Annotated in this window: 48 protein-coding genes and 1 tRNA gene (1 of these 49 running past the window's edge); 26 read left to right on the plus strand and 23 right to left on the minus strand. The window is 49.9% G+C overall.

The features are described 5' to 3' along the window. Positions 1 to 154: 154 nt before the first annotated feature. Positions 155 to 481 (minus strand): hypothetical protein, encoded by a 327-nt coding sequence (locus MJZ26_04740; protein ID MCQ2105082.1) that lies wholly within the window; start codon positions 479 to 481, stop codon positions 155 to 157. Between the two features lie 133 nt (positions 482 to 614). Between MJZ26_04740 and MJZ26_04745 the strand changes: the two genes are divergently transcribed. From MJZ26_04745 to MJZ26_04770, 6 genes are all read left to right on the plus strand, one after another. Further along, entirely contained in the window at positions 615 to 2,828 is a 2,214-nt protein-coding gene (locus MJZ26_04745; GenBank protein ID MCQ2105083.1) for a hypothetical protein, read from the plus strand. After that, positions 2,803 to 2,967: a hypothetical protein gene (locus tag MJZ26_04750; GenBank protein MCQ2105084.1), complete on the plus strand. Its 165-nt coding sequence runs from the start codon at positions 2,803 to 2,805 to the stop codon at positions 2,965 to 2,967. Before MJZ26_04745 ends, MJZ26_04750 begins: the two co-directional genes overlap by 26 nt. Positions 2,968 to 2,977: 10 nt before the next feature. Then, complete coding sequence (locus MJZ26_04755; protein ID MCQ2105085.1) at positions 2,978 to 3,124, plus strand: hypothetical protein; 147 nt, start codon at positions 2,978 to 2,980, stop codon at positions 3,122 to 3,124. Between the two features lie 92 nt (positions 3,125 to 3,216). Continuing rightward, entirely contained in the window at positions 3,217 to 3,396 is a 180-nt protein-coding gene (locus tag MJZ26_04760; protein ID MCQ2105086.1) for a hypothetical protein, read from the plus strand. Continuing rightward, the gene (locus MJZ26_04765; GenBank protein MCQ2105087.1) at positions 3,396 to 3,941 is read left to right on the plus strand and encodes a zeta toxin family protein; all 546 of its coding nucleotides are present in this window, start codon (positions 3,396 to 3,398) and stop codon (positions 3,939 to 3,941) included. The genes MJZ26_04760 and MJZ26_04765 overlap by 1 nt, the downstream gene beginning before the upstream one ends. 127 nt (positions 3,942 to 4,068) lie before the next feature. Then, the gene (locus tag MJZ26_04770; GenBank protein MCQ2105088.1) at positions 4,069 to 4,527 is read left to right on the plus strand and encodes a hypothetical protein; all 459 of its coding nucleotides are present in this window, start codon (positions 4,069 to 4,071) and stop codon (positions 4,525 to 4,527) included. Positions 4,528 to 4,536: 9 nt separating this feature from the next. On the opposite strand, the gene MJZ26_04775 is transcribed toward MJZ26_04770, so the two are convergent. Then, positions 4,537 to 5,127: a zeta toxin family protein gene (locus MJZ26_04775; protein MCQ2105089.1), complete on the minus strand. Its 591-nt coding sequence runs from the start codon at positions 5,125 to 5,127 to the stop codon at positions 4,537 to 4,539. Then, positions 5,124 to 5,321 (minus strand): hypothetical protein, encoded by a 198-nt coding sequence (locus MJZ26_04780; GenBank protein ID MCQ2105090.1) that lies wholly within the window; start codon positions 5,319 to 5,321, stop codon positions 5,124 to 5,126. The genes MJZ26_04775 and MJZ26_04780 overlap by 4 nt, the downstream gene beginning before the upstream one ends. 1,098 nt (positions 5,322 to 6,419) lie before the next feature. On the opposite strand from MJZ26_04780, the gene MJZ26_04785 reads away from it, so the two are divergent. The 5 genes from MJZ26_04785 to MJZ26_04805 all read left to right on the plus strand — a co-directional run bounded on the left by MJZ26_04785 (position 6,420) and on the right by MJZ26_04805 (position 10,409). Beyond that, a complete protein-coding gene (locus MJZ26_04785; GenBank protein MCQ2105091.1) occupies positions 6,420 to 9,365 on the plus strand; it encodes a hypothetical protein in 2,946 nt (981 codons plus the stop codon). Further along, a complete protein-coding gene (locus MJZ26_04790; GenBank protein ID MCQ2105092.1) occupies positions 9,340 to 9,504 on the plus strand; it encodes a hypothetical protein in 165 nt (54 codons plus the stop codon). The genes MJZ26_04785 and MJZ26_04790 overlap by 26 nt, the downstream gene beginning before the upstream one ends. A gap of 10 nt (positions 9,505 to 9,514) precedes the next feature. Continuing rightward, positions 9,515 to 9,667, plus strand: a complete 153-nt coding sequence (locus MJZ26_04795; GenBank protein ID MCQ2105093.1) for a hypothetical protein — start codon at positions 9,515 to 9,517, stop codon at positions 9,665 to 9,667. 101 nt (positions 9,668 to 9,768) lie between these two features. Beyond that, the gene (locus MJZ26_04800; GenBank protein MCQ2105094.1) at positions 9,769 to 9,996 is read left to right on the plus strand and encodes a hypothetical protein; all 228 of its coding nucleotides are present in this window, start codon (positions 9,769 to 9,771) and stop codon (positions 9,994 to 9,996) included. Between the two features lie 35 nt (positions 9,997 to 10,031). Further along, positions 10,032 to 10,409 carry a putative toxin-antitoxin system toxin component, PIN family gene (locus MJZ26_04805; GenBank protein ID MCQ2105095.1) on the plus strand — a complete coding sequence of 126 codons (378 nt, stop codon included), beginning with the start codon at positions 10,032 to 10,034 and terminating at the stop codon, positions 10,407 to 10,409. Between the two features lie 74 nt (positions 10,410 to 10,483). On the opposite strand, the gene MJZ26_04810 is transcribed toward MJZ26_04805, so the two are convergent. Beyond that, positions 10,484 to 11,842 carry an AAA family ATPase gene (locus MJZ26_04810; protein ID MCQ2105096.1) on the minus strand — a complete coding sequence of 453 codons (1,359 nt, stop codon included), beginning with the start codon at positions 11,840 to 11,842 and terminating at the stop codon, positions 10,484 to 10,486. A 174-nt stretch (positions 11,843 to 12,016) separates the two neighbouring features. Here MJZ26_04810 and MJZ26_04815 point away from each other — a divergent pair, with 174 nt between their 5' ends. Next, positions 12,017 to 13,129, plus strand: coding sequence for a nucleotidyltransferase family protein (locus MJZ26_04815; protein ID MCQ2105097.1), 1,113 nt, complete (start codon positions 12,017 to 12,019; stop codon positions 13,127 to 13,129). Between the two features lie 216 nt (positions 13,130 to 13,345). Here MJZ26_04815 and carB read toward each other — a convergent pair whose 3' ends face one another. Beyond that, a complete protein-coding gene (gene carB / locus MJZ26_04820; protein MCQ2105098.1) occupies positions 13,346 to 16,609 on the minus strand; it encodes a carbamoyl-phosphate synthase large subunit in 3,264 nt (1,087 codons plus the stop codon). Positions 16,610 to 16,738: 129 nt separating this feature from the next. After that, the gene (carA, locus tag MJZ26_04825; protein ID MCQ2105099.1) at positions 16,739 to 17,860 is read right to left on the minus strand and encodes a glutamine-hydrolyzing carbamoyl-phosphate synthase small subunit; all 1,122 of its coding nucleotides are present in this window, start codon (positions 17,858 to 17,860) and stop codon (positions 16,739 to 16,741) included. A 46-nt stretch (positions 17,861 to 17,906) separates the two neighbouring features. On the opposite strand from carA, the gene MJZ26_04830 reads away from it, so the two are divergent. Next, the gene (locus tag MJZ26_04830) at positions 17,907 to 18,170 is read left to right on the plus strand and encodes a hypothetical protein (GenBank protein ID MCQ2105100.1); all 264 of its coding nucleotides are present in this window, start codon (positions 17,907 to 17,909) and stop codon (positions 18,168 to 18,170) included. Positions 18,171 to 18,363: 193 nt separating this feature from the next. On the opposite strand, the gene pyrG is transcribed toward MJZ26_04830, so the two are convergent. Further along, complete coding sequence (gene pyrG, locus MJZ26_04835) at positions 18,364 to 20,034, minus strand: CTP synthase (glutamine hydrolyzing) (protein MCQ2105101.1); 1,671 nt, start codon at positions 20,032 to 20,034, stop codon at positions 18,364 to 18,366. Positions 20,035 to 20,341: 307 nt separating this feature from the next. Continuing rightward, the gene (locus tag MJZ26_04840) at positions 20,342 to 22,462 is read right to left on the minus strand and encodes a glutamine synthetase III (protein MCQ2105102.1); all 2,121 of its coding nucleotides are present in this window, start codon (positions 22,460 to 22,462) and stop codon (positions 20,342 to 20,344) included. A gap of 372 nt (positions 22,463 to 22,834) precedes the next feature. Here MJZ26_04840 and gltB point away from each other — a divergent pair, with 372 nt between their 5' ends. Both gltB and MJZ26_04850 read left to right on the plus strand, forming a co-directional pair. Next, on the plus strand, positions 22,835 to 27,301 hold the full coding sequence (gltB, locus tag MJZ26_04845) for a glutamate synthase large subunit (GenBank protein ID MCQ2105103.1): 4,467 nt from the start codon (positions 22,835 to 22,837) through the stop codon (positions 27,299 to 27,301). A 163-nt stretch (positions 27,302 to 27,464) separates the two neighbouring features. Then, positions 27,465 to 28,817, plus strand: a complete 1,353-nt coding sequence (locus tag MJZ26_04850) for a glutamate synthase subunit beta (GenBank protein MCQ2105104.1) — start codon at positions 27,465 to 27,467, stop codon at positions 28,815 to 28,817. Between the two features lie 219 nt (positions 28,818 to 29,036). Here the strand turns inward: MJZ26_04850 and MJZ26_04855 are convergent, their stop codons facing one another. Both MJZ26_04855 and sufB read right to left on the minus strand, forming a co-directional pair. Beyond that, positions 29,037 to 29,582: a DJ-1/PfpI family protein gene (locus tag MJZ26_04855; protein ID MCQ2105105.1), complete on the minus strand. Its 546-nt coding sequence runs from the start codon at positions 29,580 to 29,582 to the stop codon at positions 29,037 to 29,039. 387 nt (positions 29,583 to 29,969) lie between these two features. Further along, positions 29,970 to 31,385, minus strand: coding sequence for a Fe-S cluster assembly protein SufB (gene sufB, locus MJZ26_04860; GenBank protein MCQ2105106.1), 1,416 nt, complete (start codon positions 31,383 to 31,385; stop codon positions 29,970 to 29,972). An 84-nt stretch (positions 31,386 to 31,469) separates the two neighbouring features. Between sufB and MJZ26_04865 the strand changes: the two genes are divergently transcribed. The 5 genes from MJZ26_04865 to MJZ26_04885 all read left to right on the plus strand — a co-directional run bounded on the left by MJZ26_04865 (position 31,470) and on the right by MJZ26_04885 (position 36,977). After that, positions 31,470 to 32,876 carry a sodium-dependent transporter gene (locus MJZ26_04865; GenBank protein ID MCQ2105107.1) on the plus strand — a complete coding sequence of 469 codons (1,407 nt, stop codon included), beginning with the start codon at positions 31,470 to 31,472 and terminating at the stop codon, positions 32,874 to 32,876. A 90-nt stretch (positions 32,877 to 32,966) separates the two neighbouring features. Then, entirely contained in the window at positions 32,967 to 33,134 is a 168-nt protein-coding gene (locus MJZ26_04870) for a hypothetical protein (GenBank protein MCQ2105108.1), read from the plus strand. 162 nt (positions 33,135 to 33,296) lie between these two features. Beyond that, positions 33,297 to 34,751: a FecR family protein gene (locus tag MJZ26_04875; protein ID MCQ2105109.1), complete on the plus strand. Its 1,455-nt coding sequence runs from the start codon at positions 33,297 to 33,299 to the stop codon at positions 34,749 to 34,751. 13 nt (positions 34,752 to 34,764) lie between these two features. Beyond that, the gene (locus MJZ26_04880) at positions 34,765 to 35,778 is read left to right on the plus strand and encodes a DUF6175 family protein (GenBank protein ID MCQ2105110.1); all 1,014 of its coding nucleotides are present in this window, start codon (positions 34,765 to 34,767) and stop codon (positions 35,776 to 35,778) included. Between the two features lie 8 nt (positions 35,779 to 35,786). After that, entirely contained in the window at positions 35,787 to 36,977 is a 1,191-nt protein-coding gene (locus MJZ26_04885; GenBank protein ID MCQ2105111.1) for a hypothetical protein, read from the plus strand. Here the strand turns inward: MJZ26_04885 and MJZ26_04890 are convergent, their stop codons facing one another. From MJZ26_04890 to MJZ26_04910, 5 genes are read right to left on the minus strand one after another with little or no spacing between them, the layout of a single operon-like run. Further along, a complete protein-coding gene (locus MJZ26_04890; protein ID MCQ2105112.1) occupies positions 36,978 to 39,791 on the minus strand; it encodes a DNA topoisomerase in 2,814 nt (937 codons plus the stop codon). A gap of 18 nt (positions 39,792 to 39,809) precedes the next feature. Then, complete coding sequence (locus tag MJZ26_04895; GenBank protein ID MCQ2105113.1) at positions 39,810 to 40,313, minus strand: hypothetical protein; 504 nt, start codon at positions 40,311 to 40,313, stop codon at positions 39,810 to 39,812. Positions 40,314 to 40,354: 41 nt separating this feature from the next. Beyond that, positions 40,355 to 40,753 (minus strand): ATP-binding protein, encoded by a 399-nt coding sequence (locus tag MJZ26_04900; protein MCQ2105114.1) that lies wholly within the window; start codon positions 40,751 to 40,753, stop codon positions 40,355 to 40,357. Between the two features lies 1 nt (position 40,754). Then, positions 40,755 to 42,479: a serine/threonine-protein phosphatase gene (locus tag MJZ26_04905; protein ID MCQ2105115.1), complete on the minus strand. Its 1,725-nt coding sequence runs from the start codon at positions 42,477 to 42,479 to the stop codon at positions 40,755 to 40,757. A 12-nt stretch (positions 42,480 to 42,491) separates the two neighbouring features. Further along, positions 42,492 to 42,788, minus strand: a complete 297-nt coding sequence (locus MJZ26_04910; GenBank protein MCQ2105116.1) for an STAS domain-containing protein — start codon at positions 42,786 to 42,788, stop codon at positions 42,492 to 42,494. 147 nt (positions 42,789 to 42,935) lie between these two features. On the opposite strand from MJZ26_04910, the gene MJZ26_04915 reads away from it, so the two are divergent. The 5 genes from MJZ26_04915 to MJZ26_04935 all read left to right on the plus strand — a co-directional run bounded on the left by MJZ26_04915 (position 42,936) and on the right by MJZ26_04935 (position 48,721). Continuing rightward, positions 42,936 to 44,708, plus strand: coding sequence for an ATP-binding protein (locus tag MJZ26_04915; protein MCQ2105117.1), 1,773 nt, complete (start codon positions 42,936 to 42,938; stop codon positions 44,706 to 44,708). Between the two features lie 281 nt (positions 44,709 to 44,989). Then, positions 44,990 to 46,561 (plus strand): 2-isopropylmalate synthase, encoded by a 1,572-nt coding sequence (locus MJZ26_04920; protein ID MCQ2105118.1) that lies wholly within the window; start codon positions 44,990 to 44,992, stop codon positions 46,559 to 46,561. Positions 46,562 to 46,727: 166 nt separating this feature from the next. After that, positions 46,728 to 46,985: a hypothetical protein gene (locus MJZ26_04925; GenBank protein ID MCQ2105119.1), complete on the plus strand. Its 258-nt coding sequence runs from the start codon at positions 46,728 to 46,730 to the stop codon at positions 46,983 to 46,985. Positions 46,986 to 46,987: 2 nt separating this feature from the next. Further along, positions 46,988 to 48,406: a pyridoxal phosphate-dependent aminotransferase gene (locus MJZ26_04930; protein ID MCQ2105120.1), complete on the plus strand. Its 1,419-nt coding sequence runs from the start codon at positions 46,988 to 46,990 to the stop codon at positions 48,404 to 48,406. A 21-nt stretch (positions 48,407 to 48,427) separates the two neighbouring features. Then, positions 48,428 to 48,721, plus strand: coding sequence for a hypothetical protein (locus MJZ26_04935; protein MCQ2105121.1), 294 nt, complete (start codon positions 48,428 to 48,430; stop codon positions 48,719 to 48,721). A gap of 1 nt (position 48,722) precedes the next feature. On the opposite strand, the gene mqnE is transcribed toward MJZ26_04935, so the two are convergent. Further along, positions 48,723 to 49,760, minus strand: a complete 1,038-nt coding sequence (gene mqnE / locus MJZ26_04940) for an aminofutalosine synthase MqnE (GenBank protein MCQ2105122.1) — start codon at positions 49,758 to 49,760, stop codon at positions 48,723 to 48,725. Positions 49,761 to 49,886: 126 nt separating this feature from the next. Between mqnE and MJZ26_04945 the strand changes: the two genes are divergently transcribed. Next, positions 49,887 to 51,452 carry a FecR family protein gene (locus tag MJZ26_04945; GenBank protein ID MCQ2105123.1) on the plus strand — a complete coding sequence of 522 codons (1,566 nt, stop codon included), beginning with the start codon at positions 49,887 to 49,889 and terminating at the stop codon, positions 51,450 to 51,452. Between the two features lie 101 nt (positions 51,453 to 51,553). Here MJZ26_04945 and MJZ26_04950 read toward each other — a convergent pair whose 3' ends face one another. The 7 genes from MJZ26_04950 to MJZ26_04980 all read right to left on the minus strand — a co-directional run. Beyond that, positions 51,554 to 52,084, minus strand: a complete 531-nt coding sequence (locus MJZ26_04950; GenBank protein MCQ2105124.1) for an LPP20 family lipoprotein — start codon at positions 52,082 to 52,084, stop codon at positions 51,554 to 51,556. A 193-nt stretch (positions 52,085 to 52,277) separates the two neighbouring features. Then, positions 52,278 to 52,351: transfer RNA gene (locus MJZ26_04955), tRNA-Met, on the minus strand. Between the two features lie 86 nt (positions 52,352 to 52,437). After that, positions 52,438 to 53,631 (minus strand): CDP-diacylglycerol--glycerol-3-phosphate 3-phosphatidyltransferase, encoded by a 1,194-nt coding sequence (gene pgsA / locus MJZ26_04960; protein MCQ2105125.1) that lies wholly within the window; start codon positions 53,629 to 53,631, stop codon positions 52,438 to 52,440. Between the two features lie 29 nt (positions 53,632 to 53,660). Further along, positions 53,661 to 55,310 (minus strand): DNA repair protein RecN, encoded by a 1,650-nt coding sequence (gene recN / locus MJZ26_04965; GenBank protein ID MCQ2105126.1) that lies wholly within the window; start codon positions 55,308 to 55,310, stop codon positions 53,661 to 53,663. Between the two features lie 103 nt (positions 55,311 to 55,413). Beyond that, a complete protein-coding gene (trmB, locus tag MJZ26_04970; protein MCQ2105127.1) occupies positions 55,414 to 56,160 on the minus strand; it encodes a tRNA (guanosine(46)-N7)-methyltransferase TrmB in 747 nt (248 codons plus the stop codon). 40 nt (positions 56,161 to 56,200) lie between these two features. Beyond that, entirely contained in the window at positions 56,201 to 57,112 is a 912-nt protein-coding gene (locus tag MJZ26_04975) for an MBL fold metallo-hydrolase (protein MCQ2105128.1), read from the minus strand. Positions 57,113 to 57,209: 97 nt separating this feature from the next. Beyond that, positions 57,210 to 57,671, minus strand: the 3' portion of a protein-coding gene (locus MJZ26_04980; GenBank protein MCQ2105129.1) for a hypothetical protein. The gene runs 126 nt beyond the window's last position; 462 of the gene's 588 nt are visible here — the last part of the coding sequence; its start codon lies beyond the right edge, outside the window; the stop codon is at positions 57,210 to 57,212.

The following is a 57,671-nucleotide window of genomic DNA, read 5'->3' on the forward strand; positions in this document are numbered from 1 at the left end:
CGAAAGTCAACAAAAAAGGGTGGCGAAGCCACCCACACATGTTGATGAAGAGCCTCAAAAATTCAGAAAATGAAGTGACTGGCGATGAAAAAGATGCTGTCTTTTATGATTCTGGCGAAGGTGATGAGCGTATTATCCGTAGTAAAGCTATGAATCACAATGTCGTAATTTCAGATGATATCAAGACTGAAGTTGCTGCTAGTACTAAGTATGCGTTTGCTGGGGAAACAGTTTCTTTGAATATTAGTGTTGCTGTTGATGCATCATCACTTCTTATAAATGGTGGTAGTGTTGCGTTGACTAATGCAGAAGATGGCTTATACACCTTTGTTATGCCTGATGGTGATGCTAATGTATCAGCTGGAACAATAGATACATATTCTGTCAAAATACCAGAGCAAATGGAAATTGTTAGCACATCCAATCCTGCAGATGGTGACGGTAAATATATTTCGGGAACAATAGTTGAGTTTAGACTCATGTTTCCTTATACAACAACTGATGTTTCTGATGGTACAAATACGTTGGTCGCAGCAAATGGTATATATAGTGTGACTGTTGGGACATCTGATATAAATGTTACAGCAACTATAGAACATAACAGTTTAATTGATTTGTCTGAAGCTCCTAATAATTTCATTGCTGTAGATGGACTTGTATTTAGCGGTTCAACCCAATATACAGTGATGGTTGCTGATAAGGCTAATATTACTCTTTCTGGAGCAACAATCAATGGCGGAATTATCTGTGATGGCTCTGCCACAATTACGCTTGTCGGTACGAACAACGTGAGAGGCGCTATGAATATGGCTGGTATCCAGGTTGGTGGCGAAGGAACAACCCTAACTATTAGGGGAAATGGTTTTTTGAACGCATCGGGAGATAATCAATCTGCAGGGATTGGTTTAAGTCGTGCTTGGAATCCTGAAAGTGATGTTGTTGGTGGCGATATCGTCATCGAGGGCGGAACAATCACAGCCATCGGTGGTTCTGAGTGGGGCGCAGGCATCGGAACGGGTGTTATCAGGGGCGAATTGGACGAAGGTCGCGGAAAAAATGTACGAGTCGGCAACATCACGATCAAGGGCGGAGTGGTAAAGGTGATAGGCGGTGAGGATGCTGATGGCATTGGTACGGGTTATACATATTATGGTTCTAAGAATGAAATTGGTACTGTGACTATATACGACGATGTCGATGTGGTGGATGCATCAAGCATCAAGAACGGCGAAAGCATAATTTATATGCATGACAATACTGATGTGTCTGAAAGTAAAAATGATTATTTCACCATTATTGATAATGGAGAACATAAAATCATATATACAGGAAATCCTGTTTCTGATATTGAGGATCAGACATATACAGGCGAAGCAATTACTCCAAAGCTAACGGTTTCATTAGGTTCTCTTAATTTCACCGAAGGTACCGACTATGAGTATTCATATACCAACAATAAAAATGTTGGCGCCGCAACTGTAACAGTTACTTTCCGTGGTGAATATGACTGGGTAAAACCTGTAACAAAATCCTTTAATATCACGAGGGCTACGCCCACAGTTGAACCGCCGACTTCTGCTAATCCGAAGTACGCTGGTGCATGTGTCGCGCTTGTTACCGCCGGATCTACGAACTTTGGAACGATGCTTTACAGTTTAGATGATGATGATGATTACTCGGAAAATATTCCTTGTGCGGATAAAGGCGGCGATTATACGGTTTACTATAAGGTCGAGGAAAGCGATAACTGGTCTGCTGCCGCAGGGAGTGTTGAAATTCAGGTGCCGGTTCGTGTTGATGTGACCGTGGTTGGCGACGGTTCTGTAAATGGCTACGATCCCGACGAATTCTACCCTGTTGGTACAGTACTTACCCTTACCGCGGAGCCGGATGAGGATTACAGGTTTACCGGTTGGGATGATGATTTTGACGCACCTGCTGAACGCGTATGGACTGTTCTAGCGGATGCCAAGGACAATGAGTTGACCGTGAACTTCCAGCAGAAAACTGTTTGTTATGGTGCGGTTTGTGTGTACAATGATGGAATTAATGAGGTTGAAGCGACTATTGACGGTGATTCCAACATCCCCTGGTCTATTCCCGAAGAGATTCGTGTGCAAAGGGTGAACCTGAACAGAAACTTTGCTCGACAGGGATATTCCACAATCGTTCTTCCCTTTGATTTCGAGGAGATTGAGGTCGATGAAGCCGAATTCTATGAACTGGACGGAGTCTCTTTCGCAAATGACAAGTGGAACGTGTCTGTCACGCCTGTATCGGAAGTTAGACCCAATACACCGTACCTGATTCATGTTATGAAGAATAATGTTTCCTTTAGTGGAGATATAGCTCTGCGACCTATTGACGATGATGAGGATTGTTCTGTAACTAAGAATGGCTGGGAACTTTGCGGCACCTATGAATACAAGGTCTGGAAAGATGGCAATCCTGAACTTGGCAGGGTCTATGGCTTTGCTGCCGAAGAACGTGACGGAGCTCGTATCGGACAGTTTGTTAGGCTTGCCTACAACGCCTCTGCAAAGCCCTTACGCGCCTACCTGCGCTATGTGGGAAGTCCCAGGCCTGCTCCCGCATTGTTCAAGGCGGCTCCAGCCGTCGCAAGTATCGATGAACTCCCTGAATCCATGGATGTGGTCATCAGGGGCGAAGAGGGAACAACCGTCATCGGAACCATCAACACCCGCACCGGTGAGTTCCGCTCCGTAGACAATCGCTGGTTCGACCTGAACGGTCGTTACCTCGGCAACAAAAAGCCCACTATCAAGGGAACCTACTACAATAATGGAAAGAAAGTCATTGTCAAGTAAGCCGAAGTGCGGCTATGTCAAGCCGGAAATGAAAATCGTCAAGCTGAAGGCCCGCACAAGCCTGCTCCAGGGTAGCGGCTCTCAGGATCCGATTGATGATTTGCCGGGATCGTTGGATGTTATAATAATCGGAAAATAGAGGAAATAATATGCAGAAGAAAGAATACAAGACTCCGAAAATGAAGGAAATCAAGCTCAAGGCCCGTGCTAGCTTGTTGTCGGGAAGCAGCGATGGTTACCACGGAACGGTTGGCTACAACGATCTGCCTGATTCCGTAGAAAAAACTGAAGTATAAAACGAAAGTCCTTCCGAACAAAATCGGAGGGACTTTTTTGCGGATTTTCCTAAAATAATGTATATTGGTTCTTACAGAAAAAGGAGCCGGAAATGTCAAATACGGATGCTTTACATCAGTTGTTTGCGCAATGTCAAAAGATAAATTTTGACGAGTCCTATGATATCATTGCCTCGGCCCATAGTCCGGAAGAGGCTGATTTTTTCCGTATGGCTACGGATTTGATCCTTAAGCAGAAACAGAAAAAAGCCGTTGAAGAGAATCGTTTTTAATGAAACGCTATATTCTTTTTGCGGGGTGTAATGGCGTTGGAAAATCAACGCTCTATCAGACTAATGACATGTTTCGAGAGATGCCTCGCGTGAACATGGATGAAATTGTCCGTGAATTTGGTTCGTGGAAAAATGAAGCAGACGCGTTCAAGGCCGGGAAAATCGCTGTTCGAAAAATAAGTGAAAACTTCTCAAACGGACTGTCGTTCAATCAAGAAACTACACTTTGCGGATCTTCTGTTTGGAAAAATATTTTGAGAGCTCGTCAACTTGGCTACAAAATTGAAATGTACTATGTCGGCGTTCAATCAGTCGAAATCGCAAAGGAGAGAATTCGTTCAAGGGTTTCAAAAGGTGGCCACGGCATTCCCGATGCTGATGTTGAACGTCGATTTGTAGAATCTGTTGAAAACTTGAGGAAGGCTATCGAACTTTGTGATGTTGTTGAGGTTTTTGATAATACGGATTCGTTCATCCGAGTTGCTAGGTATGAACGCGGTCAGTGTGTTTTGAAATCAGAGAATGTCCCGACATGGGTTCCGTGAAGATTTTGTAAGTTGCTTCAAAAATACCAGAAATTTTTTCGTTTGCTGCAAATTTCCCTGTGCGAAAAGTCCTTCCGACCAAAATCGGAGGGACTTTTTCTTTTGTGTTCGCTCGGCATCATCACTCATGCAAACAGTTGTTTATAGAACAACCTTGCCCTCGGTCCTGTTCATCTGCCCGGACGACATCTTCGGCAAGGACAAGCCCGTTTACAGGTTCCAGAACCGCGAAGAAAGCGACCCAAATATTTTAATGGGCGACCTTTGTTATAAAAACTTTTATATCTTTAAGAAGTACCGCGAAATCAAGGACAACTCCATTCGCGAATACATGCAGTACTTCGCCACGCAGGAGCACGGATCCGCAAAGATGAAGCGCATCCACGATCTCGTGGAACAGTACCGCAAGGACCCTATTGCAAAGAAGGCTTACATGACCCTGGAACAGGAACTTAACATTCGTTACGAGAAAGGGCAGAGAGACAAGAACAAGGAACTCGCCAAGGGGTTTCGCGATGATGGAGTTCCGCTGGAAATCATTTCTAAGCGGACAGGCCTCACTCCCGAAGAAATCAAGGCGCTGTAAAAAGCGGTGTTACAGAAGGTCCTGGACCCAATTGGGTAGCCTCTCGGCGTACTGCTTGAACAACTCCCCGTCAACCATTCTGCAAATCAGTTTTGGCAACTGGTTTTCGACGGAATTGTCATAGATGTACGCTCTGTCAACCATGGAGATTGCGATAGCGGCATTCGCCAGGGACTTGTAATAGCGGGTCACAATTTTAGAGATGGGAACCTCGTGTCCGCCTGTAAGAAAACGATTTGTTACACGGAGAACATTAATTGAGGGTTTCTCTGTGCAGACAAAGAAAAATCGTATAAAAAAGCCCGCCTCTTTTGCCTTGCGGACAAATTCAAGTTTTTCGTCTGATGAAAAAACGGTCTCGAACACGAAGTTTTTCTTTTCTTCGAGACACTTATAGCGAAGTTCGGTTGAATGTTGCGCAGCTTTTAATACAGCATCGTTTGAATTCCAGTTTCCGAATATTTCTTGGGCAATGTTGTCCGGGTTAATATAGATGCTGTCTGCAGCCCATTCGTTTTCTAGCAACTGAATGGTTGTGGTTGTTTTACCAGAGCCATTCGGACCGGCGACAATGCAAAGTGTTGGCTTCTTTTCGCTCATAGCAGACCAAGGCGCAGCTTTTTCTGGGCAATATTTGAAGATACCTCTGCACGCATACGCTCCATAGCCTCTTCCGCCTTGCGAGAAGATTCACGCGCTGCTGCACCGACTTTTTCCATAATAGCTTCCAACATTTCATCGGAAGGTTCTTCCATGGATGATAGTCTGTATTTTTTCAGTTCTTCGTCTGCCATATCCATAAATATATGAAAAAAGTGACAAGCAAACAAACTCGTCGGTACCGATACTTTAAAATTCCTTGTGCAAGCCGCTTACGCTATCAATAGAGTCTGTGAAAGAACTGTGAGAAACAAGTTGTGACTTTACAAAAATCTTACGGGCAACTATATTTGTACCAAATGAATATCGTCGCGTGTGATGGACTGAAGTTTGTGGCGACCGCTGAGGGAGCCTTTGCGGGCTGTGGCCTTGTGGCGCAGGTCCGTAAGTCCATTACCTCCCCCCCCCAATGTAACTAGAAGTTTACCTACTGGCGGTCATTCCGGTTCTTCCCATACATTAAAAAAATCCCGTGCGAGTTGTTCGCCATGGGCTTTCTTGCGTTGTGCGCATTTTTGCGCCCGCTGTCGCGTTTTGCCGTGTCCGCTTTTTGCGGTCGCGGCTTTTTGATTTTAAGGAGAAAATAAATCATGATGCGTAATGGCATTAACTCTTATTTGACCTCGCTGGTCATGGTGCTGGCGCTGTTGTTGCCCACGGCTTTATTTGCCCAAACGGCATATCTTGACGAAAAAGGCTCTCTAAAAACACTAGAAGAATCTGCAACAGCGATTACTAGCTCTATGACAACCTGGAGTGCAGGCTGGTATGTTGTATCGGACAATGTAACAATTGATGAGCGCATCACGGTAAATGGTGATGTGCATTTGGTATTAGCTGACGGAGCGACTCTTAATGCAAATAAAGGTATTGGCGTTAGCAGTAGTGCGACATTCAATGTCTATGCGCAGTCGGAGAATGAAGCGACGATGGGCAAACTCATCGCTACAGCAGAATCGCGATACAACGCGGGTATTGGCGGCAGCAAAGGTTCAAAAGCAGGAGAAATTACCATTAATGGCGGAAATATCACTGCTATAGGTTATGATGGCGCAGGAATTGGATCTGGATATAAAGGAACGGTAGGAACAATCACCATTAATGATGGCGTGATTGATGCAAAAGACAATTATTATGGATATGGATATGGCGCAGGAATTGGAGGTGGTCGTTATGGAAGCGCTAGTGTCATAGATATAAAAGGTGGTGTTATACAAGCCAAGGGAATAGGAATGGCGACCACTAGCTACGGTAACCCCACTTGCGGAAATATCAATATCTACGATGGTGTGAAGAAGATAATTGTTACAAGTAAGGACGATGGAAAAGGACTGGCAAGTTCAAGTGCGGTCACATTCTACAGCGGTAGTAGCGCAGTCGAAGGCGATGAAAAAGATGCTGTATTCTATGATGTAGAAAAAGGCGGTGGAAGAGAAATTCGTTCTATTGCAAAGAATCACTTGGTTACGATAGCTGATGTTGCGAAAGCTAGCGTAGGCTCTGTCGCGTATGCATATGCAGGCGAATTGGTCACGTTGACTTTGGGCACTGCGGCCAATGAATCTTCTTTAACGGTAAGTGACGGAACAAACAACCTTGAACTGACAGGTGCTGGCGATGGCAAGTACACGTTTGTAATGCCTGAAGGTGATGTAACTGTAACTGCAGATGTTTTACAGACGTACTCCATCTCCCTGCCTACCGGTATGAAAATCATTGGTTCGTCAATTGCTGCTGATGGTAACGGAACGTATATGACAGGGACGAAGGTTGAGTTCAAACCGAGTTTCCCATATTCTGCATCAAATGTGTCGGATGGTGTTAATACATTGACAGCAACAGATGGTGTGTATAGTGTCGTTGTGGATGGTTCGGACATTACGATTACAGCTGACGTGCAACGTGATGAAATCATTGATTTGACTCGGGCACCAGGTGCATTCGCTGCTATCAATGGAGATGTTTTGTCGGGCTCAACTAGCTATACGGTTCATATTGCCGATGGTGCAACAATAACCCTTTCTGGTGCGATAATTAACGGCGGCATTGTCTGCGACGGTTCTGCTACGATTATTCTTGAAAGAGAAAATACTGTGAAGGGCGCAACGAATATGGCTGGTATCCAGGTTGGTGGTGAAGGAACAACCCTTACGATTAAGGGTAACGGTTCTTTGACGGCAACGGGTTATAGCCAATCAGCGGGTATTGGTTTAAGTCGTGCTTGGAATCTTGATTATGATGTTGTTGGTGGGGATGTTGTTATTGAAGGCGGAAATATCACCGCCCAGGGTGGTAGCTATGGCGCAGGTATTGGTACTGGTATATTGCAAGGTAGTGACAGGAAAGTAACTCTTGGTAATATCACCATCAAAGGAGGAACTGTAAAGGCTATTGACGGTAAAGCCCCGAATGGAGATAAAGTTGCTAACGGCATAGGAACAGGAGATGCTTATCCTGGCTGCACAAATGAAGTTGGCGAAATTACAATCTACGATGATATTGTTGTAGTTGATGCGTCAAGCATTAGTAAGGATGTTACCTATATGCATGGAGAGACTGACGTGACAGACAGTAAGGAAGAGTACTTCACTGTCAATAAAAATGATGATCGCATGGCCATTGCGCAGAAGCTCACAATTGGTGATGTAGAAGACCGAACTTATACTGGTGAAGCTTTCACACCGAAACCATCGGTATCATTAGGTTCCAGCGTCCTTACTGAAGGGCAGGATTTCGAATATTCCTATGAGAATAATGTAAATGTTGGGAATGTTGACGATAAACCCACCGTAACAGTAACCTTCAAGGGTGATTACGAAGGTTTAGGAACCGTCTCCAAGACCTTCAATATCACAAAGGGTACTCCTGAGGTGATTTCCAACCCGACTCCCAACGAAGAGGGTTATGCAGGAAAGTGCCTTGCCCTCGTCAACCCCGGCACCACGAACTTTGGCAAACTGCTCTACAGAACACTCGAAGAAGAATCGTTCTCGGAAACCATCCCCTGTGTAGATAAAACCGGCGACTATCTCGTGTACTACATGGTTGCGGAAGGTGAAAACTGGGAAAAATATGTTCCCCCAGAGCCAATTCTCGTTACTGTGGAACTTGCAAAGTTCAAGGTCACCTTCGTAGATGATGAGGGTGACGAAATCATCTCTGATGAATACGAGTATGGCACTCCGGTTGTTGATATTGCGAAACCGACGGGAAATCCAAAAAAGGCTGACGATGAAATGTATGCCTACACCTTTGCTGGCTGGAGTCCTGAAATTCAGGATGTGACTGGTGCTAAGACATATCGTCCAATCTACGGTAAAACCCGTATCGGTTTCGGCTCTGCCACTATCGCTGCGGATGGCTCTTGGGCAATTATCGACGGAAAGTCCAGTAAAAAAATTGATGCCGATCTTGATGCCGTCGAGATTACTGGAGATGTGACTCTCAATCGTGAATTTGTGGCGGAAAAGCCTTCCACCATCGTGCTGCCCTTTGGTACGCATATAGACAATGTTCCCGGATTCACCTTCTATTCGTTCAAGGGTGTTGTAAAGGAAAACGGCGTCTGGAAGAAGGTTGTCTTCGACGAAGTTGACAAAGAAGGTGATGGACACATTTATGCGAATACCCCCTACATTGTTGTTGCCAAAGAAGATGTGGGCGGCCTAATTGTGGAAAACGGTGTGGTATTTGATTTAAACAGTGTACGTCCGATGTCCAGCGAGGATGGTATTTGGCAGTTTGTGGGCACATACGATTTCAAGGTCTGGAACGAAGGTGATCGTGATATTGGCAGGTCATACGGTTTTGCTGCTGAGGAACGTGATGGTGCACGTATCGGACAGTTTGTAATGCTTGGAAGCAACGCCTACGCATATCCCATGCGCGCCTACCTGTATTATGCAGGGGGTAACTCTGGAGAATCTCGCAGTATGGCTCCCGCACTGTTCAAGGCGGCTCCAGCCGTCGCAAGTATCGATGAACTCCCTGAATCCATGGATGTGGTCATCAGGGGCGAAGAGGGAACAACCGTCATCGGAACCATCAACACCCGCACCGGTGAGTTCCGCTCCGTAGACAATCGCTGGTTCGACCTGAACGGTCGTTACCTCGGCAACAAAAAGCCCACTATCAAGGGAACCTACTACAATAATGGAAAGAAAGTCATTGTCAAGTAAGCCGAAGTGCGGCTATGTCAAGCCGGAAATGAAAATCGTCAAGCTGAAGGCCCGCACAAGCCTGCTCCAGGGTAGCGGCTCTCAGGATCCGATTGATGATTTGCCGGGATCGTTGGATGTTATAATAATCGGAAAATAGAGGAAATAATATGCAGAAGAAAGAATACAAGACTCCGAAAATGAAGGAAATCAAGCTCAAGGCCCGTGCTAGCTTGTTGTCGGGAAGCAGCAGCGATGGTTATTACCATGGAGGGATTTCCTATAACGGTATGCCTGATTCCGTTGATTGTAAGAACGTTTAAATACTTTCCGTTATTTCGGTGAACTATAAAAGCCCCTGCGAAGGGGCTTTACTCTTGTCTGTAGGGGCGTTTTTATTTATATTCAGGGAGGGAGGCTTTTTATGCCGGTATCAGAAACCTTAAATCCAGTTCAGTTGCATCTTTTAGATATGTTCAGATTTTGCAAGTCTGATTTAGAACTCCTTGAATTAAAGGATGTTCTTGCCGCGTATTATGCCCAAAAGGTGCAGGAAGAGGCCGATCGCTTGTGGGATGATGGCACTTTGGATGCCGATGCGATTGAGCGTATCGGAAAAGAACATTGGCGAACTCCGTATAAGGCCTTGTAGTGCGTCGGATTTGTCTTGATACGAATTGCCTCTTGATGGCTTTGCCATCGCGAAGTCCGTACCATAAAGTATGGACCGATTTTTTAGGTAATTCAATTGAATTATGTGTATCGACAGAGATTTTGCTTGAGTACGAGGAAATCTTGTCTGAACATGCTTCCCCTCGCATGGCACATCTTGTTGTTGAAGCTTTGACAAACCGTAAAAATTTGGTGCGTGTGGAACCGAGTTGGCATTTTGAGTTGATTAAGGTTGATCCTGATGACAACAAGTTTGTGGATTGCGCGATTTGTGGACAGGCTGAATATATCGTTTCAAATGATAGTCATTTCAAGGTTTTGAATGACATTGATTTTCCTGTGGTAGCTTTAAAAACGTTGAAAGAGTTTGTTGAAGAACTTGAAAGGGCGTAAGTCCTTTAACCTAATGATTTCTAACTTCGCTATAAAAAACGAAAGTCCTTCCGAACAAAATCGGAGGGACTTTTTTATAGGCACATGGCCATGTAGGCGGGCAGGCAAATAATTCCGTCGTCCTTGATTTCGAAGTTTTTGGGGTGTATTATGTACGCCTCTCCGATTCGCTTGCGGAACTTTTCGCGGAATCTTGTCAACGATTCGTATTTGTACCGCTTGCCCGACTTGACTTCAATGGGGAAAATCTTGAAGTTCACCTTGTTGTTGTCGGTTATGATAAAGTCGATCTCGATGTCGTTTCGGTGCTTTTCTTCGTTGTAGTGGGTGTAGAAAAATGCCTTGTGTCCGTTTGCGCGCAGCATTTGCGCTATGGCGTTCTCGTACAGCATGCCTTCGTTCAGGTTGAGCTTTCCGTTGAGAATTTGCTTGTAAAGTTCGTTTTCGGTTATGGCGTTTTCGCTAAAGGCGTGGCTTGCCAGGAGCCCGGTGTCGCCCATGTAGCATTTTATGTAGGCCCTTTCTTCGTTAAGTGTCAGGCCTACATTAGGGTCTGTGCAGTTAAAGCATTCGTTGACGATCCTTGAATTACCGAGCCAAAAGAAGGTGTCTGCATATTGAGCAAAGTAAGAGCCCGCCTGGATTTCGCTGAAGACGATGCGCTTTTCGTGCTGCGAAAGGAATGCGGGAATTTGGTCGAAGATTGCAAGTACACGGGACTGGTAACGGTCCTCGATTTTCATGATGTCGTCGCGGTACAGCTTTAGAATGTCCCGCTTTTCTTCGTCGCTCCTTTGGAAGGACCGCTTTTCAAGAAACGCAGCGACGCTTTGGGGCATGCCGCCAACGAGAATGTACTCCTTGAAGATGAGCATGGCTTTTTCGTGAAGCCCTCTTTCTAGGGGAATTTTCTTTGCAAAGCAGTTCTTGATGTATTTGACCAGCATGGATTCGCCAAGTGCGTCGCAAAATTCCTCAAAGTCCATGGGGTGCATGTCCATGGCGCGTTCTTCGGAAGGTATCGTGATGTTCTTCACGTTCTGCTGTATGGAAATGAGGGATCCCGTTTCAAGGTAGTCGTAGCGCCCGTCCTTTACGAGTTTCTTTATGGATTGCCTAGCCTTTGGAAAACGCTGTACCTCATCAAAGATAATCAGGGATTCCCTGTTGAAAAGTTCTACGCCGTATTCGGTGGAGAGCACCATGAAAAATGTGTCCAAGTCCCCCAGAAGGTTGTTGAACGCGTTGATTACTGCATTGGAGACATCGTTGAAGTCGATAAGGATGTAGGATCTGTATTCGTGCCTAGCGAACTCTTCGGCGATGGTGGATTTGCCGATACGCCTTGCGCCCTCGATGAGCAGGGCTTTTTTTCCTTGGGTGGTGTTTTTCCAGTCAAGCAGCTTGGAGTAGATTTTTCTTTTGAATGCCATAAATACCCGTATTTTTTTTGAGAGTGCGCGGGTATAAATATACTAAAAATTAAAGAGAGTGCGCGGGTATAAATGATGTATTTTTGATTAGAGTGCGCGGCAGTGCTGTAAATTTTTTATACTTTAGGGCGAAGAATTGACAAAATGTCATTTTGTCGCCCTGATGAGAATGCTATGGATTTTTCCAGATACGATAATTTTTTCCTTCTGTTGCGTATTGCGCTTGGGTGTCCGGGGGCAAGTGTTGGCGCGTTTCCGCGGCTGTCTGCGGATGAGTGGGAACGCATTTACAACGAGGCGGACCGGCAGACTCTTCTGGGGCTTGCGTTTGACGGGGTGATGAAGTTGCCTCAGGAGCTGCGCCCTCCCATGGAACTGATGTTCCAGTGGGCCAGCGAAGCGGAATCCTTTAGTGGCCTAAACAAGATTTTGAATGAGGAAGCGGCGAGGCTCACCGAATTTTTCAGGGGGCATGGCAGGAGTTGTGCCGTTTTGAAGGGGCAGGCCAATGCTCGCCTTTATCCGAATCCGCTTTGCAGGCAGCCGGGAGATATTGACATCTGGGTTTCCGGCGGGAAAAAGAGCGTCGTGGGTTTGCTGCGGGAAACTGAAATGCAGGAATCGCTGAAGGCTTCGCCGCACCACACCCACATGAAAAATGACCGTGGAATTGATGTGGAGATGCATTTCCGTACGTCTTCGGGCAACTACAATCCGTTTACGACAAGGCGACTGCTGAAATATCTGGACAAAGAAATCCTGAACTCGGTAGAGGTTCCCGAAGGTTTCTGCGCCCATTCCATAAAGTTTGCGTTGGCCATGCAGCTGTCGCACATCTATCGTCATTTTATTGGTGGCGGGGTTGGGTTCCGGCAGATTGTAGATTACTATGTGTTGCTTAGGCATTCCAGCGAAAGCGATCGTAGCGAACTGATGGCGAACTTGAACCGCTTTGGACTGCGGAAAATTGCGGGGGCCCTCATGTGGCTGCTTCGTGAATCGATTGGTCTTGACGAAAGTCTGATGCTTTGCAAGCCCGACGAATTCCGCGGGCGGTGGCTCCTGCGGGAAATCCTGAAGGGCGGCAACTTTGGCCGCCATGTAGGAGGCGGTCGCCTCAAATGGCTTTACTGGTGGTTTGGCAAGCGCAAGAAATCCCTAAGTTACTGGCGCTTCGATTTGGCGGAAACCTTCTGGGCGGAAGTCAACTACTGGAAAATTTTTGTGGGGAATACTTCGACACGAATCCGGCTGCGCAAGATTTCCCTTAGGGATGTGAAGTTCTGATAATGCTTTCGCGTTAGGCCCCGCAGCCCGTATGGGGTCGGACGCGAAGCGGCTGAACGACAAAAAGAGAGACCAGGAATATTTCCTGGTCTCTCTTTTTATAGCGCAAGAGGGCCGGCCCGTAAGGGCAACGCCCTGGATCCTTCGCTTCGCTCAGGATGACATGCAGAGGGCGTGCGGTTTCTGCCCGCATTCACGGGCGTTCCGCGATTCGCCTTACTTCACGATATGTCTATGATACTCCTGCAGCGAGCAGACTTCGAATCTACCGTAGTCGTGCTTGTCCATGAGGCCTTCGACGGTGGAGGTGAGGGCGGCGATGGTGGTGGTGATAGGCACGCCGCTGACCACAGCCTTGCTGCGCATCTGGATTTCATCGACCATGGCTTCGGCGCCGGTCTCGCTGGTGTTCACGATCCACTGGACTTCCTTGTCGTGGATGAGGTCCAGCAGGTTCGGGCGGCCACGGGAAATGCGGAACACGGCGCGGGTCTTGATGCCTTCGTTGTAGAGCATGGTGGAGGTGCCGCGGGTGGCGTAGAGGCCGTAGCCCAGTTCCACCAGCTGACGGATCAGGGGCACTGCGCGGGCCTTGTCCTCGTCCTTGAGGGAGACGAAGATGTTGCCCTGGCCCGGGATGCGGTTGCCGGAGGCCAGCTGGCTCTTGAGGTAGGCAAGGCCGCGGTCGCGATCCAGGCTCATGACTTCGCCGGTGGACTTCATTTCCGGGGAGAGGGTCACGTCAACGCCCGGGAACTTCACGAAGGGGAACACGGCTTCCTTCACGCTCACGTACGGAACATGGACTTCTTCGGTGAAGCCGATTTCTTCGAGGGTTTCGCCCAGCATGCAGCGGCTTGCGTAGCTTGCCAGAGGCACGCCGATGGACTTGGAAACGAAGGGCACGGTGCGGGAGGCGCGGGGGTTCACTTCGATCATGTAGAGTTCGCCATCCTTGACGGCGAGCTGCATGTTCATGAGGCCCACCACATGGAGTTCCTTTGCGAATTCCTTGGCGTAGCCGCGGACCTTTTCCTGCAGGTCCTTGCTGAGGGTCATGGGCGGGATGACGCTTGCGGAGTCGCCGGAGTGGATGCCTGCGGGTTCCACGTGTTCCATGATGGCGCCCACCACGGTGGTCTTGCCGTCGCTGATGCAGTCCACGTCAAGTTCGGTTGCGTCTTCCAGGAAGCGGTCGATAAGGATGGGCTTGCCTTCGCCGATGGCTGCGGCTTCTTCCACAAACTTGCGGAGGTACTTTTCCTTATAGACGATCACCATGCCGCGGCCGCCCAGCACGAAGCTGGGGCGCACGAGAACGGGGTAGCCGATCTTTTCGACAATGGCGAGAGCTTCTTCCACGTTGTGAGCGATGCCGGAAGCGGCCTGCTTGATGCCCACCTTGTCAACCAGCTGCTTGAAGAAGTCGCGGTCTTCGGCAAGGTCGATATCCTCTGGGCTTGTACCCACCACATTGGCGCCGGCCTTCTTGAGGCGCATTGCCAAGTTAAGCGGAGTCTGGCCACCGAACTGCACGATAACGCCGTAGCAGTTTTCGCGTTCGTAGATGCCCATCACATCTTCGAGGGTCAGCGGTTCAAAGTAAAGCTTGTCGGAAGTATCGTAGTCCGTAGAAACGGTTTCCGGGTTGCTGTTCACCATGATGACTTCGTAGCCCTGCTTCTTCAGGGTGAATGCAGCGTGGCAGCAGCAGTAGTCGAATTCGATACCCTGGCCGATACGGTTCGGGCCACCGCCAAGCACCATGATGCGCTTCTTTTTGTCGCGGTTAGGAACTTCGCGGACGGGTTCGGTGTGGTCTGCATAGCAGGAGTAGTAGTACGGAGTGACGGCTTCAAATTCGCCGGCGCAGGTATCTACGGAGTAGTAGCTGGGCTTCAGGCTGATGGCGTTACGTGCGGCCATGACTTCTTCTGGAGTCTTGCCGAAGATGTAGCCGATCTGGATGTCGCTATAGCCGAATTCCTTGGCCTGGCGGAACAGGTCCTTGTCCTTGCAGAGGGCTTCGAGGGAGCCTGCTGCGCGGATTTCGTCTTCGAACTGGGCCAGTTCTTCCAAATGACGCAGGAAGTAACGGTCGATCTTTGTGATTTCGTAAAGCTTTTCAACGTCCCAACCGCGGCGGAAGGCGGCGTAGACCACGAAGATGCGTTCTGCACTGGGGCGGGCAACTTCCTTGGCCAAGGTCTCGTCGTCGTAAGCCAGGAACTGTTCGCACTTGGCGCAGGCGCCGAAGCCGCCGAAACCAGTTTCCAGGGAGCGCAGGGCCTTCTGCATGGACTGCTTGAAGTTGGAGCCGATAGCCATGGCTTCGCCCACGGACTTCATCTGGGTGCCAAGAGTGCTGTCTGCCTTGGGGAACTTTTCGAAGGTAAAGCGAGGAACCTTGGTAACGACGTAGTCCAGAGCCGGTTCGAAGCAGCTCGGAGTAGATTGGGTAATGTCGTTCTTCAGTTCGTCGAGAGTGTAACCCACAGCGAGGAGTGCTGCGATCTTTGCGATGGGGAAGCCGGTTGCCTTGGAAGCAAGTGCGGAGGAACGGCTTACGCGGGGGTTCATTTCGATAATGATGCGGCGGCCGGTCACAGGGTTGATGGACCACTGAACGTTGGATCCACCGGTTTCAACGCCGATAGCTTCCATGACCTTCAGGGAGTCGTCACGCATGGCCTGGTAGGCGCGATCGTCAAGAGACTGGATCGGGGCCACGGTAATAGAGTCGCCGGTGTGAACGCCCATGGGGTCCAGGTTTTCGATGGAGCAGACGATGACGGCATTGCCCTTCTTATCGCGCATGACTTCCATTTCGAATTCCTTCCAGCCCAGGAGGGATTCTTCGATCAAGACTTCGTTGTTGAGGGAGGCGTCGAGGCCGCGGTTCACGATGGCTTCGAATTCGTCTTCGCTATGTGCGATACCGCCACCGGTACCACCCAGGGTAAAGCCCGGGCGGATAATCAGGGGCCAGCTGCCGATGGTCTGGGCGATTGCCTTGGCTTCGCTCATGGAGTGTGCGGAACCGGAGCGGGGGAGGTCCAGGCCGATGGAGAGCATGGCGTCCTTGAAGAGCTTACGGTCTTCGGCGCGGGCGATGGATTCGGCCTTTGCACCGATGAGTTCCACGTTGTAGCGGTTGAGAATGCCCTTTTCGTGGAGTTCCATGGCAAGGTTCAGGGCGGTCTGACCACCCAGAGTGGGGAGCAATGCGTCCGGGCGTTCGCGGCGGATGATTTCGTGGAGAATGTCCACGTTCAGGGGCTCGATGTAGGTACGGTCGGCCATTTCCGGGTCGGTCATGATGGTTGCCGGGTTGCTGTTCACCAGCACCACTTCGTAACCTTCGCGACGCAGCACCTTACAGGCCTGCACGCCGGAGTAGTCGAATTCGCAACCCTGACCGATAACGATCGGACCAGAGCCAATGAGCATAATCTTCTTGAGGTCTGTACGCTTAGGCATTTTGAAATCCTCTATAAAAATCCATTAAGTGATTAGTTACTAGTTGTTAGTTTTTCTTTGATTTGACGAGCCTGGTGGCTCGTTTTTTTTTATGCGAGGCTCCAGCCTCGCCTGACTTACGACTAATGACTAACGACTTTTAAACTCCTCGATCATCTTCTTAAATTCTTCGAACAGGTAGTAGGAATCGTTGGGTCCCGGAGCGGATTCCGGATGGTACTGCACGCTGAATGCAGGAACGTCCTTGCAGCGGATGCCTTCTACGGTGTTGTCGTTCAGGTTGATGTGGGTAACTTCCACATTGGCCGGCAAGCTAGTTTCGTCGATGGCGTAGTTGTGGTTCTGGCTGGTGATTTCCACGGCGCCGGTCTTCAGGTACTTGACCGGATGGTTGCAACCGTGATGGCCGAACTTCAACTTGGAAACCTTGGCGCCCAGGGCGAGACCCAAGAGCTGGTTACCCAGGCAGATGCCCATGAGAGGATACTTGCCAAGGAGCTGCTTTACGAGAGCTGCAACCTGGGGTAGAGAGTTGGGGTCGGCAGGACCGTTGGAGAGGAACACGCCATCGGGATTCTTGGCCTGAATCTGCTCGAAGGTAGTGTTGATAGGCATGACGGTCACCTTCATGTCCTGGCTTGCAAGGTCGCGAAGGATGTTGGTCTTGATACCGAAATCCAGAGCCACCACATTGTACTTGCCCTCGGTAGAGAATTCGTAACCGTTAGGGTCGCTGACTACAGAAGCGTAGTCCTGACCATCCAGGCCAATCCATTCCTGAGCCTTCTTGATGGCTTCGGCTTCGCTCATTTCGGTGGCTTCCACATGGAGGTAAGCCTTCTGTGCGCCGTTGTCGCGGAGGTGCAGCGTGAGGGCGCGGGTATCGACACCTGCAATGCCCGGCTTCTTCTGGGCCTTCATGTAGGTGTCCAGTGATTCTTCGCCCACGTTTTCGGAAGCGTCGCAAAGGTCGTTGATGACGATACCGTTCAAAAAGACCTGGCGGGATTCGGACTTTTCGCTCTTGGCGGAGTAGGCGCCCACTTCAGCGGTGGTGAACACCACGAACTGACCTGCGTAGGAGGGGTCGGTAAGAATCTGCTTGTAACCAGCCATGCCCGTGTTGAACACAGCTTCGCCTACGGTGTCCTTGGCGTCGCCAAATGCGTAGCCATGAAAAACCGTGCCGTCAGCCAAGGCCAAGAATGCCTTGCGCTCGCGCTTTGCCTTCCAATTGAATTTATCGTTCATACGTTTTACCTTTTACTTGTTAATCTCTAAAACCTGGGCAAAAAAAATGGCAAAAGCGAAATGCCTTTGCCTTAAAACTCAAAAAAGAAATGAAATCAAAAATCAAATGACCAACGCCCTGACCAACAACGGGAACGGACTGGCCGGCATCACAAACAACGCCTTGATTTCTCTGGGAAATGGTTGCCACGGCACCGGTGAGGTGCGCCTCGATGGAGTGTGCGACGTGAGTCGCTGCGCTGGCAAATCCTGTTTTCATCGAAATCAAAATTTAAAAATATTGCTGTGTTTTGGGGAGGGTGAACGTTGAAAAAAAAAGAAAATATTTTTTGTTGAAAATCGCGTTTTTTAGGCCAAATAACGCAAAATTGAAGATTTACATTTTTTGAAAACAGGGCCCGTCCAATCCGATTTTGAAGGGTTGTGACGGACCCGTTTTTGTAACTAATTGAGAATCATTAAGTTACGTATATTCCGTTGATTTTCCTCGAATAATCTTGCGATTACACTCGTTCGTCGGCAGCCTTCAGCAAACCGAGGAAGAGCGGTGCGGGGTGAATCAAGGAGGACTTCAGTTCCGGATGGCATTGGCAGGCCATGAAGTAGGGATGGTCCGTCAGTTCCATGATCTGCATGATGTCTTCGCCGGATGCCTTGCCGGAGAAGATAAGCTTTTGGGCAATCTTTCCGGAGGGGTCACCAGCTTCGATCTGGGAGACGAATTCCGGATTCACTTCGTAGCGGTGGCGGAAACGTTCGCGGGCTACAGCGGAGCCGTAAACTTCCTGGGCCTTGGAACCTTCCTTGATCAAAATGTCGTGACCGCCCAAGCGCATGGTGGCGCCCATGTCCTTGATGTGTTCCTGGCCAGGCAGGTATGCGATGACCGGCTTTTCCACATGGTAGGTGGCGCTTTCCATTTCTACGGTGCCTGCACCCTTCATGCCGCAGACGTTGCGAGCGAATTCCACCACGGAAAGCTGCATGCCGTAGCAAATTCCGAGGAACGGAATCTTGTTTTCGCGGACATACTGGATGACCATGATCTTTCCTTCGATACCGCGGCTACCGAAACCACCCGGAACGATGACGGCGTCAACGCCCTTCAATGCAGTTTCAACAGAAACAGAACCGTTCTCGATCTTTTCGGTGTCTACCCAGCGGATGTCTGCGCGAAGGTCCAAATGGGCGGAGGAATGACGGATGGCTTCCACCACAGATGCGTAGGAATCTTCCAGGGCCATGTACTTGCCACAAATAGCGACGGTCAAAGTCTTGCGGGGGTTCACGGTGTTACGCTTCAAGGATTCCACCAGCTTGCTCCACTGTTCAAGCTTGGGAGGTGCGTAAATGTTCAAGCGCTTGGCGAGAATTTCGGGAATGCCTTCGGCGTCGTAAACCAGCGGGCATTCGTAAACGTGCTTCACGTCCACACCGGAAATCACGTGGTCTGCAGGCAGGTTGCAGAACAGGCCAATCTTTTCCTTCAGGTGGGGCTTGATGTATTCTTCGCAGCGGCCGATAACAATTTCGGGATAGATGCCCAGGCGGTTCAAGTCGTGCACAGACATCTGGGTGGGCTTGGACTTCTGTTCGTTAACGCCCGACGGAATGGGAACGTAGGTGAGGTGTACGAACATGGCGTTGGTGCGGCCCACGTCGTGAGAAAGCTGACGGGCAGCTTCGATGTAGAACTGGTTTTCCAAGTCGCCTACGGTACCGCCGATTTCAATTAGAAGAACGTCTGCCTTTTCCTGGTCGGCGATGCGGTAGAACTGTTCCTTGATCAGGTCGGTAACGTGGGGAATGAACTGGACGGTGTGTCCCAGGTAGTCGCCGCGACGTTCCTTCTCGAGAATCATCTTGAAGATGCGGCCCATGGTAAGGCTCCAGTCCTTCTTGGCGGTCACGTTCAAGAAACGTTCGTAGTGACCGAAATCCATGTCGCATTCGCCACCGTCGTCCAGCACGAAAACTTCGCCGTGTTCGGTGGGATTCATGGTGCCCGGGTCTGTGTTCAGGTAACCGTCGCACTTGACGGGAACCACCTTCATTCTAGCAGAAAGCAGCGCCCCGATGGACGCTGCCGCTACCCCTTTGCCGAGACCGGAGATGACACCCCCGGTAACAATAATGAATTTCGTCTTGCCGTTATACTGGTACTGTAATGCCATAATAATTCAGGTCTTTCGACCTCTCCCTGTGTCTTCTTAGTTTACACTTTTTGTAATCACAACGGCTATTATACGCAATAAATGTGCCAATGAAACGATTTGGCTTTTTTGGGTGAAATTGCAAAAATTGTAAAAATCTTGATTTACAAAAAATGAAAAACAGGAATTTTGTTTTACGTATTTTGTAATATACTATCGCGACTCTCGGCTTATGGTTGTTTTATGAGTTTTTTTTGAGAAGTGATAAAGAAAACCCCCAGTCCTTGCGGACTGAGGATTTTCATTATGAGGTTCAAAGTGTGCGCGATTAGTAGATGAACAACATCTCACGATACTTGGGCAGAGGCCACTGTTCGTCGCTGACGATGCCTTCCAGCTTGTCCACGACCTTGCGGAGGGAGACCATAGCTTCCAGCTTCAGCTGATGCTTGCCAGCGATAGCCTTTTCCATGACTGCGATTTCTTCGACGAGGGCCTTGTAGCCTTCACCAAGTTCCTTGGCGTAACCGTCGACGGAAACCAGACCCTGGTTCACTGCCATTTCGTTGACCTTGAGGGCTTCGGAGTAAGCCTTTACGACCTGCGGGAGGACGATGCTCTTGGCCATGTCGTAAGCGACCTTGGCTTCGATGTCAACACGCTTGTGGTAGTCTTCCAGGTTGACTTCGTAACGGGATTCCAGTTCCACCTTGTTGAACACGCCGTACTTCTTGAAGAGAGCAACGTTTTCCTTCTTGGTGAGAGCGGAAAGTGCTTCCATGGTGGTACGGATGTTGGGGAGGCCGCGCTTTTCAGCTTCGGCAACCCATTCGTCGGTGTAGCCGTTACCGTTGAAGATAACGCGCTTGTGTTCCTTGATGATGGACTGCAGGAGCTTCTGGAGTTCCTTGTGGAAGTTAGCCTTGGAAACCTTTTCCATCTTGTCGGCGATGATGTCGAAGGCTTCGGCAACGATGGTGTTCAGGATAACGTTGGGTTCAGAGCAGGACTGGCTGGAACCCGGTGCGCGGAATTCGAACTTGTTGCCTGTGAATGCGAACGGAGAAGTACGGTTACGGTCGGTAGCGTCGCGGGGGAGCGGCGGCAGGATGTCGGAACCGAGCTTCATGGCACCGCCCTGCTTGCTGGACTTGGGTTCGCCCTTTTCCAGCTGTTCGACGACGTCAGCAAGCTGGTCGCCGAGGTACATGGAGATGATTGCCGGAGGAGCTTCGTTAGCACCGAGACGATGGTCGTTGCCAGCGCCAGAAACGGACATTCTCAGCAAGTCGGCGTGGGTGTCAACTGCATAGACAACAGCGCAGAGGGTGGTGAGGAAGATTGCGTTCTGGTGAGGATCCTTACCCGGGTTCAAGAGGTTGGTCTTACCGTAGTTCACGGACCAGTTGTTGTGCTTACCGGAACCGTTGATGCCTGCAAACGGCTTTTCGTGGAGGAGGCAAACAAGGCCGTTGCGGTCAGCGACGTTACGGAGGACTTCCATAATCTGCATGTTGTGGTCGCAAGCCAGGTTCACTTCTTCGAACATAGGAGCAAGTTCGAACTGAGCGGGAGCCACTTCGTTATGACGGGTCTTTGCCGGAATGCCCAGCTTCCACAGTTCGTCTTCAACTTCGTTCATGAAGTTCAAAATGCGAGCCGGGATAGAACCGAAGTAGTGGTCTTCCATCTGCTGGTGCTTAGCGGAAGCGGCACCGAAGAGGGTGCGGCCAGCCTGGTAAAGGTCCGGACGCTGCAGGTAGAACTTCTTGTCGACCAGGAAGTATTCCTGTTCTGCACCGAGAGTTACGGTGACCTTCTGCTTTTCAACGCCGAAGAGACCCATGAGACGGTCGGCAGACTTCTGGAGAGCCTGGATGGAACGGAGAAGCGGAGTCTTCTTGTCGAGAGCTTCGCCAGTGTAAGAGCAGAATGCGGTAGGAATGCAAAGAGTTGCACCGTTACCGTGACGCTTGATGAAAGCGGGAGAGGTCGGGTCCCAAGCGGTGTAGCCACGAGCTTCGAAAGTGGAACGGATACCGCCAGAGGGGAAGGAAGATGCGTCCGGTTCGCCAACGATCAGGTTCTTGCCGGAGAATGCCATGATGGCCTTGTCGCCTTCCGGTTCAAGGAAGGAGTCGTGCTTTTCTGCGGTAGAGCCGGTGAGGGGCTGGAACCAGTGAGTAAAGTGAGTTGCGCCGCGGTCCATTGCCCACTTCTTCATGGCGTGAGCGACTTCGCCTGCGATGCTCGGGTCAAGTGCAACACCGTTTTCGATGGTGGCAAAAAGCTTCTTGCACACGTCCTTGGGGAGGTATGCCTTCATGGCTTCGGAGTTGAATACGTCCTCGCCGTAAAAGTCAACGTTTGCCGGGCTTGCAGCCATGATGCCTGCTGCCGGTGCTTCTGCGATTTCAGTGATCGCACTCATTCTATACTGGTTGCTCATAATGAACTCCTATTGGATTTTTTGTTTTCGGCGACCATATCGCAAAAGCCGTGCCAACTTTTCGCGGATGGTATTGTTTTTCGTTTTGTGCAAAGAATTGGGGCTTGACGAGAAAAAAAGAGAAATCGAGAATTGATTTTGAATTACAAAAACTGTAAAAGTAGTGATTGCGTTTTCAGATTTTGTAAAAGAAATGAACTTATAAAGGTGGATTTGGCGCCTGAAAAGGGCTTTTCCCTGGGTTGCTTTTGATGTAATGTCCTTTTTTGGGCTGTTTTACGGATTTTGTATAGCGAAAAATGTAAATCCGTTCTTTTTGGCACGAATTTTGCAAATAAGGGGCGTAAAAATAAAACACAAGGAATAAATAAAATGAAAGCTCAAGCTCTTTATAATCCGGCGAACGAACATGACGCCTGCGGCGTGGGTCTCGTTGCCAACATTAATAATATTGCATCGCACCAGATTGTGCTTCAGGGCATTACTGTTCTGAAGCGTCTCATGCATCGTGGTGCGGCTGGTGGCGACCCGGAAACGGGTGATGGCGCTGGCCTTTTGCTTTCTATGCCCCATAAGTTCTTCCGTAAGATCTACAGCGACCTTCCGGAACGCTATGGCGTGGCCATGGTTTTTGTGGACAACTCCGTTGCTGCTGAATCCTATGACGCAAAGATCAAGGAACTTGCCGCAGCCGAAGGTTGCCCCGTGATTCACGTTCGCGAAGTTCCGGTGGACCCCTCCGCAATTGGCCGCACCGCCCGCGAAACTCTCCCGCACATCCGTCAGTATTTCTTCGACGGCTCTGCCATTGCAACTTCCGCCCAGGATAAGGATGGGGAAGGTTACAATCCCTTTGAATTGAAGCTTTATGTGCTGCGCCGCCAGATTGAAAAGGCCTGCGAAAGCGTCTATGTTTGCTCCTGCTCCAGCAGAACCATTGTCTATAAGGGTCTTCTTCTTGCTATTCAGATCGAAGCCTTCTACAAGGACCTGAACGACAGCGATTTCGAAAGCCCCATTGCCCTCGTTCACCAGCGCTATTCTACCAATACTTTCCCCACCTGGCCTTTGGCTCATCCGTTCCGCTACCTGGCTCACAATGGTGAAATCAATACCCTTCGCGGTAACTTGAACAGCCTGAAGGCTCGTGAACCTCACCTGAAGAGCGAACGTTTCGGCGAAGATCTCCAGAAGCTTCTGCCCTTGATTTCTGCAGGCCAGAGCGACTCCGCTAGCCTCGACAACATGTTCGAACTTCTGGTTGCTGCAGGCCGTAGCCTCCCTCACGCCATCCTCATGATGATGCCGCAGGCTTGGGGTGCAAAGCACTATATGGGCCGCGACGTCCGTGGCTTCTTCGAATATGAATCCATGCTTATGGAACCGTGGGATGGCCCCGCTGCCGTGGCTTTCTCCGACGGTATCAATGCCGGTGCAATCCTTGACCGTAACGGTCTTCGTCCGGCACGTTACACCCTTTGCAAGGATGGCCTCTTCGTCATGGCTTCCGAAACGGGTGTCCTGGACATCAACGACGCCGACGTAGAAGAAAAGGGTCGTCTCAAACCCGGTGAAATCATTTACCTGGATATCGAAAACCATCGTATCCTGAAGAATGCCGAAATGAAGGCCTTCGTTGCTCGTAGCAAGCCCTACCGTCGTTGGGTTGCCGAAAACAAGATGAGCGTCCGCGGCCTCTTCAGCGAAATCAACCCGTCTGACGTACCTGATGACTTGCTAATCCAGCAGAAGCGTTTCGGCTACTCTGCTGAAGATTTGAGCGTTATTCTCCAGCCCATGGCCAAGAACGGTCAGGAACCCATCGGTTCCATGGGTAACGACGCCGCTCTCGCTGTTCTTTCCGACAAGCCCCAGCCGCTGTTCAACTACTTCAAGCAGCTGTTTGCACAGGTGACCAATCCGCCTATCGACCCGATCCGTGAAGAACTGGTTATGTCCCTTACCACCTACATTGGTAACCACGGCAACATCCTGGAAGAAACTCCGGAACAGGCTCACCTCATTAAGATTCCCCGCCCCATTGTTACCGAAGACGAAATCAAGCACTTCGAAAACATCGGCGATAAGAGCTTCAAGGCCAAGGTGCTCAAGATGCAGTTCCCCATGGGTGGTAACGGCGAAGTTCTTGAAGCTGCCTTGCAGAACCTGGCTGGCGACGCTGTACGCGCCGTTCAGGAAGGCTTCAACATTATCGTTCTTTCCGATAAGGATGTGGACTGGGGCTATGTTCCCATGCCGTCTCTGTTGGCTACTGCAGCCGTCAACCGTACCTTGGTTGAAGCTGGCGTCCGTCCGGAAATCGGCTTGATCGTTCAGTCCGGTGAAGTTCGCGAAGTCATGCATTTCGCTTTGCTCCTGGGCTACGGTGCAACCGTTATCAACCCGTATCTGGCCTTCCAGAGCATTACCAACATGTGCCACACCGGCGAACTGGATGTGGGTCCTGTTACCGCAGCAGCTAACTACGTGAAGGCAGTGGACAAGGGCCTCCTGAAGATCATGTCCAAGATGGGTATCTCTACCCTCCGTAGCTACCGCAGTGCCCAGATCTTTGAAGCTGTTGGCTTGAACCACGAAATTATTGAAAAGTTCCTGCCGGGTACTGCAAGCCGCATCGAAGGTATCGGCCTTGCTGAAATCGCCCAGGAAGTGGAACAGCGCAACAACATTTCCCTGAAGGATGCAAGCCCCATTCTTAAGGAAGGTGGCCAGTACAAGTTCCGTAAGGATGGCGAAATGCACTTGTGGACTCCGCAGTCCCTGGGCGCCTTCCGTCAGGCAGTACAGTTGGGCGACTACGCAAAGTTCAAGACCTACTCCAAGCTCATCGACGATCAGTCCCAGCGCTTGGCAACGCTTCGCGGTCTCTTCAAGTTCAAGGAAACCACTCCCATCGATATTTCCGAAGTGGAATCCCGCGAATCCATCATCAAGCACTTTGTTGCTGGTGCAATGAGCCTTGGTTCCTTGAGCCCGGAAGCTCATGAAGCTATCGCTATTGCCATGAACCGTAACGGTGCCATGAGCAACTGCGGTGAAGGTGGTGAAGATCCGGATCGTGATACTCCGGCAGCAAACGGCGACGTTCGTAGCAGCGCCATCCGTCAGATTGCTTCTGGCCGTTTCGGTGTGACCATCGACTACCTGCGCAAGGCAAAGGATTTGCAGATCAAGATGGCTCAGGGTGCAAAGCCCGGTGAAGGTGGCCAGCTGCCTGCCCACAAGGTGAACGAATTTGTGGCTCGCATCCGTCATTCTATCCCGAATGTGTCCCTCATTTCTCCTCCGCCGCACCATGACATTTACTCCATCGAAGATCTGGCTCAGTTGATCTACGACCTTCGTAACTCCAACCCCAAGGCCCGTGTTTCCGTGAAGTTGGTTTCCGAAGTGGGTGTGGGTACGGTTGCTGCAGGTGTGGCTAAGGCTCACGCAGACGTGGTCCTCATTTCTGGCCACGACGGTGGTACCGGTGCATCTCCGCTTACCTCCATCAAGCATGCCGGTCTTCCTTGGGAATTGGGCATTGCCGAAGCTGAACAGACTCTCGTCTTGAACGACCTCCGTGGCCGCGTGAAGCTCCAGGTGGATGGCCAGTTGAAGACTGGTCGAGACGTTGTGATCGCAGCCCTCCTTGGTGCAGAAGAATTCGGTTTTGCAACCAACCTGCTGGCAAGCCTTGGCTGTATCATGGACCGTAAGTGCCATACCAACCAGTGCCCCATGGGCCTCGCAACTCAGGATCCGGAACTTCGCAAGCACTTCAAGGGCAAGCCGGAATACGTTGAAAACTTCCTGTACTTCATCGCTGACGAAATCCGCGAAATCCTCGCAAGCCTTGGTCTCAAGAGCCTTGACGAAGCCTGCGGCCGTAGCGACCTCCTTGACATGAATTCTGCAATCGAATTCTACAAGGCCAAGAAACTGGACTTCAGCAAGATCTTCGCCTCTGTTGACGCCGGTAACGGTAAGGAACAGATCAAGAAGCACGACCCGAACTATGTTCCTGAAGAACTGGTGAACTTCGACCGTCGCGAACTCCTGCCTTTCGTACAGGATACCCTGAAGACTGGCAAGCCGGTAGAAATTTCCGCCATGATCCACAACGTGGATCGTACCGTGGGTACCGAACTTTCTGGCGAAGTGGATGAACACTTTGGTGCAAAGGGCCTGCCGGAAGATACTATCAAGGTTCACCTGCAGGGTGTGGCCGGCCAGAGCTTTGGCGCCTTCCTTGCACCGGGTATCACTCTTGATATCGAAGGTGAAGTCAACGACTTCATGGGCAAGGGTTTGAGCGGTGGTAAGATTATCGTTCGTCCGTCCAAGAACGCATCCTTCAAGGCTGAAGACAACGTCATCGCCGGTAACGTTATCGGTTACGGTGGTACCAGCGGTAAGGTGTTCATCAACGGTCTCGCTGGCGAACGCTTTGGTATCCGTAACTCTGGTATGCTGCTTGTTACCGAAGGTGTGGGCGACCATGGTTGCGAATACATGACTGGTGGCCGCGTGGTTGTTCTCGGTCGCGTAGGCGTGAACTTCGCTGCAGGTATGACTGGTGGCTTTGCTTACATCTACGATGAAACCGGTCACTTCGACTTGAGCTGCAATGTGGATTCCGTTGACCTGGAAAGCGTTCTCCCGGGTACCGAAAGCGAAACTGAATTGCTTGACATCATCAAGCAGCATGTGGAAGCTACCGGTTCCGAAAAGGGGCGCCGCATTCTCGAAGACTGGAACAATTCTCGTCCGAAGTTCGTGAAGGTCTTCCCGGTGGAATACCGCAACGCTCTCGCAAAGCAGGCTGCTAAGTAAGTTCAACTTTACGATGATTGCGAAACCTATTCGCGTGTCATCCTGAATGGAAGCCCAAAGGGCTGGAATGAAGGATCTAGATTCTTCACTTCGTTCAGAATGACACTCAAGATGGGTTTCGCTGTTGTCGCTTCTTTTTAACGCACTTTAAAAGGATTAAATTATGGCTTTAGTACAAAGAATTCAGGACGTGTACCGCCCCGTAGAAGAACGCGTTAAGGACTTGAAGGAAGTTGAACGCCTCTTCACGGAAGAAGAAATCAAGGCTCAGGCTGGCCGCTGCGCAGACTGTGGCATTCCCTTCTGCCATGGAGCAGGCTGCCCTCTGGGTAACCTCATTCCCGAATTTAACACTGCAGTTGCTGCAGGTGATCTTCGCAAGGGTTACGATATCATTAGCAAGACCGCCTTCTTCCCGGAATTTACCGGCCGGGTTTGCCCCGCCCTTTGCGAAGCAAGCTGCACCCGCCAGCTGAACGATGACGCCGTCATGGTTCGCCAGGTGGAAAAGTACATGATCGAAACCGCCTTCAAGGAAGGCTGGGTGGAACAACCTGCCGCTGCCCCCAACGGCAAGACCGTTGCCGTGATCGGTGGTGGTCCTGCAGGCCTCTTTGCTGCAGAAGCTTTGCGCCGCAAGGGTTACGCTGTAACCGTTTACGAAAAGAAGCCCAAGGTGGGCGGCCTTCTCCGTTACGGCATTCCCAACTGGAAGCTGGAAAAGGAAATCATTGACCGTCGCGTGGCACTTCTTGAAGCCGCCGGCATCAAGTTTGTCTGCAATTGCGAAATCGGCAAGGATATTTCTGCCGAATACATCCGTAAGAATTTTGACTACCTGTTCCTGGCCATCGGTACTCCCAACGCTCGCGACTTGAACATTCCTGGCCGCGATGCCGAAGGTATTTACCTCGCTTTGGATTTCTTGCACGGTTCCGACCCGCAAAATCCTGAAAAGTACAGCGCCAAGGGCAAGAAGGTCCTGATTATTGGCGGTGGCGACACCGGTAACGACTGCGTGGGTAAATCTCTCCGTGAAGGCTGCAAGAGCGTGCTCCAGGTGGAATTTATGCCCAAGCCTCCTGAAGAACGTTCCCCGTCCACTCCGTGGCCCGATTGGCCGTACATGCTGCGCACCAGCTACGCCCATCACGAAGGTGGCGAACGCCGCTGGAATGTGTCCTCCAAGCAGTTCATTGTGAAGGATGGCAAGGTTGCTGGCGTTGAAGCCGTGAAGGTGGAATGGGAAATGGCCCCCAACGGCCGCCCCATCAAGCCCAACGAAGTTCCCAATTCTACAGAAATCATCGACGCTGACTTGGTGGTTTTGGCAATGGGCTTCACTGGCGTTCCTGCCGACGGCATCGTGAAGGATCTGGGCCTCGAGCTGACTCCGCGTACCGCAATCATTCAGGATCCGTCCCGCAATATCTACGCTGTAGGTGACTGCGCTAACGGCGCTTCCCTGGTGGTTCGCGCCATGGCCGACGCAAAGGCAAAGGTGGCTAAGCTTTAGCCAATTATGAATTACGAATTATGAGTTATTCGTAATTAGTAACTCATAATTCAATTGCATCAAAGGCGACGTTGTCGCATTTGATGCGCCAAGACTTCCTTGTGTGAAAACACGGATCGCCGACGGGTAAAACCGCCGGCGATCTTAATTTTATTGGCTAGAAAAGCAGATTTGCTTTTTGATTTCGCGGGAATTTTAGCGAAAATTTTAGTGAGGATTTTAGCGGGCGACGACTTGATTGCGAATCTTTTCAGAGTTGGCGCGGTCGGTTGCCTGAGCCAGGCATTCGAAGGCGAATTCTTCGGCGGTGCCTGCGCCGCGGCTGGTGATGACGTTGCCGTCTACCACAACGCGGTCGGTAAGGAACTGCTTGCAGTCCAGTTCCACTTCGCAGCCTGGGAAACAGGTGCAGGTTCTGTTCTTGAGGAGGCCTGCTTGGGAAAGCACCAGGGGCGCGGCGCAAATGGCAAATATCCATTTGCCAGCGGCGTCAAAGCTCTTGAGAACTTCCGCCACTGCGGAAGATGACTTCAGGTTCTTGACGCCGGGACCGCCGCCGGGGAGGCAGACTGCGTCGTAGTCGGCGAGGTTTACATCCTTCAAAAGAACGTTTGCCTTGATAGCAAGACCGTGAGCGCCTACAACATCCAGGCTGTCGCTGATAGAAGCCAAGGCTACATTCAGGCCGCCGCGCTGCCAGTAGTCAAAGGGGGTGACGAATTCGGTTTCTTCAAAACCATTTGCCATCAAGAAAAGAACGTTCATTAGGTACCTCTGTTTTTGCTGCTAAAATAACAAATGCTGGACAGAAATCGAGTAGTCTTTGAAATTTGAACGTTTGAAAGGGTCGTTTTCGCGAAAATGTGTCACCAAATCCAAGAAAATGTGTGTTTAGTGACAGAAATTTCAAACAAAGTAATTAAAAATGGCGGGTTGTTTGTTAGTTGTAATAAAAAAAGACTCTTTGTTTGTCACTAATTAGGTCTTTTTGATGATTTGGTGATAAAACTTTTAAAGCTGCTTTGCAGACAAAGTAAAAATCGTGTCACTAAACTTAGAGAAATTCACGTTTAGTGACAAAAAACATGGAAATAGATCCTTCGCTTCGCTCAGGATGACGCGTGGGGGCGCTCAGGATGACACGCGGGTGATTTACCCTACGGAGTGTTCCAACTTCAAAGTCAACAGCTGGCGGGCTTCGGTAGCGAATTCGCCAGGCAGTTCCTTGAACACGTCCTTGCAGAAGCCGCCCACCATAGCCTGGATGGCGTCTTCGCGCTTGATGCCGCGGCTCTCGAAATAGAACAGCTGGTCTTCGCTGATGCGGCTGGTGGTTGCTTCGTGTTCGGTCTGTGCAGTACCGTTAGCGACAGTAATGTAGGGGAAGGTGTGGGCGGCGCTCTTGTCGCCAACAAGCATGCTATCGCACTGGGTGTAGTTGCGAGCCCCTGTGGCAGACTTGCGGATAGAAACTTCGCCGCGGTAGGCATTGCTGGAATTGTCGGCGCTGATACCTTTCGAGATGATTGTGCTCTTGGTGTTCTTACCGATGTGGATCATCTTGGTACCGGTATCGGCCTGCATGTGGCCGTTGGTCAATGCCACACTGTAGAATTCACCGACGGAGTTGTCGCCTACCAGCACGCAGCTGGGGTACTTCCAGGTGATGGCGGAACCGGTTTCTACCTGGGTCCAGCTGATGCGGCTGTTCTTGCCGGCGCACTTGCCGCGCTTGGTCACAAAGTTGTAGACGCCACCTGCGCCAGTCTCGCGGTCGCCGGCGTACCAGTTCTGCACGGTGCTGTACTTGATCTTGGCGTTTTCGTTGGCCACCAGTTCCACGATGGCGGAGTGCAGCTGCTTGCTGCTGAATTCCGGAGCGGTGCAGCCTTCCAGGTAGCTGACTTCAGCGCCGTCGTCGGCGATAATCAGGGTGCGTTCAAACTGGCCAGCTTCCTTGTTGTTGATGCGGAAGTAGGTGGACAGGTCCATGGGACACTTGACTCCAGCGGGAATGTAGACGAAGCTACCGTCACCAAAGACGGCGCTGTTCAAGGCTGCAAAGTAGTTGTCGCCTGCGGGAACCACGCTGCCCAGGTACTGTTCGATCAGTTCCGGATATTCCTTGATGGCGTCGGAAATGCTGCAGAAGATGATGCCCATTTCCATGAGCTTCTTCTTGTGGCTGGTATAAATACTGACGGAGTCGAATACGGCGTCCACGGCAACGTTTGCCAGACGCTTCTGTTCGTCCAGAGGAATGCCCAGCTTTTCGAAGGTGGCCAGAAGTTCCGGGTCCACGTCTTCGATTTTTTCGTGAGACTTCTTGTTCTTGGGGGCGGAATAGTAGACGATGTCCTGCAGGTCCACAGGGGCAAAGTTCAGTTCGCCCCACTTGGGCTGCTCCATGGTCAAGAGCTTTTCGTAGGCCTTCAGGCGAAAATCCAGCATGAACTGAGGTTCGCCGCGGAGAGCGCTGGCTCGACGGATGACGTCTTCGTTAAGGCCCTTTTCGAAAGAGTCGTTCTCGATATCCGTAACAAAACCGTACTTGTAGTTTTCGCTCATTATATCCGCCAAATTGCAATTTTACGGGCTAAATATAGAAATTTTATTATCTTTCAAACATCATATTAAGAGGATGACATTATTATGAGTCAACGCGAAAGTTTTGGTTCCCGCCTTGGTTTTATCCTGATTGCCGCAGGTTGTGCAATCGGTATCGGTAACGTTTGGCGTTTCCCCTTTATCACCGGTCAGTACGGCGGTGCCGCCTTTGTTTTAATCTACCTGTTCTTCCTGGTGATTCTCGGTTTGCCGGCACTCATTGCTGAATTTTCTAACGGTCGCGCCAGTAAGCGTGGCGTAGCCCGCTCTTTCGATGAACTTGAACCTGCAGGAACCAAGTGGCACTATGCCAAGTTCCCCATGATTGCCGGTAACTACCTGCTCATGATGTTCTATACCACAGTGGCTGGCTGGATGATGTACTACTTCTTCCGCATGACCTTCGTTGGTGACCTTCAGGGAAAGTCTCCCGCCGAAGTGGGCGAGGCCTTCGGTACTATGCTGGGCGATGCCGGCATTCAGTCCGGATGGATGATTGTTGCTACCCTCCTTGGCCTTGGCATTGTTTCTCTCGGCTTGCAGAAGGGCGTGGAACGCATTACCAAGTGGATGATGTCCCTGCTGTTTGTAATTATGATAGCTCTTGCCGTTCGTGCTGTGACTCTCCCTGGTGCAGAAGAAGGTCTCAAGTTCTACTTGCTGCCGGACTTTAACCGCCTTATGGAAAAGGGAATCAATGAAGTTGTGTTTGCCGCCATGGGCCAGGCTTTCTTTACCTTGAGCATCGGTATCGGCTCTATGTCCATTCTCGGTAGCTACATCAACAAGAAACACACCTTGGCTAAGGAAGCGGTGAATATCTGCGCCCTGGATACCTTGGTTGCCTTGCTTGCCGGCCTTATCATTATTCCTAGCTGCTTTGCCTTTAACGTAGAACCGGGTGCAGGTCCGGGCCTCGTGTTCGTGACCCTTCCCAACATCTTTGCTCAGATGCCTGCAGGCCGTTTCTTCGGTTCAGCCTTCTTCCTGTTCATGAGTTTTGCTGCACTCTCCACCTTGGTGGCTGTGTTTGAAAACATCATTTCCTTCTGGATGGACTTGAAGGGCTACAAGCGTAAGAAGGTGGTTGCGGTCAATATCTTCGCAATCATCATTCTGTCCTTGCCTTGCGCACTTGGCTTTAATGCCTGGTCTAGTTTCGAACCTTTTGGCCCGGGCAGCTGCGTTCTTGACTTGGAAGACTTCCTGGTTTCCAACACCTTGCTCCCGCTGGGTTCCCTGTTCTTCGTTGTATTCTGTAACTCCCGCTATGGCTGGGGACAGGACAAGTTCTACGAAGAAGTCAATACCGGTAAGGGATTCAAGTTCCCCGCAAACAAGTTTGTCCGCTTCTACATCAAGTGGGTTCTGCCCATTATCGTACTGGTCATCTTTGCCCAGGGTTATCTGCAGAAGTTTGCCCCGGAACTTTCCGCAAAGATCTTCGGTTAGTTTTGTTGAAACTTTTGTTTTGTTGATGTCAAAAATTGACGTTATGTTGGTTCTATATTTACTGTTGAAAAAGAAAAAGGAATCAACATCATGCACAATATCTTAAATCTCTCCACCAATAAGACCCTCTTCGCCGTTCTCATGGCTCTTACTCCCGCAATTTTCGCAGCTATGCTCCTGGGGTCAGAAAGTGTTGCCGCCGCTGCCGCAGTATCTGTAGCCTACGCCAGCGTTGTCATTGGAGAACGCATGGAATAACTTTGTTCGTGTCACAATTACTCTTGGAATCCACTGTTTTAGCAAGGATGGGCGAAACCATAGCTTTGCTGCGGTGGATTTTTTTTTGTTTTCACAAAGACGGCTTAGAATAATGTTACATTTTGTAAGGATGTTATAAGATCTGCTTATTCAGGATATTATATGTTGTTTATGAAAAAAGTTGCTCTGTTGACTTGCTTGCTTCTGCTTGCGTGTAACGATGAAGCACCCAAGGAAAACAAGGTCCTTGGCAATGAAGTTGCGAAGGATCAGGATTTGAATGCCTTGAACTCTGAAAAGGCCTTGTTTGTGGCAAAAGCTCGCAGAGTTGTTGGCGATGTAGACTACTCTAAGTCTGAAAATGACTGGAAAAAAATGCACCAGGGTAATACGGTTGTTGAGGGAAATAAGATCCGCACCGCAGTAGAGTCTGACGTCCAGTTGGCGGCTAACGATGGTACTCTTTTCCAGATTATGGAAAATTCTAATGTTACTGTTTCTGCCGCCCTTTTGCCCAATTCTAGACAATCTGTGGATTTTGCCATTGAAAAGGGTGCCATTCGATTCGATGTCCAAAAGCAGAAATCAAACGACTTTGTGTTTAGAACAGGAACAGCTACTGCAGCAATTCGTGGTACGGCGGGATTTGTTGGAAACATCAATGGCAAGATGGTTGCTTCCCTTAATGAGGGCCGCGTGAACGTTACCAACGAGAAGGGCGACTCAACATCTATTGAACAAAACCAAACGTTGATCGTCAACGAATCTGGTTCCGTTAAGACTATGAACCTCGCTTCCTCTGGAACGAAGGCCTTGCTTGCCTTGGTGGATTCCGTGGCATCTGCTTCGGATACGACCGATCTTGAACAATCCCTTCAGAACTTCGATAATGACTATGCTGCTCAGAAGGCCGCCTTTGAAAAGAAATTGAAATTCAAGGCAGAGGGCGTTGCAAGGCAGATTAAGGATTCCTCTGTAACCTTGCAGGCAATTGCAACTCCCGGTGTAATCGTTGAAGTCCTTGGCGAAGTCGATACCGTTGGTGCCGACAGCGTTTATCAGCGTACCTTTACATGGGGCGCCGATTCCTATGGCACAAAGCGTTTCCTGGCCGTTTGTAGTGATGGCCTTGTAGAAATTCCTTGCTATATGTGGGTGACGGAATACGTTGAAGAAAACGCAGAAACGGAAGATTCCGATGGCCTTGAAATGGGGGTCAAGATCAATGGCCCGAGTGTTGAAAAAATTCACTTGGAAATGCCCTTGAAACAATACCAGGGCAAGTTGAAGTTTGCGCTCCAGGGTTTTTCCGCGGAAGAACGGTCTAAGGTCAAAAATGTAGTTATCAGCAGAGGTGGTTCCGAGATCGAAACAATTGACCCGAAGGGTCTTGGAAAATGGTCCTTTGAACGTAAGATTCAGATTGGCTTGAACAAGATTGCAAATTTTGAAGTCTCTGTCAATATGGATGATGGCCGTAGCTTTACCGCACAGAAGACTTACGAGGTGTACTGCTCGCAGAGCAATCATCCCGGTGGAAAGGCTCGTAACAACTTGGTTCCGTTGAACAAGGAATACGAACAGTTGAGGGCCAAGGGCTTGTTGAGGAATGAATAGAGGGGAAAACTGTATGAATCGCTTTAAACTTTTGTGCTCTGTCGCTTCTTGCGGTGGATTGCTTTTCTTGGCTGGATGCGCTTCCGCACCTGCTCCTGCACAAAACGACTCTGTTCGTGAAAATGCAAGTGAATCCTATGCCAAGGTGGATGGTGCCCCCGCAGGTCAGCCTGTCGAAAGTGCATCGGCAGAAAAAAATACCGTGAATAACGATGCCGTACAGAAAACGGAAATCTCTATGTCGACAGCGTCTGTAGAAGTATCTGACGTGGTGTTCAAGGTTAAACCCACAGTGATGGTGCTTCCTGCCATGGGCGCGTCGGGTGCAACCAGTATTGAGGTTATTCGCAAGAACCCTCTGGCAAAGACTGCAATGGAAGTCATCAATGCCTATATGACCGAGTGCGGATACAAGGTGATAAGTCTGGAAAACCAGGCCCAGTTGGATGAAGTCGTCCAGCTTCAGGGTGATATTGCCGGAAACGATGCCGACTTGGCCTATGTGGCAGGTCTTGCCGTTGGCGCCGATATCAATGTGACCTTTGCGGGAAGCATTCAGGATGATAATCTTGTGATTGACCTGAGTGCAAGCGATGCCTCCACCGCAAATCTTCTGGCAAGTGAATCTAGCCGCCAGAAGGATGGTGGTGACGGAATGCGTGTACTTGTTCAGAAGGCAACCCAGAGAGCGATTGTTCCTCTAGAAAAGAAGGTGCGTAGCCAGTTGGCTGCAGAACTGGAAAAGGGGACTCAGTATAAGGTCGTTTGCCGTTTGACCGGTGAATTTACCGATGAACAGACCGAGGAAATTTCAAACCTGGTGACAATGCAGATTCGAAAGAAATTCAATAAGATGCAGGTCAGTTCCATGACTCGCAACACCATTGACCTGGTTGTATACGCCGATCCTGACAAGTATGACGATTCCCAGATGGTCTATTCGGAATTCTACGAGGCTCTAAGCGGATTGGCAAAGGTGCGTCGCCAGAATATTACAAAGAAACTGATTATTCTTGAAATCCAGTAAGGTTGATAATGAAAAAGACTATTCTTAAAGCCCTGCTGGCAATGACCTTGTTGTGTGGCCTGGCAAATGCCGCCAACCTGGTAACGTATACCGCAGGTTCCTCGATTTCCCAAAAGGATGCAGACCAAAAGGCCTTGGAAGGTGTCGCTAAGCAGATTAGTACCAAGGTAAAATCGGAACTGGTTACGAAACGTACCGAGAATGCTGCGGGTGATGTAAAGGAAGTTTCCAAGAGTTTCAAAGGGTCGTACACCAATGTGATTCTCAAGGGAGCAAAGATTGTTCCTGGTGCCAAGAAAAATGGAATGTTTCAGTCTACCGTAACGGTGGATCTGGATCAGCTTGCGTCCATGATCCTGCTGAACCTGGAATCCATTCGACAGCAGATGAATTCCAAGGATTCTGTAATTCGTCTTGACATGTCTGACCGTGATTATTACAAGGCTGCAAGTGGCATGGCTGCTTTGGAAAGGCTGGGCTCTCAGTACAATGACGAACTGGAAAATCTTTCTTGCGTGCAGGCTGTACCCAAGAATCTTCGACTGGAATCGACATTGGCTGAGCTGACTGAATTCTTGAAGTCTTCCTTGGCAACCATTAAAATCGATGTGAAAATGACAGAGGAAAGTCTTCTTGTGACGGTTACAGATTTTGCCGGTCCCGTAGAAAATTTCCCGATGATTCTTAGCCAGGACCGAAAGGATCTTGTTTCGGAAAAAACGGATGCGTCCGGTGTTGCCAAGTTCTCCATGAAGGATGTTCGTAAGCATAAGGCCGCTGGTGAAGTCGTCGTTTTGCCGGATATGAATTTCAGCTTTGTGAATTCTTCGGCATTGGTCAAGAAGTCAGTCAGTTACGAATCCAAGAAACTGGGCTGTGCCTACAGAATGGTTTGCATTGGAGCCATGGAAGAATGTGGCTCTGTGGAAATGTTCCTGAACGATGTTGGCTTTACTATTGAAAATCAGCCGGAAAATCCCACGTTGGATGTAGCGCTTTCCTTTAATGACAAGCCGAATCTAAATAAGACTTTGGTTACATCCGAAGTGACTGCCCGTTTTAGGATAGGAAAGACAGAAACTTTCGAAAGGGCGCTTGGTGTTGGCCGTAGTGCCGAAGATGCCCATGTGAAGAGTATTGCAAAGTTGCCTGCATCCAAGGTAAGACAGAAACTGATGGATGCTGCCTGCAAGCAGTAACTATTTCTTCTGGGAAATAACTTCCACAGTCAGCTTGTTGAAGGCGAGCATTCCGCCTTCGCGAATTTCAAGGGCGGCACGGAATACCGTGTCGTTCTTTTTAAATGGCTCCAGGACGCGGGTGTATTTCTTCTTTAGAAGTTCTTCCACTTCCTCGTCCTTGAGTTCCCGCTGGTAGAATACCTTGGGTACGCCGTATCCGCAACGGCTGTTCATGCAGATGTATGCCGAGGCTGTATTTCCGTTGGAGTCCTTTCCGGTGCGGAGGCGCATCTGGTCGCCGCAAATGGGGCAGGGTAAATCCCGGTGCATGAACTCGAAGTTTGTTTTCCCGTCGGGCCCGAACTTCAGGCTTGCCGCAAAAGTTTCTCCCTTCTTGCTCTTGAAATCGCTGATGACTGGCGTCTTGCCTGCGGTAAAGAGTGCGTCGATTTCGCTTGGCGTCAGGGTGTGGCCTGCAACGTTCTTGAATAGGGTGAACTTGCATTCTACTTCGTCCCCGGCCTTGCCTGTGCAGAAGAGGGTGTTCTTGTTCTCTTCCAGCGGGTTTCCGCAGAGAGGGCACTTGTAGTCGGTAACAGCCCCGTGGAACTTGCCGTCGTTGGTGAATTCGAATCCGATGTTTCCATCGTCGGCAAGAGTCAGGCTGGCGCTGAATGTGGAACCCTTCTTGCTGATAAATCCACTAAGAACGTCCGACTTACCTGTAGAAAGCAGCTTGGTCATTTCGGCATGGCTCAGGGTGCGGCCTGCAATGGTATGGCCGGCCTTGAATCCGCATTCGGCGTTCTTGCACACATATCCCCAGGGGGTGATTTCCATAGGGTTGCTGCACTTGGGGCAGGAAATGGCGTCGGTCACCGTTTCTCGCTCGAACTGGCTGCCGTATTTTTCGTGCAGGTGGGCGAAAAGTTCCCGCACATAGTCCATGATGCCGTCGCGGAAATCCTTCGGGTCCAGGTTTCCTTTTTCTACCTGGGAAAGCTTGTATTCCCATTCGCCCGTCATTTCCGGAGATTTTACCTTGTCATCCATCAGGGCAATGACTTCACGGCCTCGGGCGGTACTGACCAGGTTGTTCTTCTGGGCTTCGATAAAACCGCGCTTCTTTAGTGTCTCGATAATGCCTGCCTGAGTGGCGGGGGTGCCTAGGCCGCGGTCCTTCATGGCTTCGGCCAGTTCTTCGTTCTCGATTTGCTTGCCTGCGGTTTTCATGGCGGCAAGGAGGGTGGCCTCGGTGTAATACTTGGGCTTGGACTTCTTTTTCTTTTGCAGTTCAATGCTATCGAAGGGAGCCTTGTCGCCCTGCTTCCAGTCGGGGAAGGATTCTACGATATTGGTTATGTCGTCGGAATTGCCTTCGTCATCCTTCTTGGCATCGGATTTCTTTTTCTTTTCTTCTTTGGCCAAAGCGCGGAAACCTAGGTCCTCGTTCTGCTTTAATTTTAGACGGAAAACTTCCGTATCTGGATTCTTCGACTGCGAACCTGACGGTTCTCCGCTCAGAATGACGCTGTCCGCAGGACTTTTCAAAGTTACTTCCATCTCGTTCCAAACGTAGGGCTTCAGCCATGCCTGTACAAAGCGTTCTTTGGCCAGGTTGTAGATGTTCTCTTCCATTTCAGGGAGACCATTGGGCTGTTCGCCGGTAGGAATAATGGCGAAGTGGTCTGTCACCTTACTGCTGTTGATGAAAACGAAGTTCTCGCTTTCGGGGCGCATGATCTTTTGCTGCTCCGGCTTGGCCAGGCGCATGGCCAGTTGATAGGCTTCCTGCTTCATGGTGTCGGGCAGGTAGGCGGAATCCGTACGGGGGTAGGTGAGGAGCTTCTTTTCGTAAAGGTTCTGGGCGCAGTCCAAAACCTGCTGGGCGCTGTATTTGAAACGCTTGTTGCCTTCCTTTTGCAGTTCCGTTAGGTCAAAGGGCTTTTGGGGGAACTGCTTTTTCTGTTGGACATCCACGTTGGCAATTACAGCCTCTGCAGGAGCCTTGCATTTGTCAACTACGGCCTGGGCGGGTTCTTCTTTTTCAAATACCGCTACTTTTAAAGCGATTTCCTTCGACTCCGTGTTTTCCTTGCCCGAATCCTTTGCGTCTCGGTCGGGGCGCAAAAGCTGTGCCTGGAATCCTTTCCAGGTTCCCACCACGCTGTAGTAGTACAGTTCCTTGAACTGCTCCACCATGGCGTCGCGCTCCACGATGAGGTTTAGGGTAGGAGTCTGAACGCGGCCTACGGAAATCATCTTGCCGCGGCCAGCCGTAAGGGTGTAGGCTCGTGTTGCGTTAAGGCCTACCATCCAGTCGGCACGCTGACGAAGTCGGGCAGCGTAACTTAAATTCAGACGTTCCGTGGCTTCTTCCAGATTTTTCCAGGCCTTGTCCAAATCCTTTGCCACGTAGCTGTTCACCCACAGGCGCTTTACCTGTTTCTTCTTGAAATCCGGAGTGTAGTCCAGGATCAAGTCGAAAATCAGGTTACCTTCGCGGCCAGCATCGGCTCCGTTTACAAGAACGTCCGCCTTGCTCATCATGTCTCGCACCACAGCCAGCTGCTTTCGGGTGCTTTCGATTTCCATCAGGCGGAATTTTTCTGGCAGCAGCGGGAGGTTGCTTAAACGCCAACCGCCCTCAAAACCGGGATAGGCATCCAGCGGAGCCAAAGTAATCAAGTGACCCACGCACCAGGTAATGCAATGGTTCTGGCCAATAAGGCATCCATCGCCCTGGGTGAACTTTTCACCTTCCAAGCGTTCCAGCATCGGTCTGTAATGCTGGTTTGCAACAGAAGGTTTTTCGGCCACTAAAAGAATCATAAATCGAAAGATAAAAAATTAGGCCAAGTCCTTGAACAGATTCAGCATGGCCTTGGCCGCGTCGGACTTTAAGAAATCCTGTTCCAAGTCGGCGAATTTCTCGTTCCAGAACTTGGTTCTTTCACTAATGATTTTGGAACCAATCCTGTATGCCCACAGGTCACAATCTTCGTCAACCACCTCGTAGTCGGAACCGCCATTAAAGACGTTGGCAACACCGTAGGCTTCGTGGTCCTTGCAAAGTAGGACTGTGCATCCGAAAATGACGGACAGGTTTAGGCAGGCCTGTTCCAGTTGAGCGCAGTCGATGTCAGTGCTTTTCATGGAGAACATGACCATGACCTTTTGGGGTTCTCCCTGGTCGTCCAAATCGCAGGGCGTGAAATTTATCTTGAGTCCAAGTTCGCCAAAATCCTGTTCCACCCAGGATATCTTTGATGCGAAACTTTGAAAAACGTCCGGATTTGCCACTTGGTTAAGTTCCGGAAAAATTCGCCCGCTGATGGTAAATTCGTGTTCCATGTTTTTTAATATAGAAAAGCCCCCAGTGGGAAGGGGCGGCCTTAGGCTATGGAAATCTTGATGATCACTTCGTTTTTATTGCCCTGCCTTTCGTAGGCTGTGGAGCTTGCCATCTTCTTTACCATGAAAATGCCTAGGCCTCCGGCTTCACGGTCTTCCAAGGCGGCTGTAACATCGGGTTCCTGGACTTCTGTAAAGGGGTCAAATGGCTTTCCGTCGTCAATAAAGGTCAGCGATATTTCTGTATCGCTGATTTCGCATTCGATTTCCAAATTGGAGGCGTCGCTGTAGAAAACCACGTTGCTGACGATTTCGTCGGAGCAAACTGCCAGCTTGGAGGAAATCTTCATGCTGATTCCCTGGGACTTGCTCCAGATGGTAATGAAATCCTGGACTTCAGTCAGGCAATCCTTGGAAACGTTGAAGGATCTTGATTTCACGTCATTTCTCCTTCAAGCTGAATGCCAGCATGGAAATATCGTCAAATTGCGGGGCGCCTTCTGCATGGCCTTGAACCGCCTTGAGCATGGAATTGCAGAGGCCAAGCATGGATTCGTTCCTGTGCTTGTTCAAGGCCGCAATCATCTGGTCGTTGCCGAAGGGTTCCTTGTTACTGTTCATGGCTTCAGGAATGCCGTCGGTGTAGACGAAGATGGTGTCGCCGCGTTCCAGCTTTACGTCAAAGTTCTCGTACTTCATGCCTTCCATTCCGCCGAGAACAAAACAGCTCTTGATTTTCTTTAGGGAGAAAAGCTCACCCTTCCGCATGACAGCGGGAGGCTCGTGGCCGGCATTGCTGAACTGGAAATCGCCTGTATCCAGGTCAAGAATGCCGCAGAAACAGCTGACGAACATGTCTAGGGGATTGCTGGCACAAAGCTCGTCGTTGGTGCGGGCCATGGCTTCTGCCGGAGAATAACCGCGCATCAGGTTATGCCGCAGGATAATCTTGGAAAGCATCATGAACAGGGCGGCGGGAACGCCCTTGCCAGAAACGTCTGCAATTACAAGGGCTATGTGGCTTGCGTCCAACATGAAAAAGTCGTAGAAGTCGCCGCCCACTTCCTTTGCCGGGATCATGACTGCGTGCAAGTCCAGGTTCTTGAAATTTTCCAGCTTAGGTAGGGTTGATTCCTGGATGGTGGTGGCGATGGCAAGCTCTGTATGGCTCTTCTGCTGTTCGCGTTGGGTCTCAGTCAGGTTCTTTACGTAAGAATCCAGTTCCTTGGACAGATTCCTGAAGGAATTGGCAAGGTCTCCCACTTCGGATGTAAAGTAGATGTACTTGCCGCACTTGTCGACGATGGAAGAAATCTTAGCCTCGATATCGCTGTCGTCGCCAATGACCTTTCCGATGGAACTCATCTTTTCCAGTGGCTTCGTGACAGTAAGCTCGATGTACAAAAGGAATGCCAGGGAGGTCCATACGGCGAGATTCATGGAAATAGCTGCGCCATAATACACAAGGTTCCAAAGATACAGAGGGTCTACCTTGAATCTGAAGGTGAACAGGTCGTAGCAAATCCAGGCCACGGCAACGCTAACTGCGATACTTGCCAGCAGGAAAAAGAGAAGGAACTTTTCGTTGAGGGAGAAGGAGAAAATATTCTCGATACCGCTGAATTTTTTCTTTAGGCAAAGCTGATGCTTCAGCGAACAGAGCATCATAACTGGGATGACTGTTGCTAGGGAAGTGTTCAGCTGATTGAAGAAGTAGTTGGTCCAGAGGGCTGGGGAAATATGGTCTACATTGAAAAAAATCAGCAGGAACGATGCCGTCGCATTGAATCCTGAAGAAACAATGATGACAAAAAGAAGCTGGACAACCTTGAATACAGTGTTGAGCTTGTACTTGTTTTCGTCCTTCCGTCGCAAAAAATTCCAGGCCAAGGCAGGCAGGAGTCCGTAAACAATCTGAAGGAAAAATCCCGGAATGTATATGGTCGGCGCGTATTTTAAAGTAATGTCTGCTGCCAGGTTTGCAACAGCGCAGCCGATAGCTCCTGGAAGGCCGAACATCAAGGTGAAAAGGAAGGGGAGTGAAGCGGTAAAGCTTACTTCAGTGAATTCCGATATCTTGAGGAAAACTCGGCAAGGCACACCGATGGCATAAAAGACCAGCCCGCAGACTAGAACGATAAGTATGCTAAGTAGTGCCTTTTTCATCAGGTTGCCTTACTAGACGATGGTCAGGATGTTGTTGAATCCGGTCAATTCAAAGACTTCCTTGACGGCTTCATTTACATTGCAGATAACCATCTGGCCTTTGGAAAGCATCTTCTTTTGTGCCTTGAGAAGAACTCGAAGACCGGAACTGGAAATGTATTCCACTTTTGAAAAATCAATTTCAAGGTTCTTTGTTGCAGAAACTGCTTCTTCCACTGCGGCTTCGAAGGTGGGGGCGTTTGCGGTGTCAATCATTCCTTCGGGGAGCAGGGTGTATTTTTCTTCGCCAGGTCTTTTGGTAATGTTCATATTTCCTTCGGTGGATTTTTCGTAATAATTGCCAATTACGTATTCATTACAAATATATTAAAAGCATGGTTGTTTCTTGAAATGGTTAGATAGGAAACTAGGGATATTTTTTTATAATTGAGTCTCGAAAAATATTCTTCTTGACTTATGCAAATTACCAATGGTTATATCGTAAACAAGGCCTTCGGCACGTTTCTTCTGGCTTCTATTCTTACAGGACTTGCCAAGCAGTTGCGTGTCATTGCCGATAGCGTGATTGTCAGCAACTTTGTGGATCCCAACGCGCTTTCTGCAATCAACCTGTACTATCCATTGGATACCCTGTTTATTGCGATTATTCTGGCCATTGCCTTTGGCTCAAGCATTCGTGCAGCCGTGGAACTTGGAAAACAGAATATCCGGATGGTCTCGGAATATTTTTCTGCGGCCCTTCTGGTGGCGTTGCCATTTATGGCCCTTCTGGTTGGCCTCTGCTACCTGTTCTTCCCTCAGCTGATAAATCTGCTTGCAGATGCCAGCGAACCTTTGCTGTGTCAGCTTACAGGGGATTATGCCTTTGTAATGCTGCTGAATTTTGTGCCCTTTACTTTCATCTATCTGTTGCAGGTCTTTGTCAGTGTCGATGGTCGTCCCGGTCTTGTGACCGTATCCATTGCGGTAAGCCTGATTCTCAATGTGCTGCTGGACCTGTTGCTTACCTGTGTTTTCCCCCTGGGAATTGCAGGGGCTGCCTGGGGTACGGTTCTTAGCAATTTGGCCAGCCTAACTGTGCTTCTGCCTTACGTTTTGAAAGGTAAAAGTTCCTTCAAGTTTGTTATACCCAAGAAACCTTTTTCCTTGGTTGGAAATGCCTTGAAGCAGGGGCTTCCCGTTGGCACAGGAGATATTCTGTTGGCGGTTCTGGTATTCGTCCTGAACCAGATGGTACTAGACTATCAGGGACCCAGCGGCGCCTACCTCTTTGCCATCATGATGCAACTGGTATTCTTTGGTGGCAACCTGTTGGAAGGTGTAAACGACCTGAACAATTCCATTGGCGGAGTGCTTCTTGGAGAACGAGACTATTCCGGGTTGAGAATTCTTATTCACCGTAGCTGCACCGTGGTGCTGGTCTTTGGCGTTGCCCTAACGGCCCTTACCATGCTGTGGCCTGAAGGAGTGGTAAAGTTGTTTGGCGATGCAGAAAGTGTCGCTGCGGCGGGTTACGCATCCGACTTAAGGATCATTGGCTTGTTCATTGTTCCTTACCTGCTTTTCATCTTCAATACCGATGTCCATATCCTTGTGAAGAAGGAACTTCTTTCCTCTATTTTCCTGGTCCTACAGTTTGTGCTGATGATTTCTGTGCCTTGGCTTTTCGTAAAGTGGGCTGGGGATTATTTCTGGTGGAGTTTCCCGGTCTTGACTGCAGTACTTTTATTGCTCCAATTGACTGTGGCTTTTACCCTTCACTTTAGAACCCGTTCCCTTTCCACAGTGTGCTTGCTCCCGTTGCTTCCCGACGAAGTGGGCGTGAATTTCTCTATGAAGTATACCGAGGAATCTGTTCAGGAAAATCTTGGTAAGATGAGAAAGTTCCTGGGAATCTGTGAGTTGAAATCCAGCGAAGAGAATCGTATCATGCTGTGCTGTGAGGAACTTGCCTACAACATCTTCAAGTATAGCGCCGACAAGGATGAAAATCATTTCTTTGATATTCGCATAACAGATCTTGAGAAAACCATTGAAGTGCGAATCAAGGATGCGGGTCGCCCCTTTGATCCAATCAGCTATGCTGAAAAGAGGGCGGAGCTGTCTGTTACCGAAGGGGAAAACGTTCAATTGGGCTTGCAGCTGGTCAACAAACTCTGCAATCATAAGAGCTACAAGTACATGTTTGGCTTGAATGTGACTGTACTTTCCTTCGACGTACGAAAATAAAGGCATTTGAAGAACCTCTTGCCATTATCGACAAAACTTTATATATTCCAAGGCATGAAAAAGATTCTAGACCTACGACTTCTACTTTGCATCGCTCTTTGTGATACCGAGGCGAGGTTCTAGGTTGTTGAATCAATAAACGCTTTCAAGAATTTTTATTGAATTTGAACACGAAAAAGCCCGCTTCCATAACGATGCGGGTTCTTTTTTTATGGTCATTTTTTTATCTTTGATGCGTAAAATTAAGGCTTGCGGCGTGTGGATGCCGGCAGGAGATAAAAATGAACTGTATGATGGATTGTGCCGACCAGGCAAGAAAACCGTTCTTTTATGACGTCACTCTGCGTGACGGTAACCAGGCTTTGCCCAAGCCCTGGAACAATGCCCAGAAGAAGGATGTTTACCTCCAGTTGTTGAAGCTGGGTGTGCAGGGTGCCGAAGTGGGTTTCCCTGCGTCTTCTGAAATGGATTTTGAATCTGTAAAGGAACTGGCTCAACTTACTGCCGAAATGGCTGCCGCTGGCGACGAAACTGCCCAGAAGATTGTGGTTTCCGGTTTGGCCCGTTGCGTTCCCAGCGACATTCAGCGTTGCTGGGAAGCCGTCCAGTATGCTCCGCACCCCCGTATCCATACCTTCCTGGCTACTAGCCCCCTCTCCATGGAACATGTGCTCCACATGACTCCGGAACAGGTGAAGGCTCGCGCCGTAGATTGCGTAAAGCTTGCCAAGTCCCTGGTGGGCGACAAGGGTGACGTTGAATTCAGCTGCGAACATTTTGGCGACTGCCTGGAGAACATGGACTTCGTCATTGAAGTTTTGAAGGCCGTGGTGGAAGCCGGTGCAACTACCTTGAACCTGCCCAACACCGTGGAACGTTACCGCCCCATGCTGTACATCAGCCAGATCAAGCAGGTGTACGATGCCATGCCCAAGAATGTGACCATCTCTGTTCACTGCCATAATGACCTGGGTATGGCCACCGCCGCTACCGTCGAAAGCTTCTTCGTGGGTGCAACCCAGCTGGAAGTTGCCTTGAACGGCCTTGGCGAACGTTGCGGCAATACCAACTTCTATGAAGTGGCCCTGGGCCTGCACAACTCCGGCGTGGACACTGGCCTGCACCTGGACAAGATTTACGAAACTGCCATCTTGATTTCCCAGTGGTCCGGCGTTAGCATTTATACCCGCGCCCCGCTCATTGGTGCCGAAGCGATCGTTCACCGTAGCGGTATCCATCAGGATGGCGCTTCCAAGACCAAGGACATGAAGAAGGGAGCATACCGCCCCATCGACTACTCCATCATTGGCCGTAACCAGAACGATTCCCTCAGCTTTACCAGCCAGAGTGGTCGTACCGCCGTGTACGAAATCATCACCAAGTTCGGCTACAAGCTGAGCCTGGCCGAAGCCGCCGAATTGCAGCCCATCCTCAAGAGCTACAGCGAAAAGGAAGGCGAAATGAGCGCCGAACGCGTTCTGGACGTGTTCCGCGAACAGCGCGTGAATGTGAACGGCCGCCTGATTTTCAACAACGTCGAAGTGATTCCCGACGAAGGCCGCTTTATCTTCCACTTCAAGAAGGACGGCGAAGCCCTGGTCAAGTCCGTGACCGCCGAAGGTCCTATTGAAGCTGGCCTCATCCTCATGCGCGAAATCGGCATGCCGGTGGAACTGGTGAAGTATCGCCAGGTTGTGGTTCCCGAAAAGGATAAGCTGTGGGCCGGTCGCGGTCTCAGCCGTATCGTGCTGAAGGCTAACGGCAAGGAAGTGGAAGGCCGCGGTGTTTCTAGCGATACCCTCAAGGCCAACATGCGCGCCCTCTTTGGCGGCGTGAACTTGCTGTATAAATAGGATAAAGGTTAAAGGATAAAGAAATTTCTTTCCGCTTTACGCTAATATTATGGAACTAACCAGCAGACTAACTCGTCCTTTCAAGAGGCACAAGGAATCGTTGATCGGTAAGGTCAATGGTTTTGTTGACCCTATAAAAAAGTCGTTAGCTGATCTGCGTGGTAAGATGCCTAGTCCTAAGGGTTTCGCCGGTTCCGAGGATCTAGCCTCAGAGGAATCCGCCGAGAATGGAAAGATTGCTCCAAAGGCGGAAAATCCCATAAAGCTTGGGCTGTTGACTCGTCTCAAGAACTTCAAGAATTCCTTGAAGGAAATGAGCGATTTCCAGAAGTTGATTCTGTTGACCATTGCCATTTGCTTGCCTGCCGGAATTCTGATCTCCACTATTCTTGTGGGTGTCATCAAGAAGCATAAGAAGATGTAATCTTGCTCCATTACGAGGAACGCAGTCACGTGGCAATCCAGGGCATAAAGCTGTCTAAGAGACTTCCGAAGGACTTGACCCCAAGTCCTTTTTTTGAGGAACTGGAAAAGGCGAAAGCTGAGGTTGCCGCAGAATGCGTAAGCGGGAACGTCGCACCTCTTATCGACATGACCGTCAGTTCGCCTGTTCGTGTAGGGTTGCCTGTGGAGTTGGACTCCGCGGTAGAAGAAGCCCGCAAACAGTTTGGCCATTGGTCGCCGGACGCCTCCGGCTGGCGTGAAGCCCGCGAGGCTGTAGCTGCCTACTACAAGGAACGTGGGGGAGTGTTTACTCCCAACCAGGTCGTCGTTACGGCCAGTACCAGCGAAGCCTATTCCGTATTGTTCAAGACATTTTGCGATCCCGGTGACGTCATCTTGACGCCTATGCCAGGCTATCCGCTGCTGGATACGCTGGCTCAGCTGGAACATCTGGAATGCGCACCCTATTTCTTGAAACTGATCCGCGAGAAACCGCAACGAACGCTCTCGCAGTTGAAGGCTCAGGTTGAGTCTCGGGGATCGAAGGCTGCGCAGGTTTCTGTTTCGCAGGTTTCTGCTGCGCAGTTCCGCTTTGTGCTGGATACAGACAGTCTGCTTGCCGCTCCTGAAAAAGCCCGCATCCTGCTGCTAGTTTCGCCCCACAATCCCACAGGCCATATGGTCTCTCTTCAGGAATGGAACGAGGTGGTTCGCTTCTGCGAAGAAAACAACCTCGTGCTGGTGGTAGACGAAGTCTTTGGCGACTACGGCTTCAGTGACGAAGTCAAGCGCAGTTGGCAGTATTTGAGGCGCGAGGCCCGAGGCCCAAGGCCCGAGGCAAGCGGTACCTACGGTGCCGTTTCGGATTACTTCGACTGTGGCGGAAACGATCTGGTCTTTGCGCCCGTCGATGGCCCCAAGTGCCCTATCTTCTGGCTCAACGGATTAAGCAAGGCCGTAGGCGCTCCTCAGTTGAAGTTCGGCTGGATGGCCTTCTATGCTCCTCGCGAAAGATTCGAGGAAATTCGAGCAGCTCTTGAATTTGTAGAGGACGCTTACCTCAGCGCCAGTTCCTGTGCCCAGGCATTGGCAGCTCCGCTCCTGGCACAGTCAGCGCAGTACGAAAGCCAAGTTCGTGAACGCTTACTTGCCAACTGGGAAACCTTGCGCTCAGCATTCCCCGGCAAGTACTGCCCCAAGGTACTTGGAGGTTGGTACGCAGTCCTTCATCTTGGCGAAGACGACGAGGAACTGACTCTTCGTCTGCTTCGCGAAAAACATGTCCTGGTGCAGCCAGGTTTCTTCTTTGACTTTGACGAAGACGGCTGGGTTGTCATTAGCTTGTTGCAGGAGCCGCCGCTCTTTGCCGAAGCGGTGCAAAGAATGATTTCCATGGAATAAAATTTATAGAGGGGTTGGATAATGAAAAAATCAATTACAGTTATTTCGCTACTTTGCAGTATCAGTTTCGCTGACGTAATTGTCAATACCACTGGTTCTGAAGAAATGATGTCTCAGGATAATCCAATTGCAGAGAAATGCAATGTGGATGATACCTTTGTCGAATATGTTGAAGAATTTCTTCAGAAGAACGAAAAAATTCCTGTAGAGAGCCTTTGTCTTGACGCCAGCACATCTACAAAAGAGGAACGTCAGTGCAAGACCAACGTTCCTAAACAAATTAAATGTGTCGAAAAGGCCTTGGCCAAGAAATAGTCTAGCCGTAGACTTCGTACTTGGCGTCTCTTTCCACCGGTTCTAAACCTTCGTTCAAGATCAGCTCCTTCATTCGTGCAGGACTCATACCAACGGGCACCTTGGCTCCGGCGGCGTGGGTGATCTTTTCTTCGATGATGGTCCCGTCCAAATCGCTGGCACCGGAATGCAGTGCCTTCATGGCAGTCTCGATTCCCATCTGGATCCAGTAGGCCTTGATGTGGGGAAAGTTGTTCAAAAATAAACGGGCAACCGCAACCGTACGCAAAATATCTTCTTGCGATGTCATGTTGGGAACGATGCTGTGGAGTGCGTTGTGTTCCGGATGGTAGACCAGCGGGATGAACGCGAAGAATCCTGGAGCTTCGTCTTGCAGGTCGCGAAGCATTCGCATATGGGCAATTCTGTGTTCCGGCTTTTCGATATGGCCGAACAGCATGGTGGCGTTGGTGGGAATTCCAATCTTGTGGGCTGCACGGTGGACGTCCAGCCATTCCTCGCCGGTTTCCTTGCCCGGACAAATCTGGTCTCGAACGCTCTGTACCAGAATTTCAGCGCCGCCACCAGGAAGGGCGTCCAGGCCAGCCCCCTTCAGGGTTTCCATGATCTGGAGCGGCGTTTGGCCGGAAAGCTTGGCAAAGTGTGCAATTTCTACAGCGGTAAAAGCCTTCAGGTTTACCTTTGGAAATTCCTGGCGGAGCTTGCGAAGCATCTCGATGTAGTAGTCAAAGGGATGGTCCGGGTGAAGTCCACCTACGATGTGCAGTTCCCTGGCGCCTCCGTCGATGGCAAATGCGGCCTTGTCGCGGATGGTGGGGTAGTCCCAGTCGTAGGCTGTGGGTGAATCCTTCTTGATCTTGCTGAAGGCACAGAATTTACAATGCAGCACACAGACGTTTGTGTAGTTGATTTGGCGATTATTTACCCAAAAAACGGATTTTCCGTGTCGACGTTCTTTCTCTGCGTTAGCCATGGCACAAAGTTCGTTCAATGGCGCATTCAGGAACAAATCTAGGGCTTCTTTTTCTGTCAATCGCATGGTAAAATCGTGTAAAATAAAGGATTCAAATGATTGTTTTGATTTACAACGATATAATTTAGATAATGCTTGACGGAAAGGGTGTAATTTGTAGATTTAAGTCAAGAATTTCTCAATGGAGCGAACATGAAGTTTCAGTATTTGGCATTGTCGTTTGCGCTGCTTTCCTTGGTAGCCTGCAAGGACGATTCTGCAAAGGTGCAGGGCAAGCTTGCTGAAAAGCCCGTCTCTGGGACTACTGCTGAAAGAGTTTCCGTTGCAAAGAACTCCAAGCCTGTTAGTGTGGATACTTCGGCCGAAAGTTTGGCTATTCCTTCGGAAGAGGATCCTAGCCTGATTCGTGCTAAGGTCAGCAAGGTAGTGGGTGAAGGCGAAATTACCCGCGGATACGAATACGACTGGAAGCCGATTCGTCAAGGTCAGAAGGTTGTTGAAAACGACCACGTTCGCACGTCCGTTGAATCCGAAGTGACTATTACAGCTTTCGATGGCACCGTACTTTCCATTTTCGAAAATACCTCCGTCATCATTACGGCCGAACTCCTCGGTACATCCAACAAGATTTTCCGCATCAATATCGACAAGGGTAACATCCTTTTTGATGTTCAGAAACAGAAGAAAGATCAGTTTATCTTCAAGACCGGCAGTGCTACTGCATCCATCCGTGGTACCGCAGGATTTGTTGGTAATGTGAATGGCCAGATGGTCGCCTCCCTTAAGGAGGGTGAGGTTGAAGTTACTGGCGCCGATGGCAAGTCTGTGAACATTGTCCAGAACCAGACCATCCTGGTAGACGAAAAGGGCGGCAGCAAGAAACTGAACCTGGCCTCCTCCGGAACCAAGGCTTTGACTGCGGCTCTAAGTTCTATCGCTGCAAAGCCTGACGCAGCCAAGGATCTTGAACGAGCACTTTCGACTTTCGATAACGACTACTCGGTCCGTAAGCAAAAGTTTGAGAAGAACCTCAAGTTCCAGACCAAGGAACTGGAAAAGACTATCTATGAACCAGCAGTTACCTTGAGTGCCCAGACCAATCCTGGTGTGATTGTTACCGTTCTTGGCGAAACCGATACTGTGGGAACCGATGGAATTTACAATCGCACTTTCAGCTGGGACGCCAAGTCTGATGGAACAAAGCGTTTCTTGGCAATTTGTAGCGATGGCATGGTGGAAGTTCCTTGCCATATCTGGTCTACCAATTATGTAGATACCACAGCTGTCGTTGATACTGCTTCAACCGATTCCTCTGCTGCAGTCGAAGAGCCTAAGCAGGAAGTGGTAAAACCTCATGTAAAGATCGATGGCCCTCGAGTCGAGAAAATCCATCTTCCGCCTCCCTCTGTGAATTATTTCGGAAACTTCAAGTTCCGTCTTAAGGGAATCGAAGCCGCAGACCTCAAGAATGTTGCGTCTATTGAACTTCACCGCAGCGGATATGTTCTTGAAAAAATCCCTGTCGAAAACCTCGTCAATATGTCCTTTGAACGCCAGATTCAGCTGGAACGCAATAAGATCGTTTATCTCGACGTGGTTGTCACCATGAAAAATGGCGACGTTGTCCGAGCACGAAAGACCTATGAGGTATTCTGTTATACAGACAATCATGATGAATACGTCAAGGTTGATCCAGTCCTGACTGAAGAACAGGAATACGAAAAGGTCAAGAGCGAAGCCATTCTCGAAGAGGAATAACGTTTCCTTTGTAGGTGCAGTACCTCGGGTAGATTTGAGAATAAAAAAGAGTCCGTCAGTTAACCTGACGGACTTCTTTTTGTTAAAGCGGGAAAAGACTGTTACTTAACCTTTTCGTCGAGACGGTTGTACATCTTGTTGGCAGTAGCGCGAATCTTTTCAGCTTCGGCCTTCTTGCCTTGTTCTTCCAGCATCTTGATGAATTCTTCAACCAGGCTGGATTTGATGGTCATGATTCCGTAGACTTCATAGTGGCCGTCTTCGGTTGTTTCAATCTTGACTTCGGTCATGGTTGCACCGTTAAGAACGGTGTTCACGCGAGAGGCGGAAGTGCTCTGGAAGTGTTCTGCAATTTCTTCGTTGACATCTTCCTTGAAGTTTTCGGCAAGAGCCTTAACCTGGACGTCGATTTCCTTGGCCAGGTCTACACGAGCGTTCTGGTCTGCCTTTTCGTATGCAATCTGCTTGTCCTTGGAGTTGCCGATACCCATACCTGCGGGGGTTCCCTTATCCAGGTAGGAGTTCTTAATTTTCTGCATTTCGGTCATGGCGTCTACGGCCTTTTCCTGCGGAGTGCTGGCGCAACCGAACAGAAGTGCTGCCATAGCAGTCGTTGCGAGTAATTTCTTCATATAATCTCCCTATGGATATTTGTTCTCCATAAAAAATATGAAAAAAAATGTTAAAAAAGTTTACGTGAATGAAAAAAAAAGGGGACTTTGTCTTTGAAATGTGATTTTACCCGATTCTTGAAAAAGGGGGGGGGATAAATCCGATTTCGCGTAAAAAAGAAGAAGACACCTGCAAAGCAAGTGTCTTCTTTAGTAGCGGGGGCAGGACTTGAACGCTGCGACCTCCGGGTTATGAGCCCGACGAGCTACCAACTGCTCTACCCCGCGTCGATGTTGAGTCCATATATAGAAAACCCCCTCGATTTTGTCAAGGGGGTAGATGAAATTTATAAATGATGCAAAAACGGAATGGCCTAGACGAATTTCTTTAGAATATGCTTGCTGGAGACGAAATAGTCTATGCCGCTCAAAATTGTAATCGTGGTGATAACTCCCATAACAATCTTCGGGAAGATGTTCCAGATGTCGTTGAGCCCAGGAATCATTGCGCGAACCGGGTCAATGGCGCCAAGGAGAATCATGACAATGCCGATGCCCTGGAGTGCGGTTTTCCACTTGCCGCTGCGGCGGGCCGGCATAATCAGGCCTTCGCTTGCAGCCAGGGTGCGCAATGTTTCCACGCTGGATTCACGGAAGTAAATCAAGGCCACCATCCAAACGGGTGCGTATCCTGTTGCGATGAAGCACATGAAGATGGTCATGTTGGAAATCTTGTCGCTGAAGGGATCCAGATACTTGCCCAGGGTGCTAACTTCACCGAGCTTGCGTGCCAGGTAGCCATCCAGGAAGTCGGTCAGCATAAAGCCGAGAACCATGACCAGGGAGAGTGTCTTGAACACGATGCTGTTGTTGCTGTAATCCAGGTCGTTATCGTAGAAGAACACCCACAGGAAGAAGGGCGTCAGGACGATACGGCTCATGGTGAGCTGGCTTGCGATGGAAAGGGGCTTGCGGTGTGCGGGGTCGCGGTAGTACCAGTAGGCATAAGCCGCTGTGGCTGCAAGAATCAAAAGGATGGATGTGACCATGCTGATCTGCTGGTAGTCTTCCAGGTTCAGCAGGTAAATACCCATGGTTACGGTAACGGAAAGATTTGCCAGTTTGCCCCAGCGACGCTTGCGAGGCAGGGACTTTCCTTCGCGGAGGACTCCGAGAGAGAACAGTGTATGGGCGATAAGGCGGGCTAGGATTACAACGCATCCTACGCCGAGCAGCTTTTCTGCATTTTCGTTCTGGAGGAGGTCGCGAACAAAGATGCTTGTCATGACGACAAAGGAAAGGAACCCGTCGATGACATTGAGCCAAAGCCTGTAATAGGGCTTTTCGATTTCCTGGGCCCTGAGCTGATAGAGGTTGACCCAGCCCATGATCATGGCGATAACCACGAAGGCGCAGGCGGTCTTTGCCATGCCCTGCCAAATGAAGGCGATTACAGCCAAGAAGACCACGGCGCGGAGCACGCTCCATATGCGGGTGCGCAGTCTAACTTCCTCTTTTTTCTCTTCAGGAAGATTGACGATGTCTGTCAGGTTTGAATCTTCTGTCATTTTCTCTTCTCTAAAAACGTACTACAAATCTATAAGTTTTCTTGCAGCAATTGTTTGGCGTGTTCACGAATTGTATCGGAATCGCCGCCTAACATGCGGGAAATCTCCTGGAGGCGACCTTCGTAGTCCAGATCTACAACGCTGGTGAAGGTTCTTCCGTCAATTTCCTTCTTGCTGACCGCCAGCTGGTTCTGTGCGCGGCTGGCGACCTGGTGCAGGTGGGTGATGGTAAGCACCTGGTGGTGCTTGCCCAAGTTGCGGAGGGCAACGCCAATGCTGTTGCCGACTTCACCGCTGATGCCGGAGTCTACTTCGTCGAAGATCAGCAGGGGAACATGATCCAGGTCGGCCATGACGCTCTTGATGGCGAGCAGCACGCGGGAAAGTTCACCGCCGGAAACGGCCTTCTGTAGGCTCTTGCTGCCTTCGCCAGGGTTGGGGGCCAGCAGGAATTCGATGCGGTCGGCACCGATGGGGCCCAGGGCCTGAGTTTCAATGCTTGTGGTGAACTGTGCCTTGGGCATGCCCAAGGTGTGCAGGATTTCGCTTACGGAACTGTCGTAGCGGGCGGCGGCGGCGGTGCGGGCCGCAGTCAAGAGGCCTGCGATACGGGTGAGCTCTGCCTTGGCCTTGGCGCCTTGACGGTTCAGTTCTTCAAGGTCTGCGTCCAGATTTTCTAGGCTGGACAGTTCTTCGGCTCGCTGTTCTGTAAGTGCGATAAGTCCGGACACGTCGGTGCGGTACTTGCGCTTTAGCTTCTGGATTTGGGCAATGCGGGAATTGGCCTTGTCAATTTCGGCAGCGCTTACTGCAGAAGACGGGCTAAGACGCATTAAGTCCTTGCAGATACTTTCGAAGGGATCTGCCACTTCGATAAGGGCGTTCAGGTCTTCGTCGTAACTGGGAATCTTTGCTGCCAGGGAACGCATCTTTGCCTGCAGGTTTTGCACCTGGTCCAGGAGGCCGTTCTCGTTTCCAAGAAGCCCTTGGATGTCATCCAGGTAACGGCGTTCTGTTTCGACCTTGGATGCACTGCTGACTTTTTCTTCGAGGGCTTCCTCTTCGCCATCCTTCAGTGCAGCCTTGGAAAGTTCCTCGTACTGGAACTTTAGAAAATCTTTTTGTGCGGCAAGGTTCTTTGCCCGTTCCTCAGTTTCGGCAATCTTGCTCTGGATGCTGTTCCAAAGGGCCCACTGCTTACTGTATTCAGTAAGCAGTTCGCCGTTGCCTGCATAGTCGTCAAGCATCTTTGCATGGGTGCGTGTATCGCGGAGCAGCAACTGCTCGCTCTGCCCGTGCATCTGGATCAGTTCGTCGCCCAGCTTCTGCAGGTCTGGCAGGCTAACGACGGCGCCGTTGACACGGGCGCGGCCCTTACCGTTCTCCAGGACTTCTCTGCGGATGATCAGTTCGTCATCGCTGTCGATTTCTAGATCTTCGAGAATGCTCTTGACCTGAGGTTCCTTGCTAATGTCGAAAATGGCTTCTACAACAGCCTTGTCTGCTCCGGTACGCACCATGGATGCCTGGGACTTGTCGCCGCAAACGATACGTAGGGACTTGAGAAGAACAGACTTGCCCGCGCCGGTTTCGCCGGTGATGGCAGTAAAGCCCTCGCGGAAAGGAACTTCCGCCTGGGCAATCAAAGTAAAACCATTGATAGAAAGAGACTTTAGCATAGTGCAAAAAAACTACAAAAAAGCGAATGTCAAAAGTAGACAGAAAACAATGAGAAATGAAAGGTGAAAGATGAAAAATTTTTCATCCTTCATTTTTCATTCTTCATTTCTCAAATTCCACGATGCTTCTGTAGATGGGTCTTCCTTCCTTGCGGTACTTCTTTTCGAAACCGGTCATGATGCCTTCGGTGGGTTCTGCTGTATTGCGGACCAGTACCTTGCAGCCGGGGAAGTTGTCGAATACTTCCAGGGCAACTTCGTTGTATTCCTTGTGGTCGGTGCCCCAGTAGAAGATGCGCTTGCCGGGCTTAAGTACGCGGGCAACCTGTTCCAGGAAGTCCGGGCGGAGCAGACGGTTCTTGTGGTGGCGTTCCTTGGGCCACGGATCCGGGAAGTACATATGGAAAGCGTCTACGGTGTTGTCCTTGACGCAGTCGCGGAGGAAGTAGAATACGTCGCCACGAAGCATGCTGGCATTGTCCAGGACGCCGGCCTTGTTCATCTTGCGCTGGGCGAATGCTGCCCAGGTGTAGTCCCATTCGCTACCCATGATGTAGTAGTCGGGGTGCTTTGCCGCATAGTCTGTAATGAAGCTTCCCTTGCCGGAACCGATTTCCACTTCGATATGGTCGTTGTGGCTGGGGAACATGTCCTTCCAGTCAAAGTCCAACTTGTGGGGGAGTCCGTCGGGAGTGGCGATGGGCTTACGGTCACCATTGGTGCGGAATACGTAGTGCCACAGTGCCTTGAGATTTTCGTCTTCCTTGAGGTCGCGGAAAAATTCAGGAATGACAACTTCCTTTTCGACGACTTCTTCGTTTTCTACAGTTTCAATTTTTTCTTCGCTCATAATCTGTATTCACTCTTCATCTTTCATTTTTCATTCTTCATTACAAAAAGACCACCACTCTATCTTTGAACTTCTCGGGAATGCTTTTGGCGATGACATCCTTGATGTATTTCTCGGAATACTTCATGGAGAAATGGCTCAGGATGATCTTCTCACATTTCACTTCGTCGTCGAGTTCGTTGAGGGCCTTGACAATGTCATTGATATGGCTGTGCCCTTTCTTGACGCTCATGGATTCGTCTTCAGGAGACAGGAATGTACATTCCGTTATCAGCACCTTGGACTTGAAAACTCGGCTGTTGTCCAGCAGACTTTCGCCCATGCAGTCGCCCATGAAACTGACCAGCGGGTCGTAGACTTCGCGGGTTATCTCTACCTTGTTCTTGCGGAGCTCGATAAGTTCTGCAGGAGTCTTGTCCAGGAACTCGTCCTTCAATTTTTTCTTGTAGTGGTAGATTGTTCCGCCCATGCCGGGAATGGAATGTTTGACTTCGAAGGCTTCCAGGGCAAGGTCCTTGCGGTGTTCCAGAAAGAATACCTCTCCGGCGGAAACTGGACGGATATCGGGATAGCGGAACTTGTTCTCGGCAACGCCTTCGAACATGGCCTCGGCCTTGATCCAGGCTTTTGCGCTTTCGCAAATAAAGTCGGGCATGTAGTAGACGCTGTCTCGTTCCACGCCCATCATCTTGCGGAGGCTGTGGTGACGCATCAGGCAGCGACCATGGTCGCCGTGGGCATGTGTCAAGAATACGTGATTGATGGAGGTTGCAGAAAGGGGACATTCGCCCATGTCTACGCAAAAGTCTAACTCGGGCATCTGCATGTACGTAGCCAGCCCGGAGATTGAAAATCCGGAAACGGATGTGCAGGAAGCCTCGGTGTGGACTTGCTTTAGGGCGTTGTGGATGTACTTGTTTTCTGCAGCCATGACGATAATCTTTTTCGGCATCAAATGTAGAAAAAAAGACTGCTGGAATTTTATGTACAATAAAAAATGGAAGTGCGAGATGCACTTCCAAAAACTTAGGATGTGAAATCCGTTTAGACTACTTGGTCTTTGCGTTTTCGGCAACGAGACGGTCGAAGTCTCCGCAGGTCATAGCCTCGATATGGGTACCCATTGCGCGGCTACGGGTTCTGTCGTTACCCTTCTTTTCGGGGATACGGAAGCAGAAGTCGTACACATTGCCTTCGTCGGTGGGAATGCCCATCTTGAAGATTCGGATGCGAGCGCCGTTGTTGTAAATTTCGTGGTAATCGTAGGTGTTCTTGACCTTTTCAAGACGCTTGGCCTGGTTGAACTGGAGTTCCTCGGTGATAGGGCCATCCAGGTACAGCGGCAAGGAATTCTGGAAGCGAAGTTCCATCTTGTCGCCCGTTTTAACGATAGAGGTTTCGGCAGGCTTGATCAGGTATCTTTGCTGCGGAATGTTCTTATAGCCCTTGGAGTGGTTTACACGAACGCCGCACATGTCACGCATGTCGGGCTGTGCAACAAAGTCAATATC

The organism is Fibrobacter sp., from assembly GCA_024398965.1.
In the GTDB taxonomy this organism is placed as follows: Bacteria; Fibrobacterota; Fibrobacteria; order Fibrobacterales; family Fibrobacteraceae; genus Fibrobacter.

What these genes read in the sequence shown, in the direction of transcription:
- MJZ26_04740 (MCQ2105082.1), bottom strand. Translation starts at nt 481, where the DNA reads ATGAGTCTAAACTCAACTATTGTTCCCGAAATATATTTACCGTCACCA.
- MJZ26_04750 (MCQ2105084.1), top strand. Translation starts at nt 2,803, where the DNA reads ATGGAAAGAAAGTCATTGTCAAGTAAGCCGAAGTGCGGCTATGTCAAG.
- MJZ26_04755 (MCQ2105085.1), top strand. Translation starts at nt 2,978, where the DNA reads ATGCAGAAGAAAGAATACAAGACTCCGAAAATGAAGGAAATCAAGCTC.
- MJZ26_04760 (MCQ2105086.1), top strand. Translation starts at nt 3,217, where the DNA reads ATGTCAAATACGGATGCTTTACATCAGTTGTTTGCGCAATGTCAAAAG.
- MJZ26_04765 (MCQ2105087.1), top strand. Translation starts at nt 3,396, where the DNA reads ATGAAACGCTATATTCTTTTTGCGGGGTGTAATGGCGTTGGAAAATCA.
- MJZ26_04770 (MCQ2105088.1), top strand. Translation starts at nt 4,069, where the DNA reads ATGCAAACAGTTGTTTATAGAACAACCTTGCCCTCGGTCCTGTTCATC.
- MJZ26_04775 (MCQ2105089.1), bottom strand. Translation starts at nt 5,127, where the DNA reads ATGAGCGAAAAGAAGCCAACACTTTGCATTGTCGCCGGTCCGAATGGC.
- MJZ26_04780 (MCQ2105090.1), bottom strand. Translation starts at nt 5,321, where the DNA reads ATGGCAGACGAAGAACTGAAAAAATACAGACTATCATCCATGGAAGAA.
- MJZ26_04785 (MCQ2105091.1), top strand. Translation starts at nt 6,420, where the DNA reads ATGGCGACCACTAGCTACGGTAACCCCACTTGCGGAAATATCAATATC.
- MJZ26_04790 (MCQ2105092.1), top strand. Translation starts at nt 9,340, where the DNA reads ATGGAAAGAAAGTCATTGTCAAGTAAGCCGAAGTGCGGCTATGTCAAG.
- MJZ26_04795 (MCQ2105093.1), top strand. Translation starts at nt 9,515, where the DNA reads ATGCAGAAGAAAGAATACAAGACTCCGAAAATGAAGGAAATCAAGCTC.
- MJZ26_04800 (MCQ2105094.1), top strand. Translation starts at nt 9,769, where the DNA reads ATGCCGGTATCAGAAACCTTAAATCCAGTTCAGTTGCATCTTTTAGAT.
- MJZ26_04805 (MCQ2105095.1), top strand. Translation starts at nt 10,032, where the DNA reads ATGGCTTTGCCATCGCGAAGTCCGTACCATAAAGTATGGACCGATTTT.
- MJZ26_04810 (MCQ2105096.1), bottom strand. Translation starts at nt 11,842, where the DNA reads ATGGCATTCAAAAGAAAAATCTACTCCAAGCTGCTTGACTGGAAAAAC.
- MJZ26_04815 (MCQ2105097.1), top strand. Translation starts at nt 12,017, where the DNA reads ATGGATTTTTCCAGATACGATAATTTTTTCCTTCTGTTGCGTATTGCG.
- carB (MCQ2105098.1), bottom strand. Translation starts at nt 16,609, where the DNA reads ATGCCTAAGCGTACAGACCTCAAGAAGATTATGCTCATTGGCTCTGGT.
- carA (MCQ2105099.1), bottom strand. Translation starts at nt 17,860, where the DNA reads ATGAACGATAAATTCAATTGGAAGGCAAAGCGCGAGCGCAAGGCATTC.
- MJZ26_04830 (MCQ2105100.1), top strand. Translation starts at nt 17,907, where the DNA reads ATGGCAAAAGCGAAATGCCTTTGCCTTAAAACTCAAAAAAGAAATGAA.
- pyrG (MCQ2105101.1), bottom strand. Translation starts at nt 20,034, where the DNA reads ATGGCATTACAGTACCAGTATAACGGCAAGACGAAATTCATTATTGTT.
- MJZ26_04840 (MCQ2105102.1), bottom strand. Translation starts at nt 22,462, where the DNA reads ATGAGCAACCAGTATAGAATGAGTGCGATCACTGAAATCGCAGAAGCA.
- gltB (MCQ2105103.1), top strand. Translation starts at nt 22,835, where the DNA reads ATGAAAGCTCAAGCTCTTTATAATCCGGCGAACGAACATGACGCCTGC.
- MJZ26_04850 (MCQ2105104.1), top strand. Translation starts at nt 27,465, where the DNA reads ATGGCTTTAGTACAAAGAATTCAGGACGTGTACCGCCCCGTAGAAGAA.
- MJZ26_04855 (MCQ2105105.1), bottom strand. Translation starts at nt 29,582, where the DNA reads ATGAACGTTCTTTTCTTGATGGCAAATGGTTTTGAAGAAACCGAATTC.
- sufB (MCQ2105106.1), bottom strand. Translation starts at nt 31,385, where the DNA reads ATGAGCGAAAACTACAAGTACGGTTTTGTTACGGATATCGAGAACGAC.
- MJZ26_04865 (MCQ2105107.1), top strand. Translation starts at nt 31,470, where the DNA reads ATGAGTCAACGCGAAAGTTTTGGTTCCCGCCTTGGTTTTATCCTGATT.
- MJZ26_04870 (MCQ2105108.1), top strand. Translation starts at nt 32,967, where the DNA reads ATGCACAATATCTTAAATCTCTCCACCAATAAGACCCTCTTCGCCGTT.
- MJZ26_04875 (MCQ2105109.1), top strand. Translation starts at nt 33,297, where the DNA reads ATGTTGTTTATGAAAAAAGTTGCTCTGTTGACTTGCTTGCTTCTGCTT.
- MJZ26_04880 (MCQ2105110.1), top strand. Translation starts at nt 34,765, where the DNA reads ATGAATCGCTTTAAACTTTTGTGCTCTGTCGCTTCTTGCGGTGGATTG.
- MJZ26_04885 (MCQ2105111.1), top strand. Translation starts at nt 35,787, where the DNA reads ATGAAAAAGACTATTCTTAAAGCCCTGCTGGCAATGACCTTGTTGTGT.
- MJZ26_04890 (MCQ2105112.1), bottom strand. Translation starts at nt 39,791, where the DNA reads ATGATTCTTTTAGTGGCCGAAAAACCTTCTGTTGCAAACCAGCATTAC.
- MJZ26_04895 (MCQ2105113.1), bottom strand. Translation starts at nt 40,313, where the DNA reads ATGGAACACGAATTTACCATCAGCGGGCGAATTTTTCCGGAACTTAAC.
- MJZ26_04905 (MCQ2105115.1), bottom strand. Translation starts at nt 42,479, where the DNA reads ATGAAAAAGGCACTACTTAGCATACTTATCGTTCTAGTCTGCGGGCTG.
- MJZ26_04910 (MCQ2105116.1), bottom strand. Translation starts at nt 42,788, where the DNA reads ATGAACATTACCAAAAGACCTGGCGAAGAAAAATACACCCTGCTCCCC.
- MJZ26_04915 (MCQ2105117.1), top strand. Translation starts at nt 42,936, where the DNA reads ATGCAAATTACCAATGGTTATATCGTAAACAAGGCCTTCGGCACGTTT.
- MJZ26_04920 (MCQ2105118.1), top strand. Translation starts at nt 44,990, where the DNA reads ATGAACTGTATGATGGATTGTGCCGACCAGGCAAGAAAACCGTTCTTT.
- MJZ26_04925 (MCQ2105119.1), top strand. Translation starts at nt 46,728, where the DNA reads ATGCCTAGTCCTAAGGGTTTCGCCGGTTCCGAGGATCTAGCCTCAGAG.
- MJZ26_04935 (MCQ2105121.1), top strand. Translation starts at nt 48,428, where the DNA reads ATGAAAAAATCAATTACAGTTATTTCGCTACTTTGCAGTATCAGTTTC.
- mqnE (MCQ2105122.1), bottom strand. Translation starts at nt 49,760, where the DNA reads ATGCGATTGACAGAAAAAGAAGCCCTAGATTTGTTCCTGAATGCGCCA.
- MJZ26_04945 (MCQ2105123.1), top strand. Translation starts at nt 49,887, where the DNA reads ATGAAGTTTCAGTATTTGGCATTGTCGTTTGCGCTGCTTTCCTTGGTA.
- MJZ26_04950 (MCQ2105124.1), bottom strand. Translation starts at nt 52,084, where the DNA reads ATGAAGAAATTACTCGCAACGACTGCTATGGCAGCACTTCTGTTCGGT.
- pgsA (MCQ2105125.1), bottom strand. Translation starts at nt 53,631, where the DNA reads ATGACAGAAGATTCAAACCTGACAGACATCGTCAATCTTCCTGAAGAG.
- recN (MCQ2105126.1), bottom strand. Translation starts at nt 55,310, where the DNA reads ATGCTAAAGTCTCTTTCTATCAATGGTTTTACTTTGATTGCCCAGGCG.
- trmB (MCQ2105127.1), bottom strand. Translation starts at nt 56,160, where the DNA reads ATGAGCGAAGAAAAAATTGAAACTGTAGAAAACGAAGAAGTCGTCGAA.
- MJZ26_04975 (MCQ2105128.1), bottom strand. Translation starts at nt 57,112, where the DNA reads ATGCCGAAAAAGATTATCGTCATGGCTGCAGAAAACAAGTACATCCAC.